This is a genomic window from Rhodopirellula islandica (genome assembly GCF_001027925.1).
In the GTDB taxonomy this organism is placed as follows: Bacteria; Planctomycetota; Planctomycetia; order Pirellulales; family Pirellulaceae; genus Rhodopirellula; species Rhodopirellula islandica.
The window spans coordinates 115,343-173,013 of the sequence record NZ_LECT01000055.1; the positions used below are offsets into that span (position 1 = coordinate 115,343).

General features: G+C 58.0%; 43 protein-coding genes (2 of these 43 running past the window's edge). 14 read left to right on the forward strand and 29 right to left on the reverse strand.

Annotated elements, in window-relative coordinates:
- A protein-coding gene (locus RISK_RS27575; protein WP_236696778.1) for a hypothetical protein crosses the window boundary here: on the forward strand, positions 1-1,450 show its 3' portion. 500 nt of this gene lie to the left of the window's left edge; 1,450 of the gene's 1,950 nt are visible here — the last part of the coding sequence; its start codon lies off the left edge, out of view; the stop codon is at positions 1,448-1,450.
- 109 nt (positions 1,451-1,559) lie between these two features.
- Positions 1,560-2,789, forward strand: coding sequence for a polysaccharide biosynthesis/export family protein (locus tag RISK_RS27580; protein WP_315852670.1), 1,230 nt, complete (start codon positions 1,560-1,562; stop codon positions 2,787-2,789).
- Positions 2,790-2,890: 101 nt separating this feature from the next.
- Here RISK_RS27580 and RISK_RS27585 read toward each other — a convergent pair whose 3' ends face one another.
- Both RISK_RS27585 and RISK_RS27590 read right to left on the reverse strand, forming a co-directional pair.
- Positions 2,891-4,687 (reverse strand): hypothetical protein, encoded by a 1,797-nt coding sequence (locus RISK_RS27585; protein WP_047817544.1) that lies wholly within the window; start codon positions 4,685-4,687, stop codon positions 2,891-2,893.
- A complete protein-coding gene (locus RISK_RS27590) occupies positions 4,684-5,553 on the reverse strand; it encodes an ABC transporter ATP-binding protein (protein WP_047817545.1) in 870 nt (289 codons plus the stop codon). The genes RISK_RS27585 and RISK_RS27590 overlap by 4 nt, the downstream gene beginning before the upstream one ends.
- Before the next feature lie 237 nt (positions 5,554-5,790).
- Between RISK_RS27590 and RISK_RS27595 the strand changes: the two genes are divergently transcribed.
- Positions 5,791-7,080, forward strand: coding sequence for an MFS transporter (locus RISK_RS27595; protein ID WP_047817546.1), 1,290 nt, complete (start codon positions 5,791-5,793; stop codon positions 7,078-7,080).
- A gap of 595 nt (positions 7,081-7,675) precedes the next feature.
- Here RISK_RS27595 and RISK_RS27600 read toward each other — a convergent pair.
- The 12 genes from RISK_RS27600 to RISK_RS27655 form a co-directional block, all read right to left on the reverse strand.
- Positions 7,676-8,653, reverse strand: coding sequence for an ROK family protein (locus RISK_RS27600; RefSeq protein WP_047817604.1), 978 nt, complete (start codon positions 8,651-8,653; stop codon positions 7,676-7,678).
- A 107-nt stretch (positions 8,654-8,760) separates the two neighbouring features.
- Positions 8,761-11,868 (reverse strand): valine--tRNA ligase, encoded by a 3,108-nt coding sequence (locus tag RISK_RS27605; protein WP_047817547.1) that lies wholly within the window; start codon positions 11,866-11,868, stop codon positions 8,761-8,763.
- A 99-nt stretch (positions 11,869-11,967) separates the two neighbouring features.
- The gene (gene cimA / locus RISK_RS27610) at positions 11,968-13,560 is read right to left on the reverse strand and encodes a citramalate synthase (RefSeq protein ID WP_047817548.1); all 1,593 of its coding nucleotides are present in this window, start codon (positions 13,558-13,560) and stop codon (positions 11,968-11,970) included.
- Between the two features lie 91 nt (positions 13,561-13,651).
- The gene (locus tag RISK_RS27615) at positions 13,652-14,206 is read right to left on the reverse strand and encodes an MFS transporter (protein WP_047817605.1); all 555 of its coding nucleotides are present in this window, start codon (positions 14,204-14,206) and stop codon (positions 13,652-13,654) included.
- A 177-nt stretch (positions 14,207-14,383) separates the two neighbouring features.
- Positions 14,384-16,054 (reverse strand): putative ABC exporter domain-containing protein, encoded by a 1,671-nt coding sequence (locus RISK_RS27620; protein ID WP_047817549.1) that lies wholly within the window; start codon positions 16,052-16,054, stop codon positions 14,384-14,386.
- A complete protein-coding gene (locus RISK_RS27625; RefSeq protein WP_047817550.1) occupies positions 16,051-16,782 on the reverse strand; it encodes an ABC transporter ATP-binding protein in 732 nt (243 codons plus the stop codon). Before RISK_RS27625 ends, RISK_RS27620 begins: the two co-directional genes overlap by 4 nt.
- Positions 16,779-18,227 carry a phytoene desaturase family protein gene (locus RISK_RS27630; RefSeq protein ID WP_047817551.1) on the reverse strand — a complete coding sequence of 483 codons (1,449 nt, stop codon included), beginning with the start codon at positions 18,225-18,227 and terminating at the stop codon, positions 16,779-16,781. Before RISK_RS27630 ends, RISK_RS27625 begins: the two co-directional genes overlap by 4 nt.
- Positions 18,228-18,309: 82 nt before the next feature.
- On the reverse strand, positions 18,310-19,101 hold the full coding sequence (locus tag RISK_RS27635; protein WP_173442741.1) for a hypothetical protein: 792 nt from the start codon (positions 19,099-19,101) through the stop codon (positions 18,310-18,312).
- A gap of 484 nt (positions 19,102-19,585) precedes the next feature.
- A complete protein-coding gene (locus tag RISK_RS27640; protein WP_236696780.1) occupies positions 19,586-20,971 on the reverse strand; it encodes an IS4 family transposase in 1,386 nt (461 codons plus the stop codon).
- Positions 20,972-21,656: 685 nt separating this feature from the next.
- The gene (locus RISK_RS27645; RefSeq protein WP_047817553.1) at positions 21,657-23,087 is read right to left on the reverse strand and encodes an oxidoreductase; all 1,431 of its coding nucleotides are present in this window, start codon (positions 23,085-23,087) and stop codon (positions 21,657-21,659) included.
- Between the two features lie 164 nt (positions 23,088-23,251).
- Entirely contained in the window at positions 23,252-24,217 is a 966-nt protein-coding gene (locus RISK_RS27650) for a dihydrodipicolinate synthase family protein (protein WP_047817554.1), read from the reverse strand.
- Positions 24,218-24,301: 84 nt separating this feature from the next.
- Positions 24,302-24,766, reverse strand: coding sequence for a RidA family protein (locus RISK_RS27655; RefSeq protein WP_047817555.1), 465 nt, complete (start codon positions 24,764-24,766; stop codon positions 24,302-24,304).
- 675 nt (positions 24,767-25,441) lie between these two features.
- On the opposite strand from RISK_RS27655, the gene RISK_RS27660 reads away from it, so the two are divergent.
- On the forward strand, positions 25,442-26,302 hold the full coding sequence (locus RISK_RS27660) for a hypothetical protein (protein WP_236696781.1): 861 nt from the start codon (positions 25,442-25,444) through the stop codon (positions 26,300-26,302).
- A 218-nt stretch (positions 26,303-26,520) separates the two neighbouring features.
- On the opposite strand, the gene hemW is transcribed toward RISK_RS27660, so the two are convergent.
- From hemW to RISK_RS27675, 3 genes are read right to left on the reverse strand one after another with little or no spacing between them, the layout of a single operon-like run.
- Positions 26,521-27,699 carry a radical SAM family heme chaperone HemW gene (gene hemW / locus RISK_RS27665; protein WP_047817556.1) on the reverse strand — a complete coding sequence of 393 codons (1,179 nt, stop codon included), beginning with the start codon at positions 27,697-27,699 and terminating at the stop codon, positions 26,521-26,523.
- 1 nt (position 27,700) lies between these two features.
- Entirely contained in the window at positions 27,701-28,540 is an 840-nt protein-coding gene (locus tag RISK_RS27670) for an MBL fold metallo-hydrolase (protein ID WP_047817557.1), read from the reverse strand.
- The gene (locus RISK_RS27675) at positions 28,540-29,343 is read right to left on the reverse strand and encodes a segregation and condensation protein A (protein WP_047817558.1); all 804 of its coding nucleotides are present in this window, start codon (positions 29,341-29,343) and stop codon (positions 28,540-28,542) included. The genes RISK_RS27670 and RISK_RS27675 overlap by 1 nt, the downstream gene beginning before the upstream one ends.
- 323 nt (positions 29,344-29,666) lie before the next feature.
- On the opposite strand from RISK_RS27675, the gene ilvN reads away from it, so the two are divergent.
- The 3 genes from ilvN (at position 29,667) to RISK_RS27690 (ending at position 31,904) form a co-directional block, all read left to right on the forward strand.
- Positions 29,667-30,206, forward strand: a complete 540-nt coding sequence (ilvN, locus tag RISK_RS27680) for an acetolactate synthase small subunit (RefSeq protein ID WP_047817559.1) — start codon at positions 29,667-29,669, stop codon at positions 30,204-30,206.
- A gap of 62 nt (positions 30,207-30,268) precedes the next feature.
- Complete coding sequence (gene ilvC / locus RISK_RS27685; RefSeq protein ID WP_047817560.1) at positions 30,269-31,273, forward strand: ketol-acid reductoisomerase; 1,005 nt, start codon at positions 30,269-30,271, stop codon at positions 31,271-31,273.
- 4 nt (positions 31,274-31,277) lie between these two features.
- A complete protein-coding gene (locus RISK_RS27690) occupies positions 31,278-31,904 on the forward strand; it encodes a DUF4254 domain-containing protein (protein ID WP_047817561.1) in 627 nt (208 codons plus the stop codon).
- Here RISK_RS27690 and RISK_RS33470 read toward each other — a convergent pair.
- Positions 31,882-32,067, reverse strand: a complete 186-nt coding sequence (locus RISK_RS33470) for a DUF1589 domain-containing protein (protein ID WP_150122731.1) — start codon at positions 32,065-32,067, stop codon at positions 31,882-31,884. The two genes, RISK_RS27690 and RISK_RS33470, sit on opposite strands and share 23 nt — an antisense overlap.
- A 163-nt stretch (positions 32,068-32,230) precedes the next feature.
- Positions 32,231-33,067: an amidohydrolase family protein gene (locus tag RISK_RS27695; RefSeq protein WP_047817562.1), complete on the reverse strand. Its 837-nt coding sequence runs from the start codon at positions 33,065-33,067 to the stop codon at positions 32,231-32,233.
- A gap of 357 nt (positions 33,068-33,424) precedes the next feature.
- On the opposite strand from RISK_RS27695, the gene metH reads away from it, so the two are divergent.
- Positions 33,425-37,129, forward strand: a complete 3,705-nt coding sequence (metH, locus tag RISK_RS27700; protein WP_047817608.1) for a methionine synthase — start codon at positions 33,425-33,427, stop codon at positions 37,127-37,129.
- 413 nt (positions 37,130-37,542) lie between these two features.
- The gene (locus RISK_RS27705) at positions 37,543-38,868 is read left to right on the forward strand and encodes an ArnT family glycosyltransferase (RefSeq protein WP_047817563.1); all 1,326 of its coding nucleotides are present in this window, start codon (positions 37,543-37,545) and stop codon (positions 38,866-38,868) included.
- 223 nt (positions 38,869-39,091) lie between these two features.
- Here the strand turns inward: RISK_RS27705 and RISK_RS27710 are convergent, their stop codons facing one another.
- The 6 genes from RISK_RS27710 to RISK_RS27735 form a co-directional block, all read right to left on the reverse strand.
- On the reverse strand, positions 39,092-40,840 hold the full coding sequence (locus RISK_RS27710; RefSeq protein WP_236696782.1) for a serine/threonine-protein kinase: 1,749 nt from the start codon (positions 40,838-40,840) through the stop codon (positions 39,092-39,094).
- Positions 40,841-40,847: 7 nt separating this feature from the next.
- Positions 40,848-41,513 carry a sigma-70 family RNA polymerase sigma factor gene (locus RISK_RS27715; protein WP_047817564.1) on the reverse strand — a complete coding sequence of 222 codons (666 nt, stop codon included), beginning with the start codon at positions 41,511-41,513 and terminating at the stop codon, positions 40,848-40,850.
- A gap of 183 nt (positions 41,514-41,696) precedes the next feature.
- Positions 41,697-42,422: a 3-keto-disaccharide hydrolase gene (locus RISK_RS27720; RefSeq protein ID WP_047817610.1), complete on the reverse strand. Its 726-nt coding sequence runs from the start codon at positions 42,420-42,422 to the stop codon at positions 41,697-41,699.
- Between the two features lie 168 nt (positions 42,423-42,590).
- Complete coding sequence (hemA, locus tag RISK_RS27725; RefSeq protein WP_047817565.1) at positions 42,591-43,871, reverse strand: glutamyl-tRNA reductase; 1,281 nt, start codon at positions 43,869-43,871, stop codon at positions 42,591-42,593.
- Positions 43,868-44,803, reverse strand: coding sequence for a cytochrome c assembly protein (locus RISK_RS27730; RefSeq protein ID WP_047817566.1), 936 nt, complete (start codon positions 44,801-44,803; stop codon positions 43,868-43,870). Before RISK_RS27730 ends, hemA begins: the two co-directional genes overlap by 4 nt.
- A gap of 53 nt (positions 44,804-44,856) precedes the next feature.
- On the reverse strand, positions 44,857-47,508 hold the full coding sequence (locus RISK_RS27735) for a ComEC/Rec2 family competence protein (protein WP_047817567.1): 2,652 nt from the start codon (positions 47,506-47,508) through the stop codon (positions 44,857-44,859).
- A 255-nt stretch (positions 47,509-47,763) separates the two neighbouring features.
- Between RISK_RS27735 and RISK_RS27740 the strand changes: the two genes are divergently transcribed.
- Positions 47,764-48,192, forward strand: coding sequence for a hypothetical protein (locus RISK_RS27740; protein ID WP_201778970.1), 429 nt, complete (start codon positions 47,764-47,766; stop codon positions 48,190-48,192).
- Positions 48,193-48,238: 46 nt separating this feature from the next.
- Here RISK_RS27740 and RISK_RS27745 read toward each other — a convergent pair whose 3' ends face one another.
- From RISK_RS27745 to RISK_RS27755, 3 genes are read right to left on the reverse strand one after another with little or no spacing between them, the layout of a single operon-like run.
- Entirely contained in the window at positions 48,239-48,991 is a 753-nt protein-coding gene (locus RISK_RS27745; protein ID WP_047817568.1) for a formylmethanofuran dehydrogenase subunit C, read from the reverse strand.
- The gene (gene fhcD, locus RISK_RS27750; RefSeq protein ID WP_047817569.1) at positions 48,988-49,992 is read right to left on the reverse strand and encodes a formylmethanofuran--tetrahydromethanopterin N-formyltransferase; all 1,005 of its coding nucleotides are present in this window, start codon (positions 49,990-49,992) and stop codon (positions 48,988-48,990) included. The genes RISK_RS27745 and fhcD overlap by 4 nt, the downstream gene beginning before the upstream one ends.
- Positions 49,985-51,679, reverse strand: coding sequence for a formylmethanofuran dehydrogenase subunit A (locus RISK_RS27755; RefSeq protein WP_047817570.1), 1,695 nt, complete (start codon positions 51,677-51,679; stop codon positions 49,985-49,987). Before RISK_RS27755 ends, fhcD begins: the two co-directional genes overlap by 8 nt.
- Before the next feature lie 227 nt (positions 51,680-51,906).
- Between RISK_RS27755 and glmM the strand changes: the two genes are divergently transcribed.
- Entirely contained in the window at positions 51,907-53,250 is a 1,344-nt protein-coding gene (gene glmM, locus RISK_RS27760) for a phosphoglucosamine mutase (RefSeq protein WP_047817571.1), read from the forward strand.
- A gap of 224 nt (positions 53,251-53,474) precedes the next feature.
- Here glmM and RISK_RS27765 read toward each other — a convergent pair whose 3' ends face one another.
- Entirely contained in the window at positions 53,475-55,097 is a 1,623-nt protein-coding gene (locus RISK_RS27765) for an Nramp family divalent metal transporter (RefSeq protein ID WP_047817572.1), read from the reverse strand.
- Between RISK_RS27765 and RISK_RS27770 the strand changes: the two genes are divergently transcribed.
- From RISK_RS27770 to RISK_RS27780, 3 genes are all read left to right on the forward strand, one after another.
- The gene (locus tag RISK_RS27770) at positions 55,091-56,014 is read left to right on the forward strand and encodes an RDD family protein (protein WP_047817573.1); all 924 of its coding nucleotides are present in this window, start codon (positions 55,091-55,093) and stop codon (positions 56,012-56,014) included. The genes RISK_RS27765 and RISK_RS27770 overlap by 7 nt on opposite strands.
- 446 nt (positions 56,015-56,460) lie before the next feature.
- Positions 56,461-57,588, forward strand: a complete 1,128-nt coding sequence (locus RISK_RS27775) for a KpsF/GutQ family sugar-phosphate isomerase (protein WP_236696784.1) — start codon at positions 56,461-56,463, stop codon at positions 57,586-57,588.
- 19 nt (positions 57,589-57,607) lie between these two features.
- Positions 57,608-57,671, forward strand: the 5' portion of a protein-coding gene (locus RISK_RS27780; RefSeq protein WP_047817575.1) for a KdsC family phosphatase. The gene runs 461 nt beyond the window's last position; the window shows 64 of its 525 coding nt (coding positions 1-64); its start codon is at positions 57,608-57,610; its stop codon lies beyond the right edge, outside the window.

The following is a 57,671-nucleotide window of genomic DNA, read 5'->3' on the forward strand; positions in this document are numbered from 1 at the left end:
TGACGACCGCTCGCAAGCAACAACCGCTTGGGCAGCAGGACCATCACCGGCTTCCCCGGCGGAAAATGCGAGACCGAAACGTCTGCCCGCCGCGGGACCCTCGTCCAGCCAGACCGCGCAAACCACTCCCTTGCCACAACCACACCAGGAGTCCGTCGGTCAGAATCCCGTCAACCAACGCTTCATGGATGCGATCGCAAAACGACGAACCGAGGAACGCGCCAACGCCCCCGTCACTCCACCGGCCGCCGCATCCGGGATGTACTTGGCGACTCAAACGGCAAAATCCAAACTTGACGAAGCTTGGATTCACTTCCAACAAGCCGAGTTGGAGTACAGTTCCGCGGCCTACGCGTCGGCGGAAACCTCGGCCTGGAAAACACTGCACCTGGCTGCCGAAGCCATCGACTTGCACGATCAGCACACACGCTCTCGTTCCGCAATTGAGTCGGGACAAAGCATCACACCAGCACCTTCTCGCACCGCGGTTCAGCGACTGCAATCGGGAAGCGATGCCCTGAACGAGGCTCAAGACTTCGTCGGTCCCTATGCGACCAGTGCCCCTGAGTCCATCGCTCGCTTGGCTCGTTCCCACCGCACCCCAGTCGTTCGCGAAGGCCTTCCTCGTCGCGGTCGAAAAGCAAACGCCGCTTCGCAACCCAACTCGCAGTCCGCCCCCCAAGACAACCTGGGTTGGTACACCGAGATGTTGGTCGAGAGCTCCGAGGGCGGAACGTCGTCGATTCCCAATGCAACCGAAGCCATTGACCGGTACCTCGACTTGGCTCGCATGGAACTCAGTGAAGTGGCAGGGAAAAGCCTGCTGGCCGCTCAAGCCATGGACCTACTCGCTGCCATTCGACTTGGTCGTGGCGAGGAATCGCAGTTGCCCGGTCCATCCGCGATCTGTTTGCGAAGAGCGGCTGTGCAGGGCCAGAGCAACAACCCGGACCTGGTCGCCAAACTGGGACTCCACTTGGCCGATGTCGGCTTGGTCGAGGAAGCCAGTTGGGCACTCCAGCATTCACTGACGCTGCGTTATGACCCTCAAGTGTTGAGCAAACTCAATCAACTGCAAGCCATGACACCTTCCGCCACCACGGTCATGAAAGGGGCTCCCGTCCAATCGCAGGTCCAAACACGACGCACGCCTGACGTTGTCACGATGACCCCAGAACAATTCGCTTCGGTCTCCCGAAGCGTCATCCCGGGTCAAGGCCGACAGATGCAAACCGCCATCGGATCCACCCCCGCCAGAAACGTTGCTGGAACCACGACGGTCGAAGCTCAACCGGCCAGCTACCGCTTGATGAACACTCCGCCAGCCACGGCAGCATTGGGACAAATCAATTCGAATCCCCAACCGAACTCGACTGGACCTTCCGATCCTCCCGAACCACCGACGCGAAACAGTTCCCGTTTCTTGCCTCAACTCAAAAAGTGGTGGTAAGACCATGAGCTTGATTCTCGCTCCGTCATTGTTCATCTCGACTCCGACCTTGTCGTCCGATCGTGCATCCTCGTTGCTCCGAAACAGCACCCGATGCATTGCTGCCGGAATGATGATCGCTTGGTCGTTGTTGCAACTGCCCGGCGTCCAAGCACAAGTGCGTTCGGGTGAGCTGCTGCCAGCCACCAACGCTCAACGCGTGCCGGTTCCGACGCTGACAACCGTCCCCCATGTTTCCACCTACGGGCCCTGCGGATCCTGTGGCACGCACTTGGTGCAAACAATGGAAGGTTACGGTTGCCCCAAGTGCATGCTGGGCGTCGACTGCGCCACCGCATGCGGCAGCGAGGCTCGTTGGCAAGACATGAAGCCGATGGACTTCGACAAGTATGGACCGGGTGGCTACACCGGCCCGGCTCGCATGCGTCATTTGGCGAAATACCATGTTCGCCCCGGTGATCAGCTGCAAATGGTGTACTTGGTCACACGCCGCCAAAATGCGGGTCAGTACCGGCTGATGCCCGGGGACCAAGTTTCCATCGAATCCATCGCGGACGAAGACCTGGACCGAGGAACGCTCGATAGCGGACTGCTGATTCAACCCGACGGAACCATCACGGTGCGTCTGCTCGGACAAGTCCAAGCGGCCGGATTGACCGTGCCGGGACTGCGTGAATTGCTGGAACGCGAATACAAGGCGTTCTACGATGATCCCGCCATTGATGTCACGCCGGTTCGCACCAACACCTTGGCCGAGGACATCCGAGCCGCAGTTGGTGGACTGGGCGGCTTCACCGCGCAAGCGATCACGACAACCGTCATGCCGGATGGGCATGTGCGACTGCCGGGAATCGGTCAAGTCAGCGTGCAAGGCTTCACGTTGGAACAACTCAAACGAGAAGTCAACCTTCGCTACGCAGAAGTCGTGGTGGGGTTGGAAGTCGAACCCATTCTCACTCAGCAAGCACCCCACTTTGTGTATGTGCTCGGACAAGTCGGCCAACCTGGGCGATTGGAAATCACCACCCCCACCACCGTGCTCGGCGCAATCGCCTCCTCCGGCGGGCACCTGCCAGAAGGCAACCTCCGACAAGTCATCGTGTTCCGCCGGGCTGAAGATTGGCGAATGATCAGCACGATGCTGGACCTCAACGGAGCCATCCGCGGGAAACGTCCCACGCCTGCCGATGAAATTTGGGTCCGCGATGGCGACGTGATCGTGATCCCCGATCGCCCGATCACCGTCTTCGGTGACTTTGTGCGTCAAGTCTTCACCGAAGGCGTCTACGGCATCGTCCCATTCGGCGGATTCTCCATCACCCAAGACGTCGGGAATTAGTCGCTTCTAGCTTCTAGCTTCTAGCTTCTAGCTTCTAGCTTCTAGCTCGTACTCGCCACTCGCCACTCGCCACTCGCCTACTCGCCTACTCGCCTACTCGCCTACTCAGGTGGCGTGTCGATCAGTGGGTCGAATCGGTTCCAGCATCGCACCAAGACCCAACCGGCCAACGCGGCGACGCTCCAGACGGCGAACAGGGTCCCTGCAAACGCAGCGGGCCCCACCCAAAACGATGGCAACAGGCGTTCGCACATCATCACGTAGCTGATCAGCCCGATCGGAGCGATGGCCAGCATCACCCCTTTCCATAGGAACGTGATCTTGGCCCGGATCACCATCGCGATGCCTTGAGCATGCACGTGATGCGGGAACGCCAAGAACAAGGCGTTCTCAACGGCAAAGGTCACGACCGCGAGCGACGGCAGTGCCATGAACAACCAAATCGTTTGCCATTTGGGTGGCGCCGCGATCCAAGCCCCCAGTGCCAGCGTGCTCCATTGGAACAACACCGTGATCGCGACCGGCACGCTGAGCATGCCCACGCACATCGCGACATTTCCCAGCGGCAAAGATCGCACCAAGAACATTCGTTTCAGATCACGTCGAAAGTCAATCTGCAGCGCCGGCGGAGCCAGCAACAACGAACTGAGCGCTATCCCGCCAATCACAAACACCCACTGCTTGGTCGTTTGGTCCGTCAACAAGGGCGAGAGAGAAAGCGCCATTGGGATCGCAAAACTGACAATCACGTTGGGCAAGTAGCGGCGAACGCATTGCAATTGTCGAACGACCAATCCCGACATCCCACGAGCGCGTTCCGGCAACCATTTGGCCAATGCGTCCCCAAATCGTTGAGTCCATGTGACTCGCAGCGACCGCGAGACGTCATCCAACGCCCCCGTTTTTCCTTGGATCACGTTGCTTTCCATCCATCGCAATCGTTGCCGTTCGGTTTCAGTCCGGCGACGGGTTGACCAAGCATCCACGCGAACCAGTGTCTCCGCCAGCGCCAAAATGACTGCGACCGCGAGCATTGTCATCAACGTCAACGAGACCGACGGCGCCAGCGATCCGAACATCGACCAAGGTTCGGCAGATGCCACCGAGGCGGCCGGCAACAGAGCAAACGCCATGATCTGAATCCAGGCTGATCCCGCGTAGTGCCCCACTTCGGACATCGCCGACAACACATAAATCACAGGGTCGCTGCCCGGCGGTGTGGATTGCCAAATTTGCACCCCGAGCTGGAACACCATCGCCAACCCAACCACCAAACTGATCGCGCAACCCAGTCGCCGTTCGCTGGGACGCAGCGCATCGATGCCATGGGTGATCACCCGCCGAATCATTTCCAATGCGATCAGCGCCAAACAAACTCCCGCCAACAACAGCGGCAGAAATTCCGCGTCTCTCCAAAGCACCACGCCAAGCAAAGCCGTCTTGGCAAGCGCCGACGGAATCGCTGACATCGCTTCTCGCAGCACCATCGTGCGGCGAGAGACCGGGCCACCGCCCAACCACAATCGATCCGCGGCCGTCCAGGTTTCCGCATCGGGTTCCAGCGATGGCTTGGCCCACAAGTGTTTGACGGTGTGATACATCGCGTACAACACCATCCCACCAGACAACCACAATCGCAGTTGTTCCGGGTCGTTGGCTTCGCGACGCGACAGCAGCGTCAGTCCGGCCAACAGATACAAGGACACGAACGCGATGGAAAGCAAGGATGCAATCGCTTGGCGAGGCGAAAACATCCGCTTCCAAAATCGCTTCACTCGAAAACGGACCTGTGCCCGCGACAAGTATCGCAATCCATCGAGGGAATGGTCTGGCAACAGCCAGTCCCCCAGACCGTTCGCCTGGCCAACGCGTTCGGAAGTGAATCCGGATGCACTCATGACACGTTGGTCACGGACGATGGAGGTACTGTGCTCGTGGGCACGGGACGGATCGGTGCTCCAACGGATTTCGGTTCAAGGTTCGGCATCTGAAAACTTGGAGGCGCTGCCATCACCTGGGTGTCGTCCGCATGGTTCGCCTCGGCCTTGGCAGCCGGCTTCATCGCTGCGAAAAACGCTTCTTCCAATGAGTTCGTTTCCGGAAACTCGTTTCGCAATCCGGCTGTAGTCCCGTGATATCGGACCAGACCATTTTGAAGCAGCCATACTTGGTCGCAGACATCACCGATCATTGCCAACAAATGGCTGCTGACAATCACCGTGCGGCCACTGCGGACAAACTCTCGCACCGATTCCAACAGCACGCGAATGCCGGGCGGGTCGAGCCCCGTCAAAGGTTCGTCCAACAACAGAACTTGAGGTTGGATCAGGTAGGCGCACGCGACCGCCAATTTTTGCCGCATGCCTCGCGACAAAGAAGTCACCATCGCGTCGTATTTGCTGAGCAATTCAAATCGCTCCAGCAGATCAATGGCGGTGCGTCGGTGATCTTCGATTTGGTACAACCGGGCGATGAAGTCCAGATGCTCACCCACTGTCAGGTCGTCAAACAATGGCGGATCGTCCGGCACGTACGCAATTGTTCTCTTGTGACGCACGGGGTCAGAATCGGGTGAAAATCCGTTGATTCGGATCTCGCCGGCAGTGGCCGGCAACAGCCCCGCCATGCACCGCAAGGTCGTCGTTTTGCCCGCACCATTGGGGCCGACCAATCCGCAGACAACCCCAGCCGGGATCGACACCGTCACGTCCTTGACGGCAATCGTATCGTCATAAAGCTTTTGTAAATGTATCAGCTCGATCATCGGCCGGTGCCAGGTCAGGGAAGAATGCCTCTGAGTGACGCTACCCCACGCAGGGCGTCCCCGTGGTGAACCTTCGTCCTGGAACCTGCCTCGTTTCCCTCCTCCGGACCGACTGTGCGTGTTGGCGCGATTACGAATGTGTTTGCCGTCCTCGCGGTGCTCCGGTACAGCGTCGCTCGTCCAAGCTCGATCGCCCCGCATGACCTACTCTGAAACGTCCACTCCTGTTGTTTTTGAATGTCTTTGAATTCCTCCCGACCGATCTCCTCGCCGTATGCTTCCGTCGTCGTCGACGCGGGTCAGCCATCGCCGACGGCTGGACGTTCCGCCTGGGAACCGCTGCGTCAACCAATGTTCCGAATGTTCTGGATCGCCTCCCTGGCATCCAATTTGGGAACCTGGATCCACGAGGTCGGTGCCGGGTGGTTGATGACGACCCTGGACGCGACCCCCGAGATGGTCGCCGCCGTTCGAACCTCGATGGCGTTGCCGATTGTGTTCCTGGCGATCCCCGCCGGTGTGGTCGCGGATCGAATTGACAAACGTCACCTGCTGATCGGAACCCAATCGATCCTGCTGTTCATCACCGCGATGCTGGCGGTCAGCACCGCCACCGGTGTCATCACCGCTTGGGGCTTGCTTGCGATGACCTTCGTGATTGGATTGGGAATGGTGTTGCACGTTCCGACCTGGCAATCCGCCATCCCGGAATTGGTCCCGCGTTGGCAGATCAGCCGGGCCGTGGGATTGGGCAGCATCAGTTTCAATCTCGCTCGCGCGGTCGGCCCCGCAATCGGAGGCGTTCTGATCGCCGTGCTTGGAATCTGGAGCACGTTCGCGATCAACGCCATCTCATTTGCAGGTGTGCTGACGGTGTTGATCCGCTGGAAACGGCACACGACCGAGACCAGTCGTGGTCGATCGTTCCTGTCTTCCATGCGACAAGGCATTCGTTATGTCATTTTGAAACGAACGATGCGGCATGTGATGTTGGGCGTGGTTCTGTTTGTGTTGCCCGGCAGTGCCCTGTGGTCGTTGATGCCGCTGTACGCCAAGACCGCGTTGGGCTGGGGGGCCCAAGGGTTTGGAATCTTGGTCGCGATGGTTGGAATCGGAGCCGTCGTCGGAGCCTCCATGTTGCCGCGTGTTCGCTCGCACATGGGGTCTGATCGCACGATTGCCGCTGCGATGACGCTGTATGCGATTGGCATGCTGACATTGAGCGCCGAACCCGCGTGGCCGATCCTGCTGTTGGCCACGCTCATGATGGGATGCGGTTGGATGGCGACCCTCACCACTCTGAACGCCACCGCCCAAATCACCTTGCCGAGTCGCCTGCGAGCCCGCGGCATGGGCTGCTACCTCACGATGATGGCTGGCTCGATGTCGCTCGGATCGTTCATTTGGGGACAAACCGCCGGGGCCATCGGCATGCCAGGCGCGATGCTGGCTTCCGGAATCACCATGATCGTGACCGCCATGATCAGCCTGCTGTTTCCCCTCGCCGCATCGCTGGACGACGCCTGAGCGCCGTTGGCATTGAGCACCACGCAACGTAGGCCAGGTCTTACCTGGCCTGACGAATCGGTGTGCATTGGGGAGGGATGGGAAAGTTTTGTCATAGCTTTGGTCGTGTCTCTGAAGGCGTGAAACAGACGCCCTTGGGGCCGTGACACTCTCCACAGGTGATCGCAGCGTTGGGCTGGAAACAGGTGGGATGGTGGGGATTGCGACGGCGCGCCTTCTTTCCCGGAGGGAATGCAGAGGGTAGCCGGCGGTCGAGCGAAGCGAACACCGCCGGGAAGCCCCCCGATCACGAGGTTGACCCTGAAGGGGTCGAAGATTTTTACGGCCGAGTTTTCTACGACACCCTTCGGGGCCGACGCCGCAATCTTTTGTCGCTGTCCGGTGGTTTTCGCTCTGCTCGACCACCGGCTACCGTCTGTGACCACTTCGTGGCCTCACTCGCGAACGCGAGACCCTGTGAAACCCGAGCAAAATGCGACCACCTGGATTGGACCGCTTACCAGCGATTCGTCAGGCCAGGTACAACCTGGCCTACATCATGCCTCCAACCGATCCGCTCGCGGTTTAGCTCATCGCAAGATCGATACAACGCGAATCACTCCGGCGGTTGCGGGTAGGTCTTCTTTGCCCAAGCCGCAGCGCCGAGCACGCCGGCGTCGTCCCCCAGCTTGGCAGGTTTGACCTCAAAGCGATCTTTGTAGACCGGCATCACGCATTCGCGAGCGGTCTTGCGGACGGTGCTGACGATCAAGTCCTCCATCGCTTCGACCAAACCACCGCCCAAGATGATGGTGTCAGGGCAAAGCAGATTGACGACGTTGGCGACCCCATAGCCAATCGTGACGCTGGCAGATTCCACCAACGCTTTGATGGCTTTGTCACCATTCTTGATCGAGTCCGCCAGGGCTCCGCTACGGATATCGGCCAAGTCCGTCCCGGCGTCCTTGAGCAAGGCGGGGGCTTCCCCTCGATACGCGGTCTTGGCCGCTTCCGAGGCGATTGTCAATCGACTGGCTTCCGCTTCCAACGTCCCTGTCATGCTGCTGCCGCTCAAACGCGTGCCGCTGCTGACCCGTGTGTGCCCGATCTCCATGCAGGAGATTCCGGCACCATGCAGAATCTGGCCCTCGTAGACGCAGCCGCCGCCGATGCCCGTTCCTGGGAACACGCCGACCGCACAGCGACTGCCCTTCGCCGCACCGAACAGAAACTCACCGTACACGCCCGCGTCAACATCATTGAGCACCGTCGCGGGACAATCAAATTCCTTCTCCAGGAAAGATTGAATATCGACGTCGTCCCAACCCAAGTTGGGCGTCATCAAAATGCGTCCCTTCTTCAAATCAATCGGCCCGGGACAACCAATCCCAATGCCAGCGATCCGGTCAACATCCAGATCATTCTCATCAAGCAATCGTTGAATCGTCGAACCAATCCGAGCGATGCCACTGTCGGAACCTTCCCGACCGCGAGTCTTGCGGCGGCGGCGTCCGAGTTCTTTGAATTCGTGGTCGTAAGCAACAGCCAGCATTTTGGTGCCGCCGAGATCAAAACCGATCCAGATGTCTTTCAAGGGAGATTCCATGGGTTGATTGTAAACGGCGACAGACACACGAACGGTTTCGATCCTCGGACGACGCGTAAAGCTGTTGTCCGACGATCCAATCCCATCCGCCTGCGTTACTTTTTCGCTTTCAATTTCAAAATGTCGTTGGCAACGGCTTCCAGTTGCGTTTGCAAACCAGCCAACGACTCTCGTTCCTTTTGCACAATATCGGCAGGAGCCCGGCTGACAAAGCTTTCGTTCGAAAGTTTATTTTGCTTGCCCGTGATTTGCCCCGTTAGTTGCCCCTGAAGCTTTTCCAGACGCGCCAACTCCGCTTCCACGTCGATGAATTTCTCCAGGTCCACGTGAACATCCACGTCCACATCGGGCAACGCCAAGTGAGCGTCGGTCTCGAAAGCCGTCGTGTCGGGACCGATGGATTGCACCTCCGCCCCCGCCAACGCTTCGAAGTACGCCGTCATCGGTTGCAGCAGTTCTTTCGAGGACTCACTGCAACGAATCGCGGCGGGAACCGTCTCTTTCGGAGCAATGTTTTGGCTCGCTCGGATCTGACGAATGGCAGCCACAATCTGCTGGAACTCGCTGAACTGACGTTCGATCTGTGAATCGTGATGCGACTCTTCGGCCACCGGGAAACTCGCCGTCATCACAAACGGGCCGACTTCCACTGGTGCAGGAACACCGCGTTTGGGTGCGATCTGGCCCAGATGGCTCCACACCGATTCGGTCACGAACGGCATGATCGGGTGCAACAATCGCAGCAACTGATCCAAACCATGTGCGATCACGTTCTGTGCGATCTGACGCTGTGAATCATCCGACAACCGAGGCTTGGCGATCTCCACATAGAAACTGCAGAACTCGTCCCAAGCGAAGTCGTACAACACGCGAGCAGCTTCCCCGAATTGGTAACGCTCGATCGCGTCGCCAACGGTTTGCGTCACCGTCGACAAACGCGACAGCAACCAACGGTCTTCGATTGGAAGCGAGGCCACATCGAGGGACGTCGGCTCGAAACCATCCAGGTTCATCATCACGAATCGCGACGCGTTCCATAGTTTGTTCACGAAGTTGCGAGCCGTCTCAAATCGCTCGCTCACCACCGCGGCTTTCGGCAACGCCTTGTCCGCCTCGGTTTCTGCCCACTGAGTCGAGAAACGTTTGCCGCACGCGGGGCAATCCATCGACGGCAGGGCTCGGTTCTTCTTCGTTTGATCAATCAGCTTTTCGCACGACGGGCACTCGTACTGCACGGGCATCCGTACGTCTTGCGTTTCGGTCGCCAAACGAGCCAAACCGAAACGCAACGCGTCGGGACCAAACTTGTCGATCACATCGATCGGGTCCACGCCGTTGCCTTTGGATTTGCTCATCGTCTCACCAAGACCATCCAGAATCTTGGGGTGAATGAACACTTCGCTGAACGGAACCTCGCCCACGTTGTTCAGCCCCATCAACACCATTCGCGCCACCCACAACGTCAGGATGTCTCGCGACGTGATCAGCGTGGACGTGGGATAGAACTTGGCGAGCTCCGGTGTTTGCGCGGGCCACCCCAGTGTGCTGTGCGGCCACAGAGCAGAACTGAACCAGGTGTCCAGCACATCGGGATCTTGTTGCAAACCAAGCGATTCCACATCGGCTTCCACCGTTTCGTCTTCACTGCGGATGCAAACGAAGACCGCTTTGGTCGGTTCGCCCGAGGCATCGACTCCGTCTGAATCGATCCGCTGTGCGATTTGGTCGGGATGCCGCTCGCCCAACTTCTCCAGGTCGCTGGACAGTTCGTTGGCCTCGGTTTGCGACAGACCGCCTTTGGACCAGATCGGAATTCGGTGTCCCCACCACAATTGACGACTGACAGGCCAATCGCGTTTTTCGCTGAGCCAATCCAGGTATCCCTTGCGGTAACGTGCGGGGAAAATCTGAACGCGTTCATCGCTGACCGCGTCCATCGCGGACTGAGCCAGTTCGTCCATCGCCACAAACCACTGATCGGCCAGGTAAGGCTCAATCGGAGTCTTGCTGCGATCGCTGTGTGGCAATTCGATGTCGCGATCCTCGATGTCGCCCATCAACCCCAGTTCCTCCAGCGCAGCCACCACGGCCTTGCGAGCCTTCGGAATCGTCAGGCCAGCGAACTGGCCGCCTTCGCCATTGAGCGTGCCATCCGAATTCAGGATGTTGATCATCGGCAGGTCCTGCCGGATCCCCACTTCGTAATCGTTTGGGTCGTGTGCGGGCGTGATCTTCACGCAGCCGCTGCCCATCTCGGGCTTGGCCCACTCATCCGCCACCAAATCAATTTCGCGATCGACCAGCGGCAACATCAACTTGCGACCATCCGCCGCCATGTCGCGAAGCTGAATCAGTTCTGGCAAACGATTCTCGCGACGTTGCTGCAACGCCTCAAGTTGCTTGTTCAGTTCCGCCGTTTCCTTTTCATTGGCACTTCCCAACTTTTCACGCAGGTCAGCTTCGATCGCATCCAGGGCAGCCGCGGGATCGGGGTGCACCGCCACTGCGGTGTCGCCCAACATCGTTTCGGGTCGCGTCGTCGCGATCGTCACGAACTCAGGTTCCCCCGGCTTCGGATCGATCACTGGGTAACGGAAGTGATAGAAGTGACCTTTCTTGGTCTCGTTGAAAACCTCGTCATCACTGACTGCGGTCTGCAAAAACGTGTCCCAGTTCACCAAACGCTTGCCACGATAAATGCGACGTTTGCCGAACAAATCAAAGAAGGTGGCTCGCACGGCAGCCGCACAAACGGGATCGAGCGTGAATCGCAATCGTTCCCAGTCACAACTCGTGCCCATCCGCTTGAGTTGGCCCAAGATGCGTTCTTCGTATTGGTCTTTCCATTGCCAAATCCGCTCGACCAACGCTTCCCGGCCAAGGTCATGCCGCGTCTTGTTCTCTTGCTCTTTCAGACGTCGTTCCACCACCGCTTGCGTTGCGATCCCGGCGTGGTCGGTTCCTGGCATCCACAGCGTTTCAAAACCCTGCATACGTTTGCGGCGAACCACGATGTCTTGCAACGTGTTGTTCAGCCCATGCCCCAGGTGCAACGCACCGGTCACGTTGGGCGGCGGAATCACCACCGAAAACGGCGGCTTGCTGGATTCTGGGTCAGCGTGCGAACACTTGGCATCGGCCCACGCCTGAGCGATCTTGTCGGCTTCTTCAGCGTGTTCGAATCGAGTTGGAATTTCGGACATGAAAACAAAACGTCAACAGAGGTGGTTTGGATGGGCGGCGAACATCCTGGTTGCGCCGCGAAAATCATGACTCAGCGTTTGCTGGACTGGTTCGGACGATCAAGCTTCGCTGCGGTGCAATTTGTACTCAACGCTATCGACCAAGGCTTGCCAACTGGCTTCGATGATGTTGTCACTGACACCAATCGTTCCCCAAGTCTCTTTGCCATCGGTGCTCTCGATATTGACTCGGATCGATGCCGCCGTGCCGCTGCCGGAATCGACCACGCGAACTTTGTAGTCGATCAGCGAAATTTCACTGAGCACCGGATACGCTCCCGCCAAGGCTTTCCGCAATCCCGCATCGAGTGCGTTGACCGGTCCATGACCTTCTGCGGCATCAAACCACAGCGTGTCACCGACCTGCAACTTGATGATCGCTTCGGCAAAGGCCACTTGGCTCTTCACATCGCGATCACCGGCAACAACTCGGAATTTGATCGTTTCAAAGTGAGGACGGAATGTCCCGGCCACCCGGCGAACCAACAGATCAAACGACGCGGTCGCGGACTCAAATTGGTAGCCACGATTTTCCAATCGCACGACCTCGGCCAAGATCTTGTTTTGAAGTTCTTTGTCGTCGCCCAGATTGTACTTTCCGGCGATCGCTTCGATGTTGCTGCGTCCGGACAACTCGCTCACGAGAATCCGACGCTCGTTGCCGACCAACGCGGGATCAATGTGTTCGTAAGTGCTGGCGGCCTTGTTGATGGCATGCACGTGCATGCCGCCTTTGTGAGCGAAGGCGCTTTGACCGACAAACGGTTGATTGTTGCGCCACTGCAAATTCGCAGTCTCGTAGACAAATCGTGACAGTTCCGTCAGTTGTTTCAGCGGTCTGCCACCCAGGACGGTTGTGTTCTCTTTCTTGAGTGCCAAGTTCGCAATCACAGCGATCAAGTCGACGTTGCCACAACGCTCTCCGATGCCATTGATCGTGCCTTGCACCTGAGTCGCACCGACATCGACGGCGGCCAATGAGTTCGCCACCGCGAGCTCACAATCGTTGTGACAGTGAATCCCAATCTCAACGTCGTAAGCCGACATCGCTTCTTTCGCGATTCGGGTCACCTCCGCCACTCGTTCCGGCAGCGTGCCACCGTTGGTGTCACACAACGCCAACCACTTGGCCCCCGACGCGGCCGCAGCCTGCAGCGTTTTGATCGCGTACTCCGGATTGGCGTTGTACCCATCAAAGAAGTGTTCGGCGTCGTAGATCAGTTCACTGTGTCCGGCCAAAAACTCCGCCGACTCACCGATCATCGCCAGGTTTTCATCCAGCGATGCACGCAGCACCTCGGTGACATGAAAATCCCATGTTTTGCCAACCAACGTGCAACACGGCGTCTTCGCAGCGACCAAGGCCTGCATGCCCGGATCGTCTTCGGCTTTCATCGATCGCCGGCGCGTCATTCCAAAGGCACAGACCTTGGATTTTCCCAGATCATGTTTGCGGATTTGTTCAAAGAACGCGACGTCTTTTTCGTTGCTCAGCGGGTAACCGCCTTCGATGAATTCAATGCCAATTTCAGCCAACCGAACCGCAATGTTCAGTTTGTCTTGCAGTGAAAAACTCACGCCTTCGCCCTGCGAGCCGTCTCGCAAGGTGGTGTCGTAGATCAAGACCGGTTGGGCCGACGAAGTGGCACTCATGTAGCTGATTCAGGTGGGGGATGAAATCAAAGAACAGGGAAATCGGTGAGACGATCGCAGCTTGGGAAGGCATCGCAGGTTGCGATCCTGATCAACGCGTCTCCGTCGAATTTTCAATCACGCGAGGCGATTGGTACGGGTTCGCTGACGTTGCCGCGGAGGATGAAAGGGGGTCCTCATCCGATGCCGCAGAAATCGATGCGTCCGGAACGGCCGTCGTTTCGTGGTCGTCCGTCGACAAATTTGTTTCTGGTGGCGGTTGCTCCAGATTCACGCTTTGGCTCTTTCGTTCGCGCCGTTTGCGAACCCAAATCATCGCCATCAACGCGAACACCAAGCACACAACCGTCATTGCAACGACCAACCGAAATGACAGCGGGTTGATGTCTTCCCCCGCCGCCCGCTCAACCATCAAAACCACAAATCGAATCGCACCACAACCAAAACCAAGCATCCCCAGCGTCAACGCGACCACCGTTGCACTCATGCGTCGATGCGGGTTCAGCCCCACCACGCCCAAGAACAACAGCGGGATGCCAAACATCATCGGGACGAACTGCGTGTAGCTTTTTTCCGTCGTCACGCTGAGTGCGGCCACCGTCAGTCCACACAGGACCAGCCCGAAGAAAATTCCGATTCTGGCCATGGTTGTTTCAGGTGCCCGCCGCGATTGGACATACGTGTTCCGCCAAAGAAACCAAAGGACGGTTTCCAGAGCCCTGTTGTATCGTTTTGAAGCCAATTTCTGTAGGGCCAGTGTTTTCATCCCGCGGACGGGGCAAAAACATTTCCTCCAGAAGTCGTAAACGCCGGGTTTTAGGGGTCAATCGCCCTGGAAAAGCTCGCGATCTCGAAAAAACACCGCCGTCGCCCACCAAATCAAGGGCTGACATGCCATCAACCCGGCCCCGACCGCAATCGCAATCACCTGCCGATCCATGTCCGTCATCACCGCTGCGGTCCCCCCCGCGATTCCCGCCACGATCAGCGAGGGGATCAGCGCGATCCCCAACACAAACATGTACAGCATTGCTCGCCCTCCCTGCAGCACGTCCGGTGTGCCGCTGGGCATCGCTCTCAACACCGTCGCAGCGGTCACCAAATTGATCGCCGAAGCGTATGCCAGATCCAATGCAAACCCAGCCGCCAACACCGCAAGGTTCTCGCCCAATCCGCGCGTTGTGACAAATGCCGCCACGACGACAAAAGCGAATCGAATCGCAAACAAGATCACCAATTGACCCGCCAGCATCCCAATCACAATCGCGATCGGACGACATGGCAACATTCGAAACCAGGTCAACGTCTTGGGCGTCATCGCCATGCCAATCGGCTGACTCAACGTCAACAGGAACCCCAGGTACGTCGAAGCCATCATCGCAATCGGCATCGACCATTCTCGAAAATGGGCGTGAATGATCTCCGGGCGAAAAAAGGGCAGGATCACCAACACCAATCCGGTAACCAAACCAAGGCAAACCAAACCGAACAACAACTTCCCGTTGCGACGCACCGCGAAGGTGACTTGATGCCAAGCCACCGGCCCAATGCCTCCCCACCAAGGGAACTCAGCCAACTTCCATGTCGATCGATGTTCTGTCTTCTTAATCCGACCGAACTGACCCGACCGAATCCGCTGGATCCGCACCTGTTTTCGCGAGACGCCTTCCACGGCAAGCTCCGCAAACCCGACGTTGACCGTGTAACAGGCCCCAAACCCAACCATCAAGGTTGCCAAACACGCGCCCGTCCACCCCAGCATCGCGATGCCAAGGGGTGCACGGAGCAACTTCCCAAACGCCATGAAGGGCAGCGTCATCACGCTTCCCAACGTCGATGACTGACACCCCAGCAACCATGCTTGCCAAGAGAAACCGGCGTCGCTCATCCCCAGCGGCAGCGACGTGATCAACAACAACGCCACCGCCCCCAACAACGCCGACGCAAACAGCGCCCGAACCGCTGAGTTCAACACCGGCTTGCTGATCGCGTGCAACGTGGTCAACGCGGTCACCGTCATCCCGCCCGTGTAAATCGCCAGCACAGCCGACGGGTAACTCCCCGCACCAGGCAAAGCGAACACGGCCATCAAGCAACTGCTGACCACCCAGGTCATCGCCAACGTCATCAACCGATACGAGAGAATTTGGTGATCGGTGAACGGCCCCGCCAACACGAACTGCAACTCCGGCGGACGTAGCTCCGTGATCTGCTGCCCGATGTCAAAGTAAACCGCCATCGCCACAATCACCAACATCATCAACGGCACCGTCGATGTCACGGTCGAATACATCTTGATGTCATCCAACGACCCTGTCTGACTCGCGACGATCATGGGCATCAATCCCATGCCGACCGTCCCCACAACCATCAGGGCAACAAAGATTCCCGACGGGGTCTTCAGATGCCGAGCCAATTGACGCAAAGCGGACTTCAACAGCACCCCGGTCAATCGAGTCAACGCGGGATCGATGATCGAACGCCGTTCGCTCATCCAGCCGAATCCTCTTCCGAAGTCAACCGAAAGAACACTTCTTCAAGCGAATGAGAATCCCCACCAAATTCCTGGCGTGCCTGCTCGAGCGGACCATGAAACAACACTTCGCCACGTCGCATCAGCACCAGGTGATCGCAGATGTCATCGACCAATGACAACAGGTGAGAACTGACCAACACCGTTGCACCACGATCAGCTTGCTCGCGAACCGTTTCTTTGAACCGGCGAATGCTGGGAGGATCGAGCCCCGTCATGGGTTCATCCAGCAACAACACATTGGGCTGGCGAAGGTATGCACACACGATCGCCACCTTTTGCCGCATCCCGCGAGACAAACCTGACGCCACCGTCTCGCGTTTTTCGGTCAATTCAAATCGCTGGCAGAGTTGTTCGGCCAGCGGTTCCCAGTCCGTCAATCGGTACGCTGAGGCCACAAAACGCAAGTGATCGTCCACCGTCAACGAATCAAACAAAGGTGGGTCGTCCGGCACGTAAGCCGTCCGCCGCTTGACCGCCAAGGGATCGTCACTCAGCGACGCCCCAGCCACGTTCAGGTCGCCCGCGGTCGGTGAAAGAATGCCGCACAACGTTCGAATCGTGGTTGTCTTGCCAGCCCCATTGGGCCCGACCAAGGCCGCGACTCGGCCCGCGGGAACATCGAATGAAATCGAGTTCACCGCCGTGAAGTCGTCGTAGCACTTCGTGAACTGGCGAACTTCGATCATACCGGCGTCGACTCGGCAACCAGGTTTTGATCGACCTCGTTGCTGACGATGACGCCGTAATTGATTGCTCCCAACCAGCCACTCATGATGATTCCGACACTGCCCGCGTGGTACATCCCTTTGATCTGCTGCGGCAACGCCCGACTGACGCCCAGTCCTTCAAACTTGGTCCCAAAGCTGGCGCCCATTTCGTGTTGCGTGTAATGATGGAACGTCTTCGGCGTGGCCGCTTCCGCACGATCGATCTTGTTCCGCACCCCGGGGATGTACTTCTCAAGCGCATCGATCGTCGTCTCGACCAAATCCGCCTTGCTGGCTTCGTAGTCCGCTTCGCTCAAATCAGCCCAGTCCGACCAATTCGCATTGGTGCTGCTGACGATCGCGAAACGTTCTTTCGCTTTGTGCGGTCGAGTTCGCGGGTAATAGAAACTGAATGTTCGCGATGTGATGTCACGACTGAGCAGCAGATCGGTTCGAAACTCCTTCGCCGTGCTGGTGAAAAACAAATCGCCGCTGGACTCATCAATCTCTTCCCCTGGCTTCAAAGCCATGTAGACCTGCGTGCTGCTGTTGTTCAGTCGCACCGCCTGGGCTTCTTCCACAAAGTTTTTGTCCAGCTTTTCAGGGCCCAACATCTTCAAGATCGTGGTCCGCAAATTCGCGTTGCTGACCACCGCCCGGCACTTGATCGAACGACCGTTCACTTTGACTCCCGAGACACGCGTGCCCTTGATCGGTGAGTCGGCGACTTCGATTTCTTCGACCGGACAATTGATGCGAATGTCGACCCCGTTGGACACCAGCTCCTTCTTCATCCGAGCGACCAAGTCGTCGGTGCCCCCTTCGTAGATGAAGACACCTTTGCTCATGAAGTTGCTGAACACGATCCCATACGTGATCGCGGGATCTTCCAACGTCGAACCGTTGGCGTACGTGATCGGCTCCATCAACAATCGGACCACATCGTCCCGTCCAGGAAAGAAACGATCGAACAACTGACGTGTCGTCGTCGCTTGATCGTCGTAGAAATTCATCCCTCGGGCGGTGTCGAAGAACTCATTGACGGTCCCATGCTCGATCCCGAACTTGGTCGTCAACAACTTGGTGAAGTCCTCGCGATTGAACGTCGTTGTCAACGAGAACTGAGGGTTGTCGAACCGGATGTTCTTCAATTGAACGATTCGGTCGGCAATGTCGCGGCTCCAGTATCGCCGGCACGATTTGATCATCCCGTGCGGGAACCCGTGCAGGGAAACGTCAAAGGTGTGCCCACCAGGACGCAGGAACCAAGTCGCCAAACCCCCGAGTTTGTAGTGCTGTTCCAGCAACAACACCCGGTGCCCGGCCCGGCCGAGAATGTTGGCCGAAGTCATCCCCGCCAATCCGCTGCCGATCACGACCACATCGTACTCGTCGGCGGCTCCCTTCAAAAAATCCTTTGCCATGGCTGGGGTCTTTGGTCTCGCGAAAAGCTTTGTGAACTGATTTGTAAATTGAATGGACGACGGGGTCCCCACGACCGCTTGCTCAGCGTGCCACGGGCTGCAATTCGGCGTACACACCGATTTGGTCAGTGTTGACGGGTTTGTCGCCGGACAACAACAGCGATTCCGTGCCCACCAACCACCGGTCGTCCAGTATCCGCAAGGACTGGCCAATCGGCAACGTCAGCATCGAACCCGCCACCCCCGTGGAAATCACGTCGTGAGAAGCACGAAAGATCGCCGTGTGAGCCTCCGGCAACGTCGTGCCCATCCGCCGCACCCCGCCGGAATCTCGCACCAGTGTAGAGATTTTCCAACGTTCGTCGCGGGGATCTTCCGCAATCCGGACCGTGATCACCGATTCACCAGGCCGAACCGCGATCATCGAGTACCAATCGGGCTGCGTTTTCCCCTTCGGCAACCACGTGCTGTAGGCCAACCGGTAGTCCCAATCGGAACCTTCCGGCACACGAACCCGAAAAACGTAGTTCAGCGGCTGCTCAGACGGACTCCGAATCGCCGCGACCAAATCATCCTCGGTGGGTGACAAATACCCCGATTCCGCTCGCAGTGCCGCCAAAGCCGATTCCGCTTTCCGCAATCGCAGAATCGACACCACATTGCCCAGCACCAACGCAATCATCGTGATCGCGACCAACAACTGCCAAAGAGAAAATCGCCCGCGGCGGCTTGGCAACGGACGCGAATCGATATTCTCATTCATCGGCGTTCGGCAATGCAGCGGGTTGAAAGGCGAAGAACTGGCCGTCGGATCGGTTCCAACAGAGTAGCGTTTCGCAAACCCGCCATCAGCCACTTCCGAACTCAGTGTCATCCAACTTCCGAGGTCGTGCAGTTTCTAAATGCTGTGTTCGTCACATCTTGCGAACCCCGACCGCGCAGAGGTCGTGCACTTTTCTGGCGCTGCGTTTTGGCGGGTTTCTGCATTTGCGCACCTCTCCTGAAACGAAGTTTTGGGGGGGAGGTCGAGCGACGCCGTTCAGGCGTACGTGAGGGAGGGGGCCGGCATGGGAAGCGGCGCGGATGGCCCTCCCCCGGAAAGCGAGCGTTCAGCGAGATAGGACAGCACCACGCGCCCAAACCGCTCGAGTCCGCCATCACAACGGCTTGCGCTGGAACGCCCCACTCTGGTCGAGCCTCCCCATGCGTCTCTGCGCCCTGGCGTCTCTGCGTCAAAATCGTTCCGACACTCGGCCTTGCCCGACTCGCTCGCCCCGGACGAAGAAAAGGGGACGGGGGTCATAAGTAGACGTATAACCCCAACAATGACCCCCGTCCCGAATGGCACTGACGGAAGCCTAAGCTGCTGTGGCGTAAAGGTTTCGGTTGGGATCACGGGGTTGCTGCATCAGTTTGTATTGCTTGGGTCGACGCTTCAATTCGCGTGGCTCGCTGCGGCCAGGTCGATTTCCAACGGAAAGTTCTGAGATGGTTTTGAGCATCGAACTCCATTGTTTGTCAGGTTCGCCGGAGCCCAATCTCAGGTAGTTTCCATAGTCTTCCAGAGACTGCATCGCACCGGTGAAACTGAGCTTCGACGGGCAGCGATCAAAGCGAAGCGATGCCGCTAAAATAGCCGAGCGAACTAGGTTGTATCCAATCATGTGGGCATGAATTTCTTTGCGGATGCTCGATGTTTTTTTGCAGCGAAGGTGATCCATTTGCATCTGTGTCTTGAGCGACCGAATGTGCAACTCAACGAGCCAACGACGATGATAGAGTTCCGCCAACTCTTCGGCGGTGTAAACTTCGGCATCAAGCAAAGTGGTTGCCAAGGTGATCTCACGAACTCGAAATCCCTTTTGCTCGATCTTGTACTTCAAGTGCCGCACAAAGATCGAACTTGGAAATTGGTCGTATTCTTCTTGACTCATCCAATACGGACGGTGCGGTTTTTGATAGACGACTAATTGGTCGAGATGCCCCTGACGAAGACCGCGCCGGAAATCGACTTTGCGTTTGTGATGCACGCGAGCGACCAAGTCGATACCACGCATCTCCGAAGCGGCCAGCAACCAAAACGTGGCGTAGTATCGGTCCGCCAGCAGGATTCGACCCGGCAAAATGCGGTCTAGAATGGATCGCAGCAACGATGTCTCGCCGGTCTGCTTGCCCTGATAAGCAGACAGAGCAAGATGATTGATCGCTCCGGTCGCCAGCGAGAAAACACCGATCATGCGGGCGATGGGAAATCCGCACCCCGGCTTCTGGTTGGCGATTTGAGGGTACTCTTTCTGATTGGTCGCAGTATCGGCCATCGTGACCGTCCAACCGTCAACCATTTCGACGACCCGGTCATGGAACAACCAAGTGCGATCGGTTGCGGCATCAATCGTCTCGGCTGTCCAAGCAAGCAGTTTCTCAAACAGGACTTCGGGAAGTCGACTGCGAGCCTTGCAATACGCCCCGGTGTCGTCGTCAACCCTTGTCATTGAATTGGCGATGCGCCAGTTGTTAAATCGAGTGACCGCTTGCTGGCACCCATGGTCTTTGGAGAGGACCTGCGTGATGAACAACCAGACGACCACGGCGGGGTTGTAGTCACTGTCTCGAAATTGATGCCCGATCTCTTGGCAGATTTCATTGACCTTGGGATTGGGCGTGAGGAATTCAGTGCACAGCCTCTTGGCCGCTTCGACTTTGCTTTGAACTTCGGTTGGGTTGTTGATATCTTGCGTGTGCACGGTGAGTCCTCCTGGATGGATGATGTTGACACTCACCATTTCAGCGAGGTTTCACCGTGCTTTCAAATGCAAAATCGGACCACGATTTGCTGTAACCTTCGTGGAAACATTGCTAGCACTACCAGCAGTGCTAGCAATCGCCGTGAAGCACTAGATGTAGTGATCCAGGCTTCTGTCAGTGCCATTCACCCCCGTCCCCTTTTCTCGCCCGTCGGGGTGATGCAAGCAAATTCTGCGACTCCGCTTGGGAAAAACAAGCAGAATCCCCTTGCCCGACGTCAATCCTGCGGGCCAGGTTGGCTGCTCGGTTGAAAGGACGGACTCGGTTCGAAAGTGGGGAGCGCAACACAGAGAAGAACAGCGTGGGGCAGGCCGCTGGTTTCGCTTCGGATCGCAATGCAAAGGGAGTTGAAGATGGCGACGTTTTCAAAATCGGCTCGGGCGGAACAGAATCGTTCGTGTAAGCCCCGTTTCGATTGCGATTGCGATTGCGATTGCGAGCACGTACTTAAGAGAGGTTGTCAGACGCCAAGCACCCAATGACTGCCAGCCCATTGCTCTGTCGCCCCATTCGGGGCTTCTGATCTTGCAAGAGGCATGCTTCCGGGGCCTGGCGGCCCAGGAGTAGCGATGGGGTGCGTTCATGCCGAGGGAGGGCGTCTGTCGGCTACGGGTCCGGTGAGCTTTATGCCTGCAACGCTTTCTTCAGCTCGTTGAGCTGCTTGCGTTCTTCGCGTTTTTTGTAGAACGGGTCCAAAGGATAGCAACCACTGATGATTCCATTCCGGGGGGCGGTCGTGCAGTCGCTGAACGTCCGACAGACCTTTTTGCGTTGCCACACGGATCCGGCTGTCACATCGGCGGGCAAATCCGGATAGGACAACACCATGCGTCCCAAACCGATCGAGTCCACCATGCCGGCTTTCACGACGGCTTGTGCCACGTTGGGCAAGTAGTCCTGCAGGTACGTGTAGCCCGACCCAATGAACACCATGTTGGAATGACGCTTCTTCATCTCCGCCACCGCTTCGATTTGGCGGGCGACACCGGCCAACGGATCCTCTGGCGGCGTGTAGCCATCACTCGGCGGGAAGAACGCGGGGCGTTGCAGGTGCGGCGTGCTGTAGGGACTCCCCGCCGTCGTGCAAACCATCCGGATGCCAATCTCATGCATCAAATCTATCAGCTTGGAGGTCTCGGTCATGTCGATCGTCAAACCGTCCTCACCTCCACCAAACACCTTGTTGGGTTCGCCGCCAGGCTCAGGCTCGCCAACACGATCCGCCCCCGGATGGAACGGTAGAAAATCGAACAAACTCAACCGAACGCCGACTTGCAGATCGTTCGTGGCCGCTTGGATCCCTGAAACAATGTCGCGTAAGAACCGCGTGCGATTCTCAAAGCTGCCGCCAAACTTGCCCGTTCGTTCGCGGCCAGCGAGCAACTCGTGGCCCAAGTACCCATGACAATGCTTGACATCGACGAAGCGATACCCCGCCTTCTCAGCTCGAACTGCCGCCGCGATGAAGTCATCGATCAACGTTGCCAATTCGTCATCGCTGAAGATCGCCGAGTCATCCGTGATTTTGACGCGACGATCCAAGACCACATTTCGCTGCACCGTGCGGGGCTCGGTCACGGATTTGATATTCGGTCGTGCGAATCGCCCCGAGTGAGTCAACTGCAAGCCGATCAACAGGTCATCACTGCGACCAAAGTGAGACTCATGTTCGTCGACCAAGTCTTGCCGCAAGGACGCGATTGCGGAAAGGTTCTTTTCAGTCAGCAGCAACTGATTCGGGTTGGCGCGGCCATCATGCCGAACCGCGACCGCTTCGCCGCCCCACATCAATTTGGCACCGCTCAGCCCAAAGTTCCGCCACCGTCGCCGCGTCAGATCCGTTGGCAAACCATCCGTGGTTCCGTCCCAGCCTTCCATTGGCAAGATGCACCAGCGGTTCCCAACGGTTTGACCATGGACCTCAAACGATTGAGCGAGCGGAGACTCCTCCCCCGATTCGACGTCTGCATCGGAAGGCATCTCAATCTGATTGTCCCGCAAGTGCGCAACAAAGTCGTCGTGGGTCTTCAGCGAGGCGACGCGTGGGTAGGCCATGGAAACAATTCAATCGAGAAAAAGTGAGAAGGGTGCCGGATCTTAGCGGCGGTCGTTCCAGCCGACTTCGAGCCGTGGGGCGATCAATTCGTTTTAGCGGAGTGGCGCAAGCCGCCCGGTGCTTCACCGCAGGGCTCGCGTCCTTCCGCCATTCAGTTCGAAGTTCACAAGTACGCGGCGAGATCCTGCGAAATCAGGTCCAAGATCGCTTGATCGCTGGCCGGGCGCTCCGGGCTGCCGGGATAAGTCTGACTGCTCGCGATCTTGCCGCGTGAATGCAGGAACATCGCGGCAGAGTGCTTGTAGGCGGGCACCGGGGCACGAAACGCAAACGCGCCGAGGTACTGCAACAAATCGTTCAGTCCGTAAAACCGCGGGTCGTCGTTTTGCCACATCGCATCGCGAATCGCGAACTCCGCGGGACAAAACGTGGACAACCCCAGCAGGTAATCACTGCCGTACATCACCATGTCGATGGCCAAGTCATTGCCGGTCAACACCTTGAAGTCCGGCCGAACACGATCCCGCAATTCCAAACGTTGCCATTCCAAAATTCGATCCAGCGACGAATGCTTGGCTCCCAAGCAGTTGCCGATCCCCATCAATCGCTCATACAGCGACAACGAGTAGATTTTTCCAAACGGAGCGAACATGGTTCCCAGCTCAAAGGCGTAGAACTGCTCACATTCGGACGCCAGCTTCGCATAGGCGTCCAAGATGGAATCGTCATCGCCCCAGGTCAGCCCAAAGGATTGAAACAGAATCGGCGTCCCGTTGTGACGTTGGACTTGCTCGATTCCACGGCGATACGCTTCCCCATTGAAGTCGTCTCCCTCGTGGTCGCCGACAAACACCCCGCCCAGGTAAGCGCGATCCTTGGCGATCGCGGCGGTCAGCGACAGGGCTTCTTCACGAATTTCATCCGAAATCAAATTCGCGTAACCGGTGTCCATGTTGACGGCCGGTGTCAGCCCCGCGTCCAGCGTCGCCACGACGTGGGATTCAAACCCATCCCAATCAATCTTGCCACCGGGTGCGATCGGCAACAAAATGGCCGACATCCCGGTGATTTTTCGATTGCGGATGGGTTGTGGAGCGGGCGACGATTCAGGTTCCGTGGTGTTGTTCATGGCCGAATCCTAGCGACGACTCACCGCCGCGTCTTGGAAATTCGGGTGAAACCAGGACTATGCAATTCGGGCAAATCCCCCGAATCACGCCTTCACTTCGAAAATCGCTTCGATTTCCACTGCGATTCCGCCTGGCAACGCATTGGTCCCGATGGCACTGCGAGCGGCCACGCCCACCTCTTCGCCAAACACATCGCGAAACAATTCGCTGCATCCATTGATCACAGCAGGTTGATCTTCAAACGAGTCGGTGCACCGCACCAACCCCAACAACTTGACCAATCGCGAAACCTTGTCGAGCGATCCGAGGTGTTCGCGGAGCGTGGCGAGCATGCCCAAACCGGTTTGGCGAGCGGCGTCGTAACCAACTTCCACGTCCATGTCCAAACCGAGACGACCGGTGATCAGCGTTTTGTCGCTTTTCAAGGGACCGTGACCCGACAAGTAAACCATGTTGCCAACTTGGACAATCGGCTTGTAAACGCCCATCGGCTTGGGAGCAGGTGGCAACTCGAGTTTCAGTTCATCAATGCGCGCGTCGTAAGACATGGATTTCGTCGTGGGGTCGAAGGAGCAGGGTGGTCAAAATTCAGAATCGAACGCCAAGCATTCGCACCTCTAAGATGACGAGTCTTCCGCTCCCTTCCAAGATGACGTGCGGGCAACAATTTCCGACACCCTCGACAATGCTCTCGCGTCGGATCGAGAAAAGCGTCTACCCGATCCATCGTAGGCCAGGTTCCACCTGGCAGGGCAATTCGACGGCAAATATCGGACTGGAGAAATCACGCTGAAACGCCTTTAACCAAACACGCAACCAGTTAGAGACAACTGTTCGCCCCCTGCTTCCGGGGACCCTGGCGTCGGAACGCGTGAGCAACAAGTGACGATGTTAAGCAGGTCGGCAGGAGTCTTTCGGCATTTGGACTGTTTCGGTAAGCGTCGTTGCTCCCACGTACAACCGGGGCTAACGCCCAAACGGCTCACATGATGATGCCCGATCATTCCTGCCGACCTGCTTAGCTTTCACACTTCCATGTTATAATTTGAGAGCCTGTTGAGCGTGATTCGTCGAAGGCAAATGTTGCTAGAATGCGGGGACCGTTTTTGTATTTGACGCACATCCGTGATGGATCTGAAATGCGAAGTTTCCTTGTCTCAAAGATCGCTGTTCTAGACCTATGGGCGAGGTGCCTTGCGTGTGTCTTGTTTGCATCCGTTGTGATGGCTGGAACAGCTCCAGCCGGTGAGTACGGCGACCTCACGGCCCAGCAACAAGCTGATCTGTCTCGTTTCTTGGGTTGGGTCTGGGCCGACGGCAAGCCATTGAACACCGATCGAGGAACCGGAATTCGATCGGAGGTGCGTCATGCGAAATACAAAGCTGTCGTTGAACGACTGTTGGCGATTCCCGAGCTTGGCATGCAATTGGGGAACACGGATGGCGAACCCGATAAACGGAAGATCAAAGCTCCTTGGGACTTTTGGAACCATTCGCTGCCAGGGGGAAACCCAGGAGATCCACAGCTTCTGAGAGACGCGATCCGCAATCCCAATTTCTTAGCCGGAGTGATCGAGGGGGAGGGCGGTCGAAGCAAACAGGGCCAGCTCTACTACATGGACGACCATTTCCACGGACCGGCCCGTCAAGACAAACTGTACGGTCTGGCTCACTTTGGACCCGAAAGAATTCTGCAGTTTTTCGAACTGCTAGGAGAAACCTACGGTTTCACTCGCACCAGCCTGCGAATTGGCGGAGAGAACCCCTCTTCACCGATCTACACCTACGCTCAAATTGATGAAGCTCGCGCAGATCTGCAGCGGCGATTCGCGGCCGCGAAAGGCCACAATGAAGCCGTGAATCGGGAAGGAGGGAGCGATTATCAAAAGTTGATTCCCACTCATCTCTTTGTTCATTCCGACGACTGGGACACGCTGAGGAGCTACGGGTTCTTCTTTGCGGGACGCGTACCAGACTCACCAACCGGGACTCCGCATCGCAGCGTGGCGGAGGGAACGTTTCCCGCCAGCGACCTGCCGTTGGCGACAGGTACCATGAGCTTCTTTGGACCCGAGAACAATTGAGCAGGTCGGCAGGAGTCCTTTGGCATTTGGACTGTTTCGGTAGATGCCACTGCTGCCACATGCAACCGGGGCGAACGCCCAAACGGCTCACATGGTTGTGCCCGGTCATTCCTGCCGACGTGCTTGTCGTGTGAAGTGAGGGCACGGTAGTTCCACTCATGCACATCCCGCTTACCGGCGAAGCAACCCAGCAACGCAAACAGGGGAGGGCAACGGTTCTAATTCGGCTCGGACAGCAGAGCGGATGCGACGGTGTCCGCGAACAGAATGCCGCGACGGGTGAGTCGCAGGTGATGATTCTGGTGCGTGACCAATTCCATGGATTGAAGCTTCGTCAACGTTTCAACAAGCAATGCTTCTAAGTCGATCGAAGTGCGGTCGTGAATTGTGGAAAGGTTGATCCCGTCGAGTTGTCGCACGCCAAACGCGGCCAGTTCACGCGTGTACTGTTCCAGCGTGATGGTTTCCGTTTCATCGGTCGCGTTTCCGCTCGCAAGCATGCGTTTGAGGTACGTCGTCGTGCTGCGATGATTGACTTCGCGTCGGCCGTCAACGAAGCGAGCGGCACCGGGGCCAACGGCATGCCATCCACGTCCCGCCCAGTAGGCCAAGTTGTGTTGGCACCTGAATGACTCTCTGGCGAAGCTGCTGATCTCGTACTGCTGCCAACTGGCTGTGGAGAACTGTTGTTGCGCCGCTTCGTACATTTGCAGTTCCAGCGTCTCGTCGGCTTCCGACAGATCACCTCGCGAACGTCGCGACCAGAACGAGGTGCCTTTTTCAAACGTCAGGGCATAGGTGGAGACATGCGAGATCGAGGAGGCTGCGGCGATCGACAGATCATTTTGCCACGTCGCGAGGGTTTCGTTCGGGGCACCAAAGATCAGATCGATCGAGACATTGCCGACTCGTTGGTGAGCCGTTTCGATCGCATCGAGTGCGATGGATTCGTCATGGCTTCGTTCGAGACATCGCAATTTGTCGGCGTTGAACGACTGAACGCCGAGGCTGATTCGATTCACGCCGATGGCTTGCAAGGCATCCAGGCATTCGGGCGTGATGTCCTCGGGGTTGGCTTCGGCGGTGATTTCAGCATCGTCGGCGATCGGGAATGTCTCCGCGATGGCTCGATGCAGTCGTTGCAAACGTGCGGCGGACAATCGCGTTGGCGTGCCACCGCCCAAGAAGATTGTTTGCAGCGGCAGTTCATCGGGACGAGCACCGTCACGCGTGATGCCTGCGAGTTCTCGCTCGATGGCATCCAGGTATTGGTCCTGCAACTCGTCGCGTCCGGCGATCACACTGAAGTTGCAATAACCGCAACGATGACGACAGAACGGAACGTGCACATACAGCGACTGTGGTTGGGGCCAGCCGCCTGGGGGAACACGCGTCATGTCAAATCCAAAGTTTCAGCCGGTCGTCCAGCATGCCCGGCAAGGCTTTTTTGACAAAGCGTCGGATTTGGACATCGGTGTAACGCGTGCTGGCGTGCGATCCGATGATCAATTCGTTTTTGAAGTTGCCCGCTCTTTCACAATAGTCATCCACGTGCATGTGACCGTGCTTGTGGATCTTGGATCGCCGATGTTCGGGCGCAGCAAACGTGAGTTCACTGATCAAGATCTTGGACTCGTAGAACTCGGGGTTGTTGTCCAAACCCTTGGGTGACGTGTCGCCGGTGTAAGCGAACACTGGCACGCGTTGCTCGGTCGTGATCTCGGTGCCGGCGATCTTCAAATCACGAATCTTTTCGCCGGGTAGGTCCAAGTACTCTGGCTTGAGTTTGTGTCGTCGTTGGTAGACGACGAACCCCAGTGCATCGATCGTGTGATGCACGTTCATGGAACGGATGACGTATTCACGTCCGATGTTGGTTTCGTCTCCATCGAGCAGTCCGACCAATTCGCAGGGCATCGCACCGCGATCGAGGCTGCGGAAGGTTTGCAACATCTTCCACGCCATGTCGACCGCTGAGTCGGGGAGGTAGATGACCGGCGGATCCATCTTCATCATCCGTCGCCGGGAGACGTATGCGGGGAGGGCCGCAATGTGATCCAGGTGCGCGTGCGAAATGAACATCGTCGGCGTGCCCATGAAATCCCAGGGCTGGACCCCGACATCGAAGAGCAGCTTGAGTTCGTTGACGCGCCAGCAGGTTTGGACCGCGGCGCGGGAGTAGCCCTCGATCGTCAAGCCATCGTGGACGTGCGAGAGAATTGGAATGTTATCGACCATCAACGCATCCGGATCGGCATGTTGCTGTTGTCGATCGAGTCGGTGCCGTAGTTGTCGACTTCGTTGACGTTCAAGTTATCCGAGTAGCGGTCGGTTCGCACGACTTCGATTTCACCGAGGTCGTTTTGGTCGACTGCGGCACCGTGGTGCCGAGTCAGTTCCAGCATGGCCAGAAACCAACCGATGTAGGCCGATTTATGCTGCCCGGCGGGCACCAAATCGACCAGCGGCACGCGGGATTGGGCCGCCAGTTCTTTGTGGATCTTTTGCATGTAGACGTGAATGGGGGTGTCGTCGTAGACGACCTCGGTGGGCGGCGGGCCGGCGGATTCACGCATGATCCGCCCAAAGGCACTGACCAAGTCCCAGATTTCGAGTTCGACGATGGGTTGATCGGCGGGGTCGTTTCGGCGGTTGGGGAGGTCGTCGGCGACGCGTTCGAACCGGGTCTGCCAGCGAGCGGACATTTCGTCCAGGACCGCCGCCGCATCGCGAATCTCTTTGTATTGAAGCAGGCGTTCGACCAGTGCTTCGTGGGTGTCCTCGACCGCTTCTTCTGCGGTTTCGTCCTCAATTTTGGGCAGGACCGCCTGGCTTTTCATTTCCACCAAGGTGGCGGCCAGTTCCAGGAAATCGCCCACTTCGCCCAAATTGAGCTCCTGCAGCACGTCCAGGTGCGCGATGTATTGGTCGACCACTTTGGCCAGCGACATCTCCGTCAGCGACAATTCCTGGCGGCGAACCAAGTACAGCAGCAGATCGATTGGCCCTCGATAGACCGGCAAATCGATGCGAAAGCTCATGCGACGGGTCGCTCAGGGGGCAAAAAGGGTTGAAAGTGGGTGAAGAAGGGACAAAAACGCGAGTCGCAGGTTCGAACGGCCAGCAGGTTCGGGCGGAATCTCGGCTCGAGACGACGCGTCCGCGAACATTTGAGGGCTGAAAGTGGTCTGTCCCGGCTGATCAAGCAGCGAGTTTGCTGCGTTTGGCTCGCAGCCCTTGGCAGCGTCAACCTCCAAAATTATCATGCGTCGCTCTTGATCGCGACCCTTCCCTTGTATTTGTCGCGTCTTCGACGCGATTGGCGATCTTTTTTGCTCTCACATGGCGACTCACAGGCATTTCCATGGCCAGTCCCAACCAACGTCATTTGCTCTCGGCGCTCGTTCAAAACGTGCCCGGAGTGCTTGCACACATTTCCGGAATGCTCGCTTCCCGCGGCTACAACATTGATTCGTTGGCTGTCGGTGAAACCGAAGACACGACGCTTTCGCGAATGACGTTTGTCGTTGTCGGCGACGACCAAGTCCTCGATCAAGTCCGCAAACAACTCGAGAAAATCGTCACGGTTGTGCGAGTTCTCGACATCAGTTCCAACGATTACGTGGAACGCGACCTCCTGCTGGTCAAAGTCACCGCTCCTGCGGGAGGCATCCGCAGCGAAATTCGCGAATTGGTCGATATCTTCCGCGGACAAATCGTCGACGTCGGCGAAGGGGAAGTGATGATCGAAATCAGCGGCCGAGCCAACAAGGTCCAGGCTTTCATCGAACGAATCAATCGCTACGGCATCGTCGAATTGGTCCGCACGGGCCGCATCGCGATGGTTCGCAGTGGTTCGCAAATCACTTCGAGTGAGCCCACTGCAGAAACCGTCCAAGCCTAACCCCGATTCTGTTCCGATCCCTTCCAACTCATCCTTTCCCCACACACCCTGAGTGACTTCTGATGGCAGCCACCATTTACTACGAAAACGACGCCGACCTATCCCACCTGAAAGGCAAGACGGTCGCGATCTTGGGTTACGGTTCGCAAGGACACGCTCAAGCTCAAAACCTGCGTGACAGCGGTTGCGACGTCATCATCGGCCAACGTCCCGGCAGTGCCAACTACGATCTGGCGGTTTCGCACGGTTTCAAGCCGATGTCGATCGCGGACGCCACCAAGGCCGCCGACGTTGTCAACGTGTTGCTCCCCGATGAAGTCCAAGCGGACATCTATCGCGATTCGATTCGCGACAACCTGTCCGAAGGCAACGTGTTGATGTGTTCGCACGGCTTCAACATCCACTTTGGCCAAATCGATCCTCCAAAGGGCATCGATGTGTTGCTCGTCGCTCCCAAGGGCCCCGGCCACTTGGTCCGCAGCGAGTACGAAAAGGGCGGCGGCGTGCCTGCCTTGATCGCACTGGGCGAAGGTGCCTCCGAAACCACCAAGCAAATTGGTTTGGCATACGCCAAGGGCATCGGCGGAACCCGCGGTGGTGTCATCGAAACCACCTTCGCAGAAGAAACCGAAACCGACTTGTTCGGCGAACAGGTTGTCTTGTGCGGTGGTGTCAGCGAATTGGTGAAGGCCGGTTTCGAAACGTTGGTCGAAGCAGGTTACCAACCTGAAATGGCTTATTTCGAGTGCATGCACGAGCTGAAGTTGATCGTCGATCTGTTGTACGAAGGTGGTCTGAGCTACATGCGTTACAGCATCAGCAACACCGCTGAGTACGGCGATTACGTCACCGGCCCACGGATCATCACCGACGAAACCAAAGCCGAAATGAAGAAGGTTCTCGAAGAGATCCAACAAGGCGAGTTCGCTCGCAAGTGGATCAGCGAAAACCGTGCGGGTGCTCCTTTCTTCAAGGCCACCCGTCGTCGCGAACGTCAGCACGGTGTCGAGCAAATTGGTCTCGGCCTTCGCCGGATGATGAACTGGATCGACGAAAAAGAAGTTTGATCCGGTGGGCGACCCCACGGAAGATTTAGGTCGCATTCCAACGGTCACCGGTTCGGTCGAAGACTGGACGCAATTGCAAATCGATTGCGTCCGCCGGTGGCACGATGAACCCATGGCCAACCCGCACTCGGGTTGGCTGGGATGGGTGTGCCAACAACACGCTTTCAATTTCAAGTTGTGGCACGAAGAAGACGTCGCACGCAATCCAAACGTGACCGACGCTCGCATCGCCGAAGTCAAACGCTCCATCGATCGGCTGAATCAACAGCGAAACGATTGGATTGAAAAACTGGACGATGCGATCACGGAATCCATCCAGCAATCAGGCGTTGCGGCTCCCGAAGACGCTCCGATCAACACCGAGACACCTGGTAGTGCGATCGATCGACTGTCGATCATGTCACTGCGCCTGTTTCATTACGCCGAGCAGTTGCAACGGCAAGACGTGGGGGCGGAACATCGCGCCAAGGTGGAGGCGAGGTGGTTGCTTTGCCAAGTCCAGCACGCGGACCTCTCGGGATCGCTGCAAACGCTGATCGATGACATTTTCGCTGGTCGCAAACGGCACAAGACGTACCGGCAAATGAAGATGTACAACGACCCCAGCCTCAACCCCGAGATGTCGGGTTGAGGGGGCAGGTTCGGGCGACATCGGAGACGGGAGGTGTGTTGGCCAATGACGTTGTCGCTGTCGGCCAGGTTGTCCCTGGCTGGGTGATTGGCCGGACCGCGTTGAGTCTTGCGGGGGCGGGCTGGACGCCTCGCTTTGTTCCAAAGCATCGGCTGGTTGCCAGGTAAGACCTGGCCTACATCGCTTGACAACTGGATTTGCCAGGAAATCAGTGTGGTCCCTCGCTCACGCATTCGGGTTGTGAAGTGGGTGGCAGCAGGGTTCGCCAGAATTCCGATGCGCGAATTGGTGGGCGGTCCGAATTCTTGGCGAATCCGGCTACATCTTTAGGCGTCCAGCCCGTATGCCTTGATCGCGTTGCCGGCAAAGAAGGCGGCTTGTTCGTCCTCGCTCAATTCCGCAGCGAGTTCACGAACGGTGTCCAGCCATTGCTGGTATCCGGTGCGGAGCAAACACACCGGCCAGTCACTGCCAAACATCAGACGCTGTGGCCCGAACGCTTCCAAAGCCACGTCCCAGTACGGGCGAATGGTTTCGATGTCCCAGTCCGCGTCGCGAACTTCGGTGGCCACGCCGGAGAATTTGCAGGTCAGATGTTCGCGGCGAGCGAGTTCTTTGAAATGCGGTTCCCACTGGGGATCCATCTTGCCAGCTGAAATGCTGGGCTTGGCAATATGATCGACCACCATGGGCAGATTCGAGTGCCGGTCCGCGAAATCGATCGCGGCGGGAAGTTGCTTGGCGAAGATCAGGACGTCATAGACCAGGTTGTGTTGGCCTAGCAGCGAGACGCCACGGTTGAACGCTTCGCCATCCAGAAAGCGATCGTCGGGTTCGTCTTGGACAACGTGTCGCATCCCAACCAGCTTGGATCGCCCAGAGATAGATTCCAGCTGAGATTCGACGTCCGAGTCGGCCAAGCCGATCCAGCCCACCACGCCGCGAATCAGAGGTTCCTCGGAGGCGATTTTCAGCAGGTCCTCGGTTTCTTGCTTTGATTGGCGAGCCTGGACGCTGACGAAGCCATCGACACCGCTTTCGGCAGCAACTTCACGAAGTTGAGCGGCGAGGAAGTCCTGGCGCAGGACGCTCATGTCGTCACTGATCCAGCTGTATTCTTCTGGATCGTAGGCCCAAAGGTGGTGGTGCGAGTCAATCAACATGATGGTTTTCTCTATAGAGAAATGTCGTGTGGGGAAGGGGGTTGGCACAGGGGAGCCCGCGCCAGCCACATCCTAGCCCGCAACGCAGGCAAGGGAACCTGAAGGCTGATGGGTGTGTCTTGATCGAGCGGCGAACTGTTGCCTAGCGGACCGCTGCCGGTCCCGCGCTGATCTCGGTGGAGGGCCACCGAGCTACGGTTGCACTCGTCACGCCATTTGAAAAATGTTCTCGTCTCCGCCGTTCGGGTTGCTCGTTTGTTGGCCGGCGGCGAAGATATCGGTTCAAAGGTGCCGGAAAAGTTCGTCTTTTCGCAACTCTTTTTGATTCACATCCCTCCGCCTGCTTTTGGGTTATCCATGTTGCAAGCTTCTTCAACTGACCAGCTTCTCGCCGAACTCATCCGTGAACGCATTCTGATGCTTGACGGTGCCATGGGAACGATGATCCAGCGTCTGGGGTTGGACGAAGCGGCGGTGCGCGGAGACCGGTTCGCCGAGCACAACAAAGACCTGAAGAATTTCTCGGACATCCTGTGTCTGACTCATCCCGAGAAGATCACCGAGATCCACTCCCAGTACTACGAGTCGGGCAGCGACATCGTGGAAACGAACTCGTTCGGTGCGTCACCCATCGGGATGGTCGAGTTTGGTTTGCCGCTGGAACTCGTTCATGAGATCAACGTGGCCGCGGTCGCGTGCGCTCGCAAAGCCGCGGATCGATGGACCGAGAAGACACCCGACAAACCACGCTTTGTGGCCGGGTCGATTGGACCGACGACCATGCAGTTGGCAATCAGCACGAATGTCGATGACGGTGCGTTTCGAGCCACCACGTTCGACAAGTTGGCGGACAGCTACTACGCCCAAGTGAAGTCATTGTGCGAGGCGGGCGTTGACATCTTGCTGCCCGAAACCGCCATCGACACGTTGAACCTGAAGTCATGTCTGTTCGCGATCCAGCGTTACTTTGACGAGGGAGGTCGCCGAGTTCCGGTGATGGTTTCTGGGACGTTTGGCAATGGCGGTCGGACGTTTGTCAGCGGCCAAAGCGTCGAGGCGTTTGTCACTGCGTTGTCGCACTTCCCCATGCTTTCGATCGGGATGAACTGCGCTCTCGGACCGGACATCATGCGTCCGCATGTGGAGGAAATGTCCAAAGCGACTGGGCTGCCCATCAGTTGTCACCCCAACGCTGGATTGCCCAATGAGATGGGTGCGTTTGACTTGGCCCCCAAACCGATGGCAGAGATCGTTGGCGAGTACGCCGACAACGGTTGGATCAATATTTTAGGTGGATGTTGCGGGACAACCCCGGACCACATCCGGGCGATGACGGAACGGGTCAAGGACTGTAAACCGAAGCAAGAAGACAAGGGCGGTCCGGTATGGACTCGTTTGTCAGGTCAGTTGCCGATGGTGATGCGTCCCGAGATCCCGTTCACGATGGTTGGTGAACGTACCAACGTCACTGGCAGTCGCAAGTTCGCTCGTTTGATTCGGGACGAAAAGTACGACGAGGCGGTCGAGGTCGCGCGTGAACAAGTCGAGAATGGTGCGACGATCATTGATGTGAACTTCGATGATGCATTGCTCGATGGCGTCGAAGCGATGACCAGGTTTCTCCGGCTGATTGCCGGTGACTCGGTGGTGGCTGCGGTTCCATTGATGATCGACAGCAGTCGCTGGGAAGTCATCGAGGCTGGTCTGCAAAACGTGCAAGGCAAAGCGATCGTCAACTCGATCTCTCTCAAGGACGGCGAGGAAGAGTTTCTCCGTCGTGCAAGGTTGGTGCGTCAATACGGTGCGGCAACGGTGGTCATGGCATTTGATGAAGAGGGCCAAGCTGCCGACGAAGACAACAAGGTTCGGATTTGCAAACGAGCGTATGACTTGTTGGTCAACCAAGTCCACTTCCCACCCGAAGACATCATCTTTGACCCCAACATCCTGACGGTTGCCACGGGGATGGAGGAGCACAACAACTACGCGGTGGATTTCGTCAACGCGGTCGAGCGGATCAAAAAGGAATGCCCGGGCGCGAAGACCAGTGGCGGGGTCAGCAACATCAGCTTTAGTTTCCGCGGCAACGATCCGGTTCGCGAAGCCATCCACAGTGCGTTTCTGTACCGAGCGGTGAAAGCCGGTTTGGACATGGGGATTGTCAACGCGGGGCAGTTGGAAGTTTACGAAGAGATCCCGAAGGACTTGCTCGAACGTGTCGAGGATGTGCTGTGGAATCGACGCGACGACGCCACCGATCGCATGCTGGACTTCGCCGAAACCGTGAAAGGCAGCGGCAAGAAGAAATCCGGCGAAGACTTGGCGTGGCGTGAGCATTCGATCGAAGAACGGATGAAGCACGCCTTGATCAAAGGCATCGACAAGTACATCGTCGAAGACACCGAAGAGGCCCGCCAGCACTACGACAAATGCTTGCACATCATCGAAGGCCCGTTGATGGCTGGGATGAGCGTGGTCGGTGATTTATTTGGGCAAGGCAAAATGTTCTTGCCTCAGGTCGTCAAATCCGCCCGCGTGATGAAGAAGGCAGTGGCCTACCTCGAGCCGTTCATGGAACAGGAAAAGATCGAGGCGGGCACGCAAGATTTCAAAGCTCGCGGGAAGTTCCTGATTGCGACGGTTAAAGGCGATGTGCACGACATCGGCAAGAACATTGTGGGGGTCGTGTTGCAGTGCAACAACTACGAAGTGATCGACCTGGGCGTGATGGTTTCCAGCGAAAAAATTCTGGAGGAAGCCGTCAAGCACGACGCCGACATGATCGGTTTGTCGGGGCTGATCACACCCAGCCTCGATGAAATGGTTCACGTTGCTCGTGAGATGAAACGCATTGGCATGAAGAAACCTTTGTTGGTCGGTGGTGCAACAACCAGTGCCAAGCACACGGCGGTTCGGATCGCACCGGCTTACGATGGTCCGGTGCTGCACGTCTTGGACGCCAGTCGCAGCGTGGGTGTCGTGGAAAAATTGCTCAGCGATGAGTCTCGCGATACTTTCTTGGAAGCCAACGTCAAGGAACAAGAAAAGTTGGTCAGCAGTTTCCGCGAGCGGAAGCAGGCCTTGGTGCCCTATGAACAGGCCCTCGAGAAACGATTCAAAACGGATTGGGAAACGGTTCGCATCGACCAGCCCGAGTTCATTGGCACGAAGGTGCTCGATGATTTCCCATTGGCAACGCTTCGCGAATACATCGATTGGTCGCCGTACTTCATGACTTGGGAATTGAAGGGCAAGTACCCCAAAATCTTCCAAGATGAAACGGTCGGTCCGATCGCCAAAGAGGTGTTCGAGAAAGCGAACAAGATGCTCGACCGAGTCATCGACGAAAAACTGATCCAGGCCAGAGGTGTGTACGGGTTCTGGCCGGCGGCGTCCGATGGCGATGACATCATCGTTTACACCGATGAATCTCGGACGGAAGAACGCACGCGATTCCATTGCTTACGCCAGCAATGGGAACGCCGCGGACAAAAGGACTATCGTTCGTTGGCCGATTACATCGCCCCGGTTGAGAGCGGTCGCAAGGACTACCTCGGTGGCTTTGCCGTGACCGCTGGACTGGGTGCCGAAGAATTGTCGATGCGATTCAAAAAGGAACTCGACGACGAAAGCTCGATCATCGCCTCCGCGGTGGCGGATCGTTGTGCCGAAGCCTTTGCGGAGTACCTGCATCAACAGGTTCGCCAGCAATGGCAATACGGCAAGGAAGAGGACTTGTCCAACGAAGACATGATCGCGGAAAAGTACCGTGGCATTCGACCGGCGGCAGGCTATCCGGCGTGCCCCGATCACACTGAGAAACGAACTCTGTTTGACTTGTTGGACGCCGAGAAGAACACCGGCATCCAACTGACCGAGAGTTATGCGATGTCACCGGGAGCCAGCGTCAGTGGTTTGTACTTCTCGCACCCCGATGCCAAGTACTTCACCGTCGACCGGATGACGAAGGACCAAATCGAATCGTACGCGGCTCGCAAAGGCTGGCCGATTTCGGAAGTCGAGCGATGGTTGTCGCCCAACTTGGCGTATGACCCTTCGTAATCACCGATGAATGTGGTTGGTCGTGTCGTTTTGCTGAACCCTCCCCTCGCTTCGCTCGACCCTCCCGGGGGACGTCGATTTTGTCACTGACGTCTTCGAGGCGTCCTTTGCCCAGGACCTGAACCGTAGTGGACGAGGCGACGAGGCCTTCCCCACGCAAGGGACTTGTTGCCTCGTCCACTACCAAATGCTGCCCTTCATCAATCGACATCCCCTGCCTGCTGAGACAGAATCGGGAGGCGGAGCCTCCAAGACAGTGTGTTCCCAGGCAGAGCCTGGGAACAAGGAAACAGGGAAGAAAACCGTCAATCATTCAACCGACGTCCCGGAGGGCGGGGGATGTGATTGTGCGGACTTGTTTCGATACCAACGTCCAGACGGAAGGTGAAGTTTAGGAAACACTGGAAACTGAGATGCAAGTGAACCGCACGTCCTCGTGTCTATTCGTCGGGGTCGCCCTCGCATTCTTGGTGCGAGGGTCGATCGTGCTCGCCAAGCTGGATTCCCTGGACGCGGATCCAGATGCCTATCGGGTGATCGCAGAAACGCTGGCCCAAACCGGCACCTTTGGTTTGATGGGGGAGGGTGGGGTGGCGACGCCGACCGCGTTTCGTCCGCCACTGTACCCGTGGTTGCTTTCGTTCTTTGTGAATGCGGATGGCCATCTGGCGTCTGCTTGGGTCGCCGTGTTGCATGTGTGCTTGGGCGTGCTGACAGTCGGTTTGACGTGGGACATCGCTCGCCGGTGGTGGTCCGATCGAGCGGCCTGGATTGCTGCGGCGCTCGTGACGGTTGATCCGATGTTGCTGTGGCAATCGACGCTGGTGATGACAGAAACCATTGCCACGGCGCTGACAACGTTGGTTTGGTGGTGGTGGGTGGCGAAACTGAATCCCAGGTCCGCGGATGTCCCCTTGAACGCTGGCACGCACGCCCACGGATGTGATCGATCGTCTTTGTGGTCCCTGGCCAACGCGGTGGTGTTCGGTGGTTTGCTTTCGCTGACCGTTTTGTGTCGGCCAACCTTCTTGGTCTGGGCGGCGATGCTGATTCCCGCGTTGTTCTTCATTGGTCCCACTTGCCGGGTGCGGCGAGCGGCGCGTGTTGGCGTCGTGGGGATGCTTCTCTTTGCGACCGTTGGCCTGTGGACGTTGCGGAACGTTTCGCAGCTTGGGCATCCGGTTTGGGCGACCACGCATGGTGGCTACACGTTGCTGCTGGCCAACAACAATTCGTTTTATGACTCCCTGGGCGAGTCCTCGGGTGGTTGGCTGCCATGGGTTCGAACGCCGTGGGACCCGACGGAGTTTTTCGCGGCGTACGAAGCTCGTGAAAGAGGTGTCGATGAGGTCTCGGATGATCGCGTGGCGTATGAGATGGCCAAGTCCACCATCGCGAATCGACCCGCGATGTTTGGGTGGTCATGTGTGGTGAGAGGAGCGAGACTCTGGCATCCGTTTCCTGCTCGCACGTCCGATCGATCGATGCTGGTTGTGCTGGTGATCGGGGTGTATCAAACCGGTTTGTTGTTCTTGGCTGTGGGGGGAATTGGCAAGGATTGGCGCTCGTGGCGGCAATCCAACGCTTGGCCTGTGTTCGCGCTGATCCTCACCCTGACCGCGGTGCACAGTGTGTACTGGAGCAACCCCAGGATGCGTTCGCCGGTCATTCCCATGTTGGCTGTTGCAGTCGCGTGTTGGGTGGTGCCGAGGCAAGCGGATCGAACCAAACCGACGTAGCCGGACACCGTAGGCCAGGTTCTACCTGGCGATCGTGATTGACTGCTCCGTCGGAAGCTTGCAATGGATCGTGTTGTTGACGTCTCGCTTTGTTCCAAAGCATCGGCTGGGTTTCCAGGTGGTACCTGGACTCCGAGCTCCATTCATAACCTGCTGCGTCAGCAGGATGATTCAACAGCCGTCCGAATTCTTGGCGAATCCGACGACGGTTTCTTTGATTGGCTCAGCGTTGCTCGAGGAGGGATCGTTGGCGTTCGTACTTGTAGCCGGGGACGAAAAAACATCCCGCGGCGACGATGCCAAAGATCAGGTGCGCCGCGGAGGGGAACACCGCCATTGCCACGGACGTCGCCAGCAAGAGGACCGTTTGGATGTAGAACGCTCCGCTCAGCATCCCGGCTTTGATCAAGAAGACCATTGCGGTGATCACGCCCAGCATCGGTGCCAATCGCAATGGTTCCAGTCCGATCCACCATTCCAGCGGGAACAGCAAGGCGGTCGCGATCAGGCTGGCTCCCCACACATGAGCGACTTGTCGTTCAATGAAGGTGACCGGACCCATGCGTTGACGAAGTTTCCAAAACACAGCGGCCCAGGCACTCAGCCCGATCACCCACACGGCAATGTAGATCCAACGCTCATTGATTCCCGCCAACGCCATTTGCCAAGTCATCAGACTGGCGACCAACAGCACCAGCGAATGCCACATCCAAAGCAGGCCCCATTTTTCGAGCACGGCCGCATGATGCGTTTCACGAAAGACACGCGCGAGGACTTGGTTGAAGTGACCACTGCGAGCATCAACTCGTTCGTCGGCGAGGTAGGCTTCGATGTCTTTGGCGAGTGCTTCCGCGGTCGGGTATCGCAGATCAGCTGGTTTTTGCAGGCACCGAATGGTGATCATCTCCAGGTCCCGGTCCAAACTTGGACGCAACGCCCGTGGTGGCGTGGGGTCTTGCTCGGTGACCAACATCACCAGTTCCATCGGCGATTCTGCGACGAAGGGGGCGCGTCCGGTCAATGCGAAATACAGCACACAGCCGAGTGAATACACATCGCTGGCGGGGCCGATGTCGCCGCGACGACCGCCAGCTTGTTCCGGTGACATGTACGCGGGAGTTCCGACCAGCATCCCGGTGCGTGTCAGGTCCATCTTGGCGCCGACTTGTTTGGCCAACCCAAAATCCGTGATCATCGGACGTTCGTCGTCGGCGATCAGGATGTTGCCGGGTTTGATGTCGCGGTGCAGGATGCCGGCTTCATGAGCCACCGCGACGGCGCGAGCGATTTGCGCAACCATGCGGGCTGCCTCGCGAGGGGCCATCGGACCGGAGGCGACTCGTTGGGACAGTGTTTGTCCTTCGATGAACTGCATGCTGAAGAACGGCCGTCCCTCAATGTCGCCGACTTCGTACACCGGCACGATGCTGGGGTGATCCAGCGATGCGGTTGCGGCGGCTTCCGCCATGAACCGTTGCAGGTCAGCGTCGCTGGCCAAGCGACCGCGAAGGATCATCTTGATCGCGACTTCTCGATCGAGTGATCGTTGGCGGGCGCGAAAGACGACGCCCATGCCGCCACGACCAACTTCTTCCAACAGATCAAAGTCACCGATGGTGGTGGGCAAACGAAGGCTGCGCCAGCGGTTCGAGGAGTCGTCGGCTGGCATTTCTTGCGGGCGTTCTGCGGGGAGTTCGTCGTGGGCGACTCCGGCCGTGTCGGTCACCAAGACCGCGCCCCACAGCTCTCGCAGATCTTTGGCGAGCGTTGGATGTTGAGAACAGGTCGCATTGAAATCGACGGGCCGGCCCTGGCAGACTTGGTCGGTCAATTCCGCCAACACGTTGGCAAGGTATTGGTCGTGCGATTCAGCGTTCTCAGGCGACGATGCCTGCACCGCACGAGCAGCATCGCTGGGCGCTGAGTGAGGCCGGGGCGGGTCGGGCCTGGGCCGGTCAGATTGCGAGGTCATCGCTGCCTCAACCCTGCGAGTCAGTGTCGACGCCGAAGTTTTCTTTGTCTTCTTCAAGCACCGCTTTCAATCGACGAACGGCCCGCAAGTAACGCATGCTGGCGGCGGGCGGGTTGAGGTCGAGGACTTCAGCGATCTCGAGGTTGGAAAGGTGCTCGTAGTGACGCATCAGAATCACTTCGCGGTCGCCCTCGTCCAACTTTTGAATGGCGGCCTCCACCTGAGCAGCAATTTCTCGCTGGGTCGCGACGGCGGCGGGCGTCATCGCAGGGTCGCACAACTGGATCGCCAAATTCACAGACGATTCATCCACCCGCCCACCGCCCGCGATCGGTTGCTCGCGGTCCATGTTGCGTTTGGCGCTGACACGGTGCCGACGGTAGGTGTCGATGATGTGGTCCCAAGCAATCTGCCGGAGCCACAAATGGAACGCCATCACGGGATCGTCCAGGTACTTCTGAAGCCGACCACTGGCTTCGACCAAAACCTCCTGGACGACATCGCTGACGTCCACGCGGCGTTGGACTTTTCGGTCCAAGCGGACCTCCACCAGGCGACGGATGGGGCCGCGGTGTCGGTCGAGCAATTGGTTGACGGCTTCGGGATCGCCCTGGCGTGCGGCTTGAAGCAGCACTTCTGTGTTGTCGCCCGAGGGCCATAAAGATTGGGTCATGGTCACGCTCCAGTCACATGGTAGCGTGTTGGAAATGGGGTCAGTCCCTCTTCCACACACGATTCTTGGGTTGGGTGACCGTACGACGGACTTCCGAGTCCGTCGGTGCCGACGACTTTTAGCGGACTTGGAAGTCCGTCAGACCCCCAAAGTCGAGGCTGATGATGCACTTGCGTCGCGGGTTCACTTCCATTCGCGAATTTGGATGTTCTTGAACCAAACTTTCATCGCGGGGCCTTGGTGCAATTGCAATGCGATGACACCGGAGTCGGCCTTTTTACCCGGTTGTTGATCGACCACGCGGATCATCAACGTTTCGTTGATGAACTGCTCAAGTTGGTTGTCACGAACCAAGATTCGGTAGTCATTCCATTCGCCGAGGTGGATGCTGTTGGCGAGTTCTTCGGCGGTCGCGAATTGTTCGGTCGTCTTTTCGCCAGTCGCCCAGATGGTGGTTTGTTGTCCGCGAGTGGCCAGGATTCCGCGACCTTTCTCTTCGTACAAGATTCCCGCGAAACGGTTGGTCGCATCGATGTCGGCTTGGTAACCGCCGACGATGAATTTCTCTTCGTCGAGCACCTTGCTGCGGTACTGGATGCCCGAGTTGCCGCCAATCATCTTGAATTGCAGTGTCAGCTCAAAGCTGCCTTTGACTGGGCGATCGAGAATCAAAAACGTGTTTTGCTTGATCGGTGCTTCGTCGGTGGTTTGCCCGTGGATGGCTCCTTCGTCGACCGACCACAGGTCGTCGCGTCCACGCCATCCGTCGAGGGTTTTGCCATCGAACAAAGTGACGGTTTTCGCACCCTGCATGGTTTTGGCCAATGCAACCTTCTCACTGTCTTGGGCATTGGCGGGCGAAACCGCGACGGCGGCGACGAGAGTCAGAAAGCAAAGAACGCGGTTCACGGTTGAGCTCATGAGGTGGGTCCAGGAAGGTAGGTTGGTTAGGAAGGAGACACCAAGGACCGGCAGTTTAACCGGAGGAATGTGTCGATGTTGGCTGGCGAAATCAAAGGGGCAATAGTTTTTCGCCCAATGGAAGCGGTGTCCGACGGGATCGTTGTTGAGCGATCTCTATGAATCTTCACCGAGATTGAACAGGTGTCGCAATGCCTCCAGCAAACCTCGCGAGTGACCGTCGGCGGCGTCATCTCGCAGCGATGCCATGGGCGGGTGCAGCAATTTGTTGGTCAGTCGATCGAACGATTTTTCAATCTCTTTTTGCATTGCGGTGTCGGTGGAACCATTGAGTTTTCCGAACAGTCGCTGCAGTTCTTCGGCTTTGACTTTGTCGGCTCGTTCACGAAGCCGGCGAATGACTGGCCCGGTCGACCGCTGTTGCAACGATTGAAAGAAGCCATCGACTTCTTCATCGATGATCTTTTTCGCCTTGGGCCACTGTTTTTCGCGTTCCCGACGGTTGCGATTGCAAGCGGCTTGCAGGTCGTCGATCTGATACAGGTACACGCCGGGTTCGTCGCCAATGATCGGATCAAAATCTCGCGGCACAGCCAAGTCGAGAACCAGCATGATGCGGCCTTCTCGTTTGGCGTTCAGGGCCGCGAAGGTGGGGGCGTCGACGATGGGCTCCTCGGCCGAGGTGGTTCCAATCAGCAGATCGGCGCGAACGATTTGGTCGGACAAGTTCTCCATCAACTCGGCTTCGGCACCAAACTCCTCGGCCAGCTTTTGAGCTCGATCGAGGCTTCGGTTGACGACGCACAAATTGTCCGCGCCGCCGTTCTTGAGGTACCGAAGTGTTTCCTCGGCCATCTCCCCGGCACCGCACAGCACCACGCGTTTGCCTTGCAGGCGGTTGAAGACTTCGGGGACCACTTCCCCGATCGCGACACTGGGGACACTCAGGCGACGACGATGGATGCTGGTTTCGGTTTGAACGCGTTTGGCGGTTCGGTTGGCGGCTTGGAACACCCCATGGGTGATCGGGCCGGTGCGATCGGCGTCGTTGGCCAAGTCGTAGGACTGTTTGACCTGGGATAAAATCTGAGCTTCTCCGACGACCATGCTGTCCAAGCTGGCGGCGACCAAGAACAGGTGTTCGACAGCTTCACGGCCTTCCCGAAGGATCATGTGATTGGCAACAAAGTCACGCGATTGGTTCAAACAATCAGCGACCAAGTCGATCAAATCATCGGCCTGCAAGACGGAGGGATTGCTGCCGGAGGCGTACAGTTCGACTCGGTTGCAGGTGCTGAGCAAAACCAATTCTGCACCCGCGAAGCGTTGCCCAAACATTTCGAAGGTGCGACTGATCTCGCCTTCGGTGAATGACAGCTGTTCACGAATTTCAACGGCAGCGTCGTGGTGGCTGCACCCGATCATCTTCAGCGTCATGACTGGCCTCGCGGCACAATCGTTTCCATTGCCGCTTCGTTGTCGAGTGACTCACTGCTGGCGTCGACGTCTTGCTTGGATGGTTGGACGGGGGCGTTGGATTGGTCGGCACCGTGAGAACTGGAAAGCACCCCGGTCATGGCGAGCACCAAGAATCCGAAGCTGGCCAGGGTCAGGTAGGCGATTTTGCGACCGCGACTGGCGGGAGCGTAGATGTACTCGACCACCGTGGCGGTCACCAACCACAGGAACAGCACGCCTGAGAGGATGATTCCGCCGTCGGTCCAGGGGATCATGCCGAGTCGGTTCCAGTTCATGACCACGCCGGAGACCAGCCCCACACCAACCGAAGCGGTGCTGATGACCAAGCAGCTTCGATTGAGGTTTTGCAGTGTTTCCAGTGTCGGCAACCTCAATGACGAACCGGCTTGCTTGCGTTTCAGACGCCATGACTGGACCAGGTACATCGCCCCGGCCAAAAAGCCGACCAACACGGCAGCCGAACCCAGCATCATGGAGACCCCGTGGACGCCACGCCACACCTCCACCGCTTCATTTCGCTCGAACGCGGGCAGGTTGCTGACCGCTCGGGAAAGCGCAATCATCGCCAGAATGGCTGGCAGGAAAAACAGCCCGATGACTGTGTCCGGCCGTCTCAAATAGAATGCAAAGAAGGCGATGGCCAGTCCCAATGCGACCATCAGTGACCAGTCCGTCCAGGTTGCCAGACGACCGATGTTCGCTTCGTTGCTGATCGAAGCGGCTCGCAGAGTCAGGTAGGTGACGTGGGTGAAAATACCCAGCCCCATCATCACCACGACGGCCAGGCCACGACCCGGGACCCGGCCCAGAAAACGCAGCGCTTCCAGGACCAGCACCACGAGGTAGCTGGCGGAGAAACAAGTGACTGAGATTTGACGCAATAGTTCCATGGTGACTGTATCCTACACCGACCTGAAAAATTGTCAGCCTGGAGAGGGATCGCTCACCAGGGTTGTTGCAGGAATGCCCGGATTTGGAGAGCACTTTCGGGGCCCATTCGCACCCGGATGGCTCCTTCACGGGAGGTCACGTGCACACCGCCTCCCGCCGCGGACAGCATAGCGGTGACCTCGGGTTTGGCGGCCCTCTGTCCACCGCTGACGACCGTTTCCAATGGCCGTGCCCATTGAAGAACCGCCTCGGCATCCATCCGCAGACTGCCATGATGTGGTGCCATTATCACCCCTCCGGGCGGTGGGCGAGGTGTGTTGGTCAGCACCGCGGTTCCGGGGGGCTCCAAATCACCGGGCAACAACAGCACGCGTTCGCCCCAGTCAATTCGCAGCACCAAAGAATTCGCGTTGTCGTTGGCGTCGATTCGTTCTCGGGGTGGGTGCAGCACTTCCAACTGATCCAGCCAGCTCGGTTGGCCACGTCGAATTCGTTGACCGCGGCTGACTTCTTGCACCGGAATTTGGTGGCGGCGGATTGTTTCGGAGGCCCTGGCCAAGGCAGTGCCGTCGCCCTCAAAAAAGCCGGGCGGAACGAGGACCATGCCAATGGAGAATCGCTCGGCCAATCCCGGCAACGCGTTGTAGTGATCGGTGTCCGCGTGCGACAGAAAAATCCCATCGATGTGGGTGGCTCCCAGCGACCACAGCGCGTCCTCGATGTTTCGGCTGGTCGCGTTGGCGTTGCCCATCCAGCCACAATCGTAAAGCCAGATCTCTTGACGGTTGGGGCGAAGGATCGTTGCGGTGCCATGTCCTACGTCCACGAAAGTTGCTTCCAAGGTTTGGTTGGGGAGTTCCGCCGGAGAGGTCGCCAGCGCCAACGCGATCCCAATCCACCCGACCAGCAAACCGGCTTCGATGACTCGGCGGCGAATGCCTCGGGACGTGACCATCGGCCGGATTGCCGCCCAGGCAACCAATCCCAAGTAGAACGTGACAACCCAGGACGTCGGTGGGGACGGAAGCCAAAAGTGACCACCGGGGAGATTGGCCGCTGAATCGATCACCCACTGCATGATCGAAAGCAGCTTCCCGCAGATCCCACCGGGAATCCAAGCCAGCGAGGAAAGCGACCAGCCAGCCAAGATCGTCAGAACTCCGGCGGACAACGCGAGCGCCATCAGCGGCGACAGCATCACGTTGACGATGACGCTGATCGGCGAGACGACATGGAACTGCGACCACACCAAAGGCAGAGCCATCAACGTGACCGCCCCGCTGTACCACAGCACTCGGCCGGTCCATGAGGCGATGAATGACAGGACTCTTCGCCACGCCGCTTGAGATTGCTGGGCCAGTTCGTCGAAGCGTTCTTCCACGCGAATCGTTTCCGCCGCCGGTGTCAGTGCATTGGAAAAGGGGCGTCCACAAAGCAACAGGGTGGCGACGGCCAAAAAGGACAATTGCACGCCGATGCCAAAGATCTCGGCTGGCATCCAGATCATCAGAATGATGGCCGCCAACGACAGTGAATTCAGCGGGTGGTGGGGACGAGCAAGCAACCTGGCCAGAATGACCGTCGACAACAAAATGGCGGCTCGGGTCACCGGAGGTCGAGCACCGGTGATGGCCACATAGAACAGCATCACGATCACGATCAAGGTGACCGAACCGGAGAGTGGCAATCGCAGCAGTCCCGCCACCGCTCCCGTCAACAGGACGATGATGCCCAAATGCAATCCGCTGACGGACAACAGGTGTGCGGTGCCCGTCACAAGCAAGCGTTCATTGGTGGTTCGGTCCAGGAAATCGCGTTGCCCCAGCGTCAACGCGAGCGCCAGTCCACGCTGCGATGGTTCGATCTGATTCAGGATGGTGTCTCGAGCCGAGGCGGCTCGATCGGCCAACCAACGCTGGAGCCAGACATCCCAGGAAGACTGCCCGTTTGCGTCCCCTGCGTTCGGTAGCTGTTCGACCTGAGCAGCCGAGCCCACACGCATGCGAGCATGGATGTTTTGTCGACGTGCTGCGATCCGTTGGTCGGTTTCACCCGGGTTGCTGGGCGGCGGAATCGCTGCGATGCGACCGTACAGCTTGACCGTATCGCCCGGTCGCAGGTCCTGTCGTTCTGCATCGACCATGACCATCACGCGGCCGGTGATCGGAACAGGTTGGGTCCCTCGTCGCATGGTCACCACCCGAACGACCAATCGAGTTTGGTACTGCACGTTGTGGTGGCCGTTGGGGCCGGAACCCATGCCTACGACATCGGACGTCCGCGCGACGGTGTTCTCCAGAGCATCGCGTTGCAAGCGGACCGGTTCGTCGATCACAGCAACCATGACGGTTGGTTCTTCTTCGCTCGACAAAACTTCCCGAATGGTCGCGGAAGCGTACTGCCATTCATCCAGGGCGTGCCGGCCCGCGAAAGCAAACAAGATGAATCCAAACCAGCACGCAGTTCGAAGGCGGGTGAGAACTTCTGTGCGGATGCGAAGCGAGTTGGAAAGCTGGGGGGCGGCAACCCAGGCGATCCACCAGACCAACACCATCGCACACATTGTGCCCAGCCAGAACTGCATGGACTGAGGGAAAACGCGGTCGAGCAACAGCCCGCCCAATCCCGTTGCCGCAAACATGGTCAGCGGTTGGCGGCTGGGAAGCTCGGCCAGGTGACGAGTCGAGAGACTGCCTTGCCGCATTCTGAAGTCAATTCCTAGAGAAAAGTTGAGAGCGACGGACTGCAGGCCGGATAACCCGCATAACCGGCGAGGCTTCTTGCCCTTTCTGCTTGCCTGGTCGGCAAACTCGCCGGAAAGCTCAGCCCTGGCCTAACCCGCGTGCTACTCATTGTACGGCCAAGAACTCTCGGTCACACGCTTCTCGATCTTTGAGGGATGGGACAAATCGTCCACGTCCCAACTCTTCGCACCGTTTCTTATTGCACGAGGAAACCCATGCCAACGACTGTCAAATCATCGTCCAAGACTTCGACCGCCAGCAAAACCAAAGGTAGCAAAGTGAGTGACGAAGTCGTGACCATCGATCGTCGTCGCAACGAACGCCGCGACGGCAATGCCGATGCAAGCGATGCGGGGATGATGGATCAGCCACGTCGAAAGAAACAACGCCGTCGTCACATTGACCCGACCACTTGCGAACGCGACTACAGCGACCAAGAAGTCGAGTTCATGAAGGCGATGGACGACTACAAGCGTGACTCGGGGCGGATGTTCCCAACGTGCAGCGAAGTCTTGGAAGTGTTGCGTTCGTTGAACTACGTCAAGCTGTCGGACGATCAGTTCGAAGAGTTGGGCCTGAACGACGAAATCGAAGGCGAAGAGAGCTGGAGCGAAGAAGAGTCCGATGAATTGGCCGAAGTCTGATTCGACCATCGAGCCAACGTCGATCCGGTTCCACCGGACTCGCCTCCTACGGCATCCAAATTTCGCCGCGACCGTCGATGTGACGGTCGCCCCGGCAGACACGGAGTGATCGCAAGGATTCAGGCGTCAGCCAACTGGCACCACTGCTCCGACCGAGCAACCCAACAAACGCCGACCGAAGTGGAATCGGTGTTGAAAAACGATTTGCATCGAGTGTTGGTTGCTGGCCAAAGATCAACGTTCCACGACGCATTCCATAGGCAATGTTGGAGCCACATTTTCCAGCCACGCCAATCGTGCCAGCCACCTGCCACGTGGCCAGACGTTGCCCCGCATCGCCATCGATCCAAATCTCACCGCGACGCATCCGCTGGCCCGCGTCATCGCCGGCGGAACCTCGCACGATCAGTTGGCCACCGTTCATGCCAACATTGCGGGCGCCTCGCGGCGAACCGAGGTGATGACCCGCGTTGCCATGCACCACGATGCGGCCGCCCAGCATGCAGCTTCCCGCATGATCGCCCACGTCGGACTGGCAAATGATCTCGCCCAGTTTGTGTTGGAAACCCATTCCTGAAACGTGTCGCAAACACCCATCGATGACCAATCGTGGCATCGAGACATCGGATTGCAGGGAGACCTCAAACAGCTCACCGATCGCAATCGGACCGGATCGAGACGGCAACTCGAACCGTTCGATCTCACTGGCCGAGAGTTGAACCCATTCATCCAGCCGAATTCGCGACGCATCCAGTGGCGCACGCAACGCGGATCGCAGTCGCAATGTGATTTGGCTCATTGTCCGGCCTCCGAATCAGAGGACGGCGATTGGTCGCGAAACAATTCGTGCAGTTTGAAATGGTGTCGGCCCAGTTTGCCGCCGTAGTTGCCCGCCGACACGCTCATCAATCCTTCGGCAGCACCGGCTTGGCAAGCGGCAGCGATGCCGACTCGCATGGATTCTGCGATCTCATCAAACGACAGTCCATCAATCACGACTTCGATCGCCGCATTGGCTTCGGGGGGGAGTGCCGACGGTGTGATTTCTCGAAGTGCGGGGCAGAACGCGTCGTTGGTGGATGCAAACAACGCGGCGTATTTCGATCCGACTTTGGAACCGCTGCGAGTCGTTCCGCCGGGAAAGGGTGTGATGATGCCGGGCAACTCTCGCATCGCATCGATCGCAGCACGACTGGCGATCGTCACAGACTGCATGCTTCGTCCGACCAGGATGAAGTTGCCGCCGCCGATGGCATCCACCCGGCCAACGTCGTGCTGGCAAACAAATTCTCCGTCCATCACGGGAATCCGCCAGTACCGCACCGGACGCGATTTGCCATCCGCATCCAAGTGCTGAATCTGCTTGCTGATTTGGTTCCCGTCGCCAAAGTATCGCAGTGACTTCCCGATCGGGACTCGTTTGGGATGCACCTCACGGCCGCCTGGGATGCCACCGTACAAAGCGGTTGTGGGGCAAGTCAAAACGCACTGGCCCGCTCGTCGGGGAATTTGCTTTTCGAGATCTTTGCCCGACATGCCGAACGCCAAAATCGCGACGCCGGGGCGTCCATCTGGAGTCTGCTCGGGTGCCAGCGTTTGTTCCACCGCGATCTCAAGACCGCAGGCAATGACGCTGGTTCCAAACCCGCACATCGCCGTCGCGGATTCCTCGCACCAACGTCGATCATCCGCCGTCACGATCAACCGGGTGGCCTTCATGTCAAAGGCTTCGGCAAAGGTGTCTTCGACCGCAACACCGGCAATCGAGAATCGGTTCGATGTTTGGGCGGAGTCAGCCATTTGTGTTCTCCGATCCATTGGTTTCGATCAAACGCGTGCCGATCACGTCGTCCATCTCACCTTGGGAAATCTGCAATCGGTCCAACGCGTAGGTGCCTGTGCGAGCATGCAATTCGCGGAATTTGGGGACGTAGGTTGGGTCGACTTCGACCGACGCGGCCAACGTGTTGTCTCGTGGGATGGAATCTCCAGCGTCCATGTTTTGACCCCGTGAACGAATCCGAACGCCCTGTTTAAAGACATCCCGCGGGGTGCGGAACATGGTTTCGACGTTCGTGTCCTGTTCGTACACAACCACATCGGCAATGCATCCCGGCTGCAATCGACCTCGATCGGAAAGCCCTAGGATCGAGGCCGGTGCGGACCGTGTCATCACCGCGATGTCGTCGAGTGTGTATTCTCGATCGATGCCCGCCAGTGAGCTGGCCGCCGCGGCGTCGGAGTGAATTTCAGTGAGCGCCGTTTCTCGTAGCGAACGATCGGTGAGCAAGGCGATCAGGTGCGGGTAAGCCGTGAACGGACCGCCGTTGGGATGGTCGGTGGTCAAGAAAACTCGCGAGGGGTCATCGACCATCAGGAACAATTCCAACCCGATCGCCCATTGCAAGCTGTGGACAAACTCACGGCGTGCGTATTTGAATGGCACCACGCCGCAACCGGCTTCGCATTCGATGTCCAGCAACACTGACTTGCGAGGTTTCGCGAGTTTGCGGTGATCGAATTGATGCATGGCATCGGCACTGATCGTGACCGTTTGGCCAAATTGAATCTGTCCGACGTCCAGCGTCACGTTCGGGTTGGCTTTCAGGGCATCGGCCAACTTCGCTGCTGAAGAAGAAAATTTGTACGGTCCTTCGACGCCGTAGCTGTGGAATTGAGCGTGGGTCAAATGAATCGGATAACCATCGGCGGCTCGGATGGTTGCCAACGTGGATTCAATGTTGCCAGGCACGCCCAAGTTGCTGCAGTGGATGTGCAGGGGGTGCCGCAGACCGATCTCGGACACGGCTCGGCAAAGCACGCGAATGATTTGGCCGGGCGTGATACCGTACTGGGGATGCCGCGTGTCGACATCCATCTCGCGTTCGTTGAACTTGAACGCGTTGATGCCACCTGGATTGACGACCTTCACCGCGATGCAGCGAGTCGCCTGGACCATCCAAGCCACATACGCATTGATGACCTCTTGAGGTTCCTCATCGGCGATCAATCGCAACAGCACGTCGTCGTTGCCGAGCAAGCAATACCCACCGGTGTCGAGTCCCCGGACGTCGGCCATTTCCGCGTGAGCCGATCGGGCGTTGCAGGGGATCACGGCGGGCTCAAAGCACGTCGTGTAGCCCATGTCCAGGTAACGCGAGGCGGTCACAGAAGCCGAGGGAAGGAACTCGCATGAGGCGGCGTCTTCTCCAGCGAGGCCTGTCGCTTCTCGCCAAGGCGGCATTTGATCGCCTAGCAACATGCGGGCCAGCGTGACTTTTCCACCGCCGATGTGCGTGTGCAGATCGATGCCGCCCGCCATCGTGATGCAGCCACTGCCGTCGATGATTTGATCCGCGACCGTTCCTGGTTCAGGTGCCGCGACGAGGCGACCGTCTCGCCACCACAGGTCCGCGATCTCGCCACCCGGTTTGGCTCCTGGTGCCGACGGGTCGATCAGCCGGCTTCCTTGGAGACATGTGAGCATGGTGATGAAATGACGATCGCGAAGCGCGGAAGGCGAATGGACGCTGCCGCAGGAAATGAATGTTCGGCGGGAATATACGCGAATTCCCGTGTCCCTGGTACGATGCTCCCCCTGAACCCAGTGACAGAAGGCCAGCCGCCGGGCGGTTCCTGGTCAACGTCACCGCGTTCCATCTCCGTTCAGATTTGTTCTCTCCACCTCCTCGATCCGATCTCCTTGTGTGTCCTATGAGTGAATTGATTATCAGTGTCAGTGGTCTTCGTGGCATCTTGGGTGAGACCTTGACGCCCGAAGTCGCCGTGCGTTTCGCGGCCGCGTTCTCGGCATCGATGCCCGAAGGCAAGATCGTGATTGGACGCGATGGACGCACGACGGGACCGATGCTTCGCAGTGCCATTGTTTCCGCACTGACGGCCTCCGGACGCGATGTGATTGATGCGGACGTCGCCGCGACACCCACCATCGGCGTGCTGGTTCGCGAACTGGGAGCCGTCGGGGCGATCGCGATCTCGGCCAGCCACAACCCACCGGAATACAACGGGATCAAATTGTTTGGTGGCGACGGGCGAGTCCTCGACGCCGAATCCGGAGCCAAGATTCGAGACGCCTACTTTGCGGGCACCAATCGATGGGCCACCTACGACCAGATCGGTGAGGTCAGTTCCGTCGAAGATCCCCACGCCGCGCACCTCGAGAAAGTGCTGGCGACGGTTGAGGTCGATGCGATCAAGGCCAAACAATTTCGCGTGCTGATCGACAGCAACCACGGTGCGGGCGGTCTGCTCGGCGTGCGATTGCTCGAAGCGTTGGGGTGCACCGTCGAAGCGATGGGGCACGAACCGACGGGGAAATTCGCTCACACGCCCGAACCCACTGCTGAGAACCTGCAAGGCATTTCCGCGGATGTGACGGGACGCCAGTGTGTGGTGGGGTTCTGCCAAGACCCCGACGCGGATCGCTTGGCGTTGATCGACGAAACAGGACGCTACATCGGCGAAGAATGCACGCTGGCGTTGTGTGTTCGGCAAGCCATGGAAACCGGTCGCACCTCAGGTCCGATCGTGATCAACGGGGCGACCAGTTCGATGAGCACGTTGATCGCAGAGCAGCACGGCGTCGAGACGTTTCGCAGCGCGGTGGGCGAAGCCAACGTTTGCGATTTGATGATCGCGAAGAAGGCCGCTTACGGTGGCGAAGGCAACGGCGGTCCGATCGATCCCACGGTGGGTTACGTTCGCGACAGCTTCGTTGGCATGGCGCAAACGTTGGCACTCTTGGCGCGAACCGGAAAACCATTGAGCGAACTGGCCGACGAGCTTCCGCAGTTGAGCATCCACAAGAGCAAAGCCGGTGTGTCAGCCGAACGTTTGCCGGCGGTCTTTGACAAGTTGGAAGCCAAGTTCACCGACGCGGAAGCAACCCGTGGCGACGGAATGCGTTTGCAATGGTCGGATCGTTGGCTGTTGGTCCGCGGCAGCAACACCGAACCGATTGTCCGCATGATCGCGGAAGCCCCCACGGCGGACGAAGCATCGTCGCTGTGTGACCAAGCCGCTGAGTTGCTGGGTTAACTCACCGTAGGCCAGGTTCCACCTGGCGATGCTGATTGGCCGGCCAGATTCACGCTCGCCGACCGAGCGTTGGGACGCCTCGCTTTGTGCCAAAGCATCGGCTGAGGTGCCAGGTAATGACCTGGCCTACTTGGTGCACAAACAACGTCGCCGGATTCGCCAGAATTCGGATTCTAACAAGCTCGCGTGCGTTCCGAATCCTTGGCGAATCCGGCGACGTGGTGTCAGGTCACGGTGGCGAAGATCGTCCAGACGCCGGTGATCAGCATCGCGATGCCGGACAACCACAGCATCCCATCCCACAGTTTGCCAGGACGCAGGCCGTCGACCGATCGTTTGTAGCGGAACCAAATGGCCGCCCCAGCGATCAGTGGCAACACCACGCCCTGGGTGACGCCGCTGATCAACACCAGTTTCGCCGGGGACGGGAACGCGATGTAGAACCCCAGGCTCATGATCGGGAAGAACGCACCGAGACCGCGGACCCATTTGTCTCGCGTCGCCTGGCTGTCGTCGATCCATCCGACGACTCGCAGCGCATCCGAGAACACGCGTGCGTGCCCGGCGCAGGCGACGAAGAATGTGCTGTACAGAACCGCGATTGCGCCAAACAGAAACAACGCCGCCGCCCAGTTGGAGAACACAGGCACATACATCACGGCCAGCGTTCGGACCAAATCCGACTTCTCTGGGTTCAACCCGACACGGTGCAGCACCGCGGCGCCGAGCAAGTAAAACGCGACGGTTGCAAAGGTGTAGACCAGCATCGATCCCCAGGCGTCGACCTGCATGACTCGCATCCATCCCGCCGCACGCTCACGCCACTGTGGTGTGCCATCGTTTTTGCCGGTGAACTTGGCATAGCCTTTTTCGAGGCACCAATACGGGTACGCGATCAACTCGCCGGCACCCACACCGATGATGCCAAACGTGGCCAAGGCGGTCGCCAGCGCTGTGCCGCCGTTTTCTGAGGCGGGCAGGGCCCCCTTCAATCCGGAGAAGAATTCGCTGGCCGTGACGCGGTAATCGACCTCGCCCTGCAACAAGAACAAGTTGATCAGGGTCAGCAACGTGAACGATCCGACCAGGACCGTGCTGAAGGTTTGAATCAACCCATACCGACCGACAAACAACAGGATGCTGGTCGCGATCGTGATGACCGTTGCCCAAAGTTTGATGTCGGGCGGTTCGTTTTTGCCGTGTTCCAGTTCGTGCGCCAACCGCAACGCGACCACTTCGGCTTCGCGGTGGTCGAGTTCTTGGAGACGCGTGGGGGCTTCCTCGGTGGAACGCTCGGATTCGGATCGGACCGCGTAGCGTTCGAAGGTCAGCAACTGCTCCGCGTCGGCGACTTGGTTTTCTGAGACGCCGTGAGCGGTCGCTGGCATGGTGAGTGCGACCGCTTGGCCGACGCTGCCGACGATCCCGCCTTGTTGACCGATGCTGGCCAACCACATGACGGCCCAGGCCCAGACCAGCCAATTGCCATGGCGTCCCAGACGCGGGCCCGGCAGTTCGTTGAACGCTTGCAGGGACGTCTTGCCGCTGGTCAGCGTGTATCGCCCCATTTCGACCTGTGTGAAAACTTTGACCACGCATCCCAGCAGAATCAGCCACAGCAGGGTGAACCCGGCTTCGGCACCGGTTTTCGTGGTCGCGATCAATTCTCCGCTGCCGACGATCGAACCAGCGATGATCAGCCCTGGACCGATGTTGGTGAGGATCCGCCACCAGTGCGTGGGCGGATCTCGGCGTTCCGATTCTGGGGATTTCAAAACGTGCTCGCGTTCGACAACAGAGGTGGGATGCAGGGGGGAAAGCTTGATATAGTAGCACCACCATGCCACGCGATGAAAATCAACTCGATGCTGAATCCCAGCGACCGCTCGACACCACCATCGGTGTTGTCACGCCGGAGAACATTGCGTTTGAGTATCAATTGGCCGGTCCATTTCGGCGGCTGCCGGCTTACATCATTGATGTCTTTGTGCGAGCCGCGGTGATCGCCGCGATCGGGTTGTTCTTGCTGCTGTTCATCGGCCTGTCGGGGTTGCAAAGCCTTGGTTCCTTCGCCCTCGCGGCGGGAATCATCAGCTACTTTCTGGTCAGTTGGTTTTATGGGGCGGCACTGGAAGCGTTTTTCAATGGCCGTACCGTTGGGAAATGGGCCTGCGGCATCCGGGTGATTGATGTCGATGGGTGCCCGATCAATGGGAAACGAGCGGTGCTTCGCAATCTGCTTCGGATCGCCGATTTGGCGCCCGTCGCGGCGCTGAGCAGTGTGGATGAGAGCATTCCGCCCATGTTTTTGATTCCCACGGGCATGGTGGGGCTGATCTGCGTGATCAGCACGCGCCGGATGCAGCGATTGGGTGACATCGCCAGCGGCACGATGGTCATCATCGATGAAAAAACGTGGCAATTGCCGGTTGCGAAAATCGATGATCCCCGGGTCGCACCTCTGGCCACGTTCATTCCCGGCGACTACGCGATTTCGCGAAGCATGGCCAGGACGCTGGCCATTTACGCGGAGCGACGGCACTACTTGACCCCCGCACGACGCCGAGAAATCGCCCGGCACCTGACGATTCCTTTGATCGATCGATTTGAGTTTCGGCCCGACATTGACGCCGATTTGTTGATGATCGCACTGTATTACAAGACATTCTTGGCGGAACGAAACGCGGAACCCGCGGATTTGGGGCCATTGGCCGGCTACAGCCCTCTGATTCGGGACATGGTTGCCCCGGCGACAACCGCTTAGAAACGCCTCGTTGATGACTGGCGTGGTGGGCGAGGTGACGAGTCCTCTCGTACGCGAACCAGGCGGCTTGTGGGCTGTCGGTTTGGGCGTCAACGACGTTTTAACGCAAGTGGGATGGGCACTCTTGCCCGTCAGAGTGATGGATATCGGCCAACCAACAACGAAATCCAGAATCCGGTGAGCGAAGGACTCGATGTGGTCCCTCGCTCACGCGTCGGGTTGTGATTTGCACTCGGTTCTCGCAGGAAGCACTGAAACACCAGCGAGCTTGTGCCGAAATCGAAGCGCGTTCGGGCCCGTTCCCTGCGACTGGTGTTTTTGTGTTTCACGCCGTCGCGGGTTCGACTTGCGACGCCGTCGCCGTTTTCGCTATCGTCGCGCGTTGAGAATGCCCCGAAACCGCGTTCGAGGCACCGACGACCCGCGACAAGAGCAAGGACGCGATTGTGGCCCCACAACCTCAACCAAATCACGGCACGTCCATTTCGACGTTGACGCCGCTTTCGCCGTTGGACCAAATTCGTTTGGTCCGTGAGACGATGCTGCGAGAAGCCGACGCCATCCAAAAAGCCGCCGCGATCGCTTCGTCCGATGCCGCGGAAGCCGCCGCTTGGATCAGTCGCTGCGAAGGATCGATCATTTTGACCGGGGTCGGGAAAGCTGGCTTGATCGCTCAAAAACTGGTCGCAACGTTGGCCAGCACCGGATCACCCGCCCACTTTTTGCACCCCATCGAAGCCGTGCATGGTGATTTGGGACGCGTGCAGTCCAAGGATTTGGTGTTCGCCTTTTCGAATTCTGGACGCAGCGAAGAAGTCGTTCGCGTGGTCGAGTACCTGAAACATCAGGCCTGCGGCATCATCGCCGTCACCGCAGACCGAGAGAATCCGCTGGCAATGCTGGCGGATCATGTCGTCCCAATCGGACGCCACCGCGAGGCCTGCCCGGATGGGTTGGCTCCCACCAGTTCCACGTCGGTGATGTTGGCTGTTGGAGATGCGATCGCGGTCTTGGCGTCACGACTGTGCGGGTTCACTCCCGATGATTTCGCTCGTTTTCATCCCGGCGGTGCCTTGGGACGAAAGCTGGCCGATGTGCGGCAAGTCATGCGTCCACTGTCCGAATGCCGGGTTGCGCCGCGAACGATCTCCATTCGCCAAGCCATGATGGTGGGTGGTGCCGGACGTCGAAGTGGGGCGATTCTGTTGCTCGACGAAAACGACCGACTAGCCGGGATCTTCACCGACAGTGATCTCGCACGGTTGTTGCAACAGCGTCAAGAAACCAGCTTGGACGAACCGATCGAACAGTTCATGACCAAGCAACCGATTTGTGTCGCGGACGACGAGCGTCTGCCGCGGGCAATTGAGATTTTGTCAGAACGCAAAATCAGTGAATTGCCCGTGGTGGATTCGGATCAACGCCCCATCGGGGTGATCGACATCACCGACTTGGTCGCGACGGGCGATGTTCGCCAAATGACCCCCACCATCCCCGTCTCAACCTCGTCCAATCAAGACGACTCATCCGGTGAAGATGGGCCTCGCTGTATCCCCATCACTTCTGGAGACTGATTTGTCCTCTCGCCATCCAATGATTTCAGATCGTGACATCGCCGGCAAAATCAAATGCATTTTGTCGGACGTCGATGGCGTGT

What these genes read in the sequence shown, in the direction of transcription:
- RISK_RS27675 (WP_047817558.1), bottom strand. Translation starts at nt 29,343, where the DNA reads ATGAGCTTTCGCATCGATTTGCCGGTCTATCGAGGGCCAATCGATCTG.
- hemW (WP_047817556.1), bottom strand. Translation starts at nt 27,699, where the DNA reads ATGACGCGTGTTCCCCCAGGCGGCTGGCCCCAACCACAGTCGCTGTAT.
- RISK_RS27655 (WP_047817555.1), bottom strand. Translation starts at nt 24,766, where the DNA reads ATGTCTTACGACGCGCGCATTGATGAACTGAAACTCGAGTTGCCACCT.
- ilvN (WP_047817559.1), top strand. Translation starts at nt 29,667, where the DNA reads ATGGCCAGTCCCAACCAACGTCATTTGCTCTCGGCGCTCGTTCAAAAC.
- RISK_RS27770 (WP_047817573.1), top strand. Translation starts at nt 55,091, where the DNA reads ATGCCACGCGATGAAAATCAACTCGATGCTGAATCCCAGCGACCGCTC.
- RISK_RS27670 (WP_047817557.1), bottom strand. Translation starts at nt 28,540, where the DNA reads ATGGTCGATAACATTCCAATTCTCTCGCACGTCCACGATGGCTTGACG.
- hemA (WP_047817565.1), bottom strand. Translation starts at nt 43,871, where the DNA reads ATGACGCTGAAGATGATCGGGTGCAGCCACCACGACGCTGCCGTTGAA.
- RISK_RS27705 (WP_047817563.1), top strand. Translation starts at nt 37,543, where the DNA reads ATGCAAGTGAACCGCACGTCCTCGTGTCTATTCGTCGGGGTCGCCCTC.
- RISK_RS27735 (WP_047817567.1), bottom strand. Translation starts at nt 47,508, where the DNA reads ATGCGGCAAGGCAGTCTCTCGACTCGTCACCTGGCCGAGCTTCCCAGC.
- RISK_RS27740 (WP_201778970.1), top strand. Translation starts at nt 47,764, where the DNA reads ATGCCAACGACTGTCAAATCATCGTCCAAGACTTCGACCGCCAGCAAA.
- RISK_RS27620 (WP_047817549.1), bottom strand. Translation starts at nt 16,054, where the DNA reads ATGAGCGAACGGCGTTCGATCATCGATCCCGCGTTGACTCGATTGACC.
- cimA (WP_047817548.1), bottom strand. Translation starts at nt 13,560, where the DNA reads ATGAGTGCCACTTCGTCGGCCCAACCGGTCTTGATCTACGACACCACC.
- RISK_RS27710 (WP_236696782.1), bottom strand. Translation starts at nt 40,840, where the DNA reads ATGACCTCGCAATCTGACCGGCCCAGGCCCGACCCGCCCCGGCCTCAC.
- glmM (WP_047817571.1), top strand. Translation starts at nt 51,907, where the DNA reads ATGAGTGAATTGATTATCAGTGTCAGTGGTCTTCGTGGCATCTTGGGT.
- RISK_RS27660 (WP_236696781.1), top strand. Translation starts at nt 25,442, where the DNA reads ATGGCTGGAACAGCTCCAGCCGGTGAGTACGGCGACCTCACGGCCCAG.
- RISK_RS27585 (WP_047817544.1), bottom strand. Translation starts at nt 4,687, where the DNA reads ATGAGTGCATCCGGATTCACTTCCGAACGCGTTGGCCAGGCGAACGGT.
- ilvC (WP_047817560.1), top strand. Translation starts at nt 30,269, where the DNA reads ATGGCAGCCACCATTTACTACGAAAACGACGCCGACCTATCCCACCTG.
- RISK_RS27580 (WP_315852670.1), top strand. Translation starts at nt 1,560, where the DNA reads ATGATGATCGCTTGGTCGTTGTTGCAACTGCCCGGCGTCCAAGCACAA.
- RISK_RS27625 (WP_047817550.1), bottom strand. Translation starts at nt 16,782, where the DNA reads ATGATCGAAGTTCGCCAGTTCACGAAGTGCTACGACGACTTCACGGCG.
- RISK_RS27605 (WP_047817547.1), bottom strand. Translation starts at nt 11,868, where the DNA reads ATGTCCGAAATTCCAACTCGATTCGAACACGCTGAAGAAGCCGACAAG.
- RISK_RS27615 (WP_047817605.1), bottom strand. Translation starts at nt 14,206, where the DNA reads ATGGCCAGAATCGGAATTTTCTTCGGGCTGGTCCTGTGTGGACTGACG.
- RISK_RS27595 (WP_047817546.1), top strand. Translation starts at nt 5,791, where the DNA reads ATGTCTTTGAATTCCTCCCGACCGATCTCCTCGCCGTATGCTTCCGTC.
- fhcD (WP_047817569.1), bottom strand. Translation starts at nt 49,992, where the DNA reads ATGGCTGACTCCGCCCAAACATCGAACCGATTCTCGATTGCCGGTGTT.
- RISK_RS27635 (WP_173442741.1), bottom strand. Translation starts at nt 19,101, where the DNA reads ATGACACTGAGTTCGGAAGTGGCTGATGGCGGGTTTGCGAAACGCTAC.
- metH (WP_047817608.1), top strand. Translation starts at nt 33,425, where the DNA reads ATGTTGCAAGCTTCTTCAACTGACCAGCTTCTCGCCGAACTCATCCGT.
- RISK_RS27755 (WP_047817570.1), bottom strand. Translation starts at nt 51,679, where the DNA reads ATGCTCACATGTCTCCAAGGAAGCCGGCTGATCGACCCGTCGGCACCA.
- RISK_RS27695 (WP_047817562.1), bottom strand. Translation starts at nt 33,067, where the DNA reads ATGTTGATTGACTCGCACCACCACCTTTGGGCCTACGATCCAGAAGAA.
- RISK_RS27590 (WP_047817545.1), bottom strand. Translation starts at nt 5,553, where the DNA reads ATGATCGAGCTGATACATTTACAAAAGCTTTATGACGATACGATTGCC.
- RISK_RS27630 (WP_047817551.1), bottom strand. Translation starts at nt 18,227, where the DNA reads ATGGCAAAGGATTTTTTGAAGGGAGCCGCCGACGAGTACGATGTGGTC.
- RISK_RS27650 (WP_047817554.1), bottom strand. Translation starts at nt 24,217, where the DNA reads ATGAACAACACCACGGAACCTGAATCGTCGCCCGCTCCACAACCCATC.
- RISK_RS27745 (WP_047817568.1), bottom strand. Translation starts at nt 48,991, where the DNA reads ATGAGCCAAATCACATTGCGACTGCGATCCGCGTTGCGTGCGCCACTG.
- RISK_RS27645 (WP_047817553.1), bottom strand. Translation starts at nt 23,087, where the DNA reads ATGGCCTACCCACGCGTCGCCTCGCTGAAGACCCACGACGACTTTGTT.
- RISK_RS27715 (WP_047817564.1), bottom strand. Translation starts at nt 41,513, where the DNA reads ATGACCCAATCTTTATGGCCCTCGGGCGACAACACAGAAGTGCTGCTT.
- RISK_RS27730 (WP_047817566.1), bottom strand. Translation starts at nt 44,803, where the DNA reads ATGGAACTATTGCGTCAAATCTCAGTCACTTGTTTCTCCGCCAGCTAC.